The sequence below is a fragment of the Bradyrhizobium sp. F1.4.3 genome, assembly GCF_040548375.1.
Lineage (GTDB): Bacteria > Pseudomonadota > Alphaproteobacteria > Rhizobiales > Xanthobacteraceae > Bradyrhizobium.
In genome coordinates, this window is sequence record NZ_JBEPRN010000002.1 from 731,801 (window position 1) to 787,266 (window position 55,466).

Consider the following 55,466-nt stretch of genomic DNA (forward strand, 5'->3'; position numbering starts at 1 on the left):
CCAAAACCGGTAAAATGCCGGATATCGTGGCATAACTGCCTCACACGGCTGAGCAAAAAGCATTCCGCGTTAACGAAGTTTACCTTTTGTTTACCAGGAAGTCCGAAGGTTAACGCTGGCGGCGCATATGACGTTTTGGCTGCCGGCGCGTGAGCTGTTGCGGGTGTCTCCGCCACCAGCGAACGCTTTGAGGGGAGCGGTTTCTTCTGCCGAAGACCATTACCCGGCCCGGCACGTCCGAGACGTCATGTTCGCCAGGACCCGCGCGATGTCGCGGGCAAACTGTTGACGAGCTCGTGCAATGGATGGTGCAGGAAGCCTCACCCGGTCGTTTTTCAGATCGCTGAGGCCCCAAGCTGACCTGAAGGCGGCCGCTATTGGAGCGGTCGTGCTTTTGCGCGAGTGGGTGCAGGACAAGCGTGACGAAAAGCGCGCTGCCGCCAAGGACAAGATCAGGACCAAGGCCAAAGCCGTTGTCGAGCGCGAGCCGCCGCCGCGCGTGATCGCGCTGGTCGAGCGCTATCTGCCGCGCCGGGTCGGGATCAGCCTGACCGTGCTGCTCCTGATCGGAAGCTGCGGCTTGGGCATCGTCAAAGGCGGCCATCTCCAGGATTTCATCACGGCCGTCAGCGATGCCCGCAATGCGATGGCCAATTCCGCCGGCTTCCGCATCACCTCCGTGGTCATCAACGGCCGCAAGCAGCTCAGCCAGGACGAGATTCTCGCGATCGGCGGCGTCAGCGGCCGCTCCTCGCTGCTGTTCCTCGATGCCGACGGCGTTCGCGACAAGCTCAAGGCCAATCCCTGGATCTCGGATGCGACCGTGCTGAAGCTCTATCCGGGCCGGCTCATGATCGAGATCACCGAGCGCCAGGCGTTCGCTCTGTGGCAGGAGGGCGGCCGGCTCTCCGTCATCGCCGACGACGGCGCCCTGCTCGAACCCTATGTCTCGCGCGGGTTCCTGTCGCTGCCGCTCGTGGTCGGCAAGGGCGCCAACACGCAGGCCCGCGACTTCCTCGCCTTGCTCGCACGCTATCCGCAGGTGAATTCGGTGACGAAGGCCGCGATCCTCGTCGGCGAGCGGCGCTGGAACCTGAGGCTGAAGGACGGCCTCGACATCCGCCTGCCCGAGCAGGACGTCGGCAACGCACTTGCCGCGCTCTCCAAGCTCGACAAGGACGACAAGCTGTTCTCCCGCGACATCGTCGCCGTCGACATGCGCTTGCCTGATCGCCTGGTGGTGCAGCTGTCCGACGACGCCGCCAAGGCGCGCGAAGACCAGTTCAAGGACAAGAAGAAAAAGAAGGCCGGGGACTCCGCATGACCGGTCTCGATCGCACCCAGACGCCGAAGACGCGCCAGATGCCGCACAAGCGCGGCGGCCTCGTCGCCTGCCTCGACATTGGCACCAGCAAGATCGCCTGCATGATCGCGCGGCTGAAGCCGTCTTCGCCAAGCGAAGCGCTGGGCGGCCGGACCCATGCCGTGGAGCTGGTCGGTTACAGCCAGATCCAGTCGCGCGGCATGAAGGCCGGTGCGGTGGTCGATCTCGCCGAATGCGAACAGGCGGTGCGCCAGGCCGTCGGGCTCGCGGAGAAAATGGCCAAGGTCCGGGTCGAGTCCGTGCTGCTGTCGGTCTCCGGCGGCCGGCTCTCCGGCCAACTGGTCGAAGCCGCAGCCGACATCCGCGGCGGTGCGGTGACGCAGGCCGACGTCAGCCGCGTCACTTCCACCGGCATGCGCCACGCCACCGGCGAGGGCCGCACGGTGCTGCACGCGCTTCCGGTCGGCTACACGCTCGACGGCGTCAAGGGCATCCGCGATCCCCGCGGGATGGTCGCGCGCCAGTTCGGCGTCGACATGAATGTCGTCACCTGCGACGCTACGGTGGCACGGAACCTGATGCTGGCGGTGGAACGCTGCCATATCAACGTCGAAGCCATGGCGGCGAGCCCCTATGTGGCCGGCCTGTCGGTGTTGACCGACGACGAGGCGGATCTTGGCGCAGCCGTGGTCGAAATGGGCGCAGGCACCACCACGATCGCGGTCTATGCCGGCGGCCGCTTCGTTCACGCGGCCGGATTTGCGGTCGGCGGGCAACATATCACGATGGATCTCGCCCGCGGACTCTCCGCAACCATTGCCGATGCCGAGCGAATCAAGACGTTATACGGGACGGTCCTCACCGGCGGATCGGACTCGCGTGAGCTGATGTCTGTACCGACGGCCGGTGACGAGCAGGATCTGCCGCAGATCGTTTCGCGCGCCACCATTGCCAACATCGTCAAGCACCGTGCCGAGGAAGTCTTCGAAATGGTCCGGGACAAGCTGAAGGATTCGCCCTTCGCAGGAGAGCCCAAGGGCCGTGTCGTGCTCTCGGGCGGCGCCTCGCAGCTCACCGGTCTCGTTGAACTCGGAACGCAGATTCTCGGCCGGCCGGTGCGGGTCGGACGTCCGCTAGGTTTTGGCCGGCTGCCCAACGAGGCGAAGAACGCCGCGTTCGCGGTGCCCGCAGGGCTCCTGGTCTACCCGCAATATGTTCACCAAGAACATGTCGAACCGCGGCATACGCGGCAGCAGGTCAAGACAGGGACCGGCGGTTATTTCGGAAAGGTCGGACGATGGCTACGCGAGGGCTTCTGATGATTCTTTTCCGCAATTCCCGACTTTCACCAACTCCCGCGGCCGCCGGCCGGGGCGAACCCACGCGCGCGTGATCGAGAGGCAAACATGACCATTAGTATCAATGCTCCTGATATTCACGAATTGAAGCCGCGGATCACCGTGTTCGGCGTCGGCGGAGCCGGCGGCAATGCCGTCAACAACATGATCACGGCCGGCCTCCAGGGCGTCGACTTCGTGGTCGCCAACACCGATGCGCAGGCGCTGACGATGTCGAAGGCGCAGCGGATCGTGCAGATGGGCACGGCGGTCACGCAAGGGTTGGGCGCGGGCTCGCAGCCGAACGTCGGCGCAGCCGCCGCTGAAGAGGTCATCGACGAGCTTCGCGACCATCTCTCCGGCGCCAACATGGTGTTCGTCACCGCCGGCATGGGCGGCGGTACCGGCACCGGCGCTGCGCCCGTGATCGCCAAGACCGCGCGCGACATGGGCATCCTCACCGTCGGCGTCGTCACCAAGCCCTTCCACTTCGAGGGCGGCCGCCGCATGCGCACCGCGGAAGCCGGCATCAACGAACTGCACAAGGTCGTCGATACGCTCCTGATCATCCCGAACCAGAACCTGTTCCGGGTCGCCAACGAGAAGACCACCTTCGCCGACGCCTTCGCGATGGCCGACCAGGTGCTCTATTCGGGCGTCGCCTGCATCACCGACCTGATGGTCAAGGAAGGCCTGATCAACCTCGACTTCGCCGACGTCCGCGCCGTCATGCGTGAGATGGGCAAGGCGATGATGGGCACGGGCGAAGCCTCCGGCGACAAGCGCGCGCTGACCGCCGCGGAGGCCGCGATCGCCAACCCGCTGATCGACGATAGCTCGATGAAGGGCGCCAAGGGCCTGCTGATCTCGATCACTGGCGGCAAGGACCTCACCCTGTTCGAGGTCGACGAAGCCGCGACGCGTATCCGCGAGGAAGTCGACCAGGACGCCAACATCATCGTCGGCGCGACCTTCGACGAAGCGCTCGACGGCCTGATCCGCGTCTCGGTCGTTGCCACCGGCATCGAGCAGGCCGCGATCGCCCGCAACAGCCAGGCCACCAGCGCTCCGGTTGCGAATGCGGCACCGCAGGCCCAGCAGGCTCCCGCTGCTCCGGCCGCCGCAGCCGAGAGCCGTCTCGCCGACCTGACCGCACGGCTCCGCGCCGACAACCAGCGCATGGCCGAACGTGCCCAGAAGCTGGAGGCGCATGTCCCGGCCGCCGCACCCGGCGCGCCGCGTCCCAATATCGAGCGCGCAGCGCTCGCGGCCATCGCCGCCGCGGTCTCGGAAGTCCCGCAGGCGCCCGCGCCGATGCAGACCTATGGCGACGTCACCGTGCGCCCGATCGCGCAGAAGCCCACGCTGTTCCCGGAGCCCGAGCAGGCGCCGATGGCCATGCATGAGCAGATGACGCCGGAGACCTTCATCCCGCCGCAGGCCGAGCGTGCGCCGGTACGTGCGCCGCGGATGCCGCGTCTCGAGGAACTGCCGATGCCGGCCCAGGCCGAGATTCGTCAGGCCCGTGGCGAGGTCGAGGACGAGACCCCGCAAAAGACCCGGCTGTCGCTGCTCCAGCGCCTCGCCAATGTCGGTCTCGGCCGTCGCGACGAGGAGACCGAGGCGCCGATCGCGGCTCGGACGGCCGGCCCGGCGATGCCGGCGCTGCCCGAGCGCAAGCCGCAGCGGACGGTGGCGCAGCAGATCGCAGCCAGCGAGCCGGTCTCGGAATATGCCCGCCGGCCCGCGCCGCAGGGTCTGGATGCCCATGGCCGCCCTGCACCTGTTGCGCCGGCGCCACAGGGAGACGACCATCTTGATATCCCGGCCTTCCTGCGGCGGCAGGCGACCTGAGGATTGTTACACTAAGGCAGACGCAAAAAGGTCCCGGCGGGAAGCTTGCCGGGACCTATTATTTTGTCCCGTGCATGCCCGGATTGCGCGCTCAAGCAGCTGATTTTAAATCATTAATTACTTATTCGGTGGTTCAGTAAAGTTGCCGATAACGGCCGAAAAACCCGGTGCAATTTGGTTAAGCCTTGGCGCGAATACGGCAGGTTTGGGGTAACAATCGGTAAAAAAGCGTGAGTTGGCGCTGTTTGGGGCAGTGACTATGGTTTGGCGTGACTTGGGGATACGGATTCGGACGGGCGGCCTTGGCCGGGTAGTCGGGTTTTGTATAAGTCGCGATGGGTCGTAGTGGGGCGGGTTCCTGATGAAATTTAGCCGGCAAACAACGCTTCGAGCGCAAGCCACCGTGGCAGGCGTTGGCGTTCATTCCGGTCTTCCCGTCACCCTCACGCTTGGACCTGCACCGGTCGATGCAGGTCTTATTTTTGTCCGCACCGGCCTTGAGGGAAGTGACCGCGAAATTCAGGCGACTGCCGAGCAAGTGGTCGCGACGGACCTGGCGACCGTGCTGGGCGACAGCGAGGGGCCGCTCGTCTCCACCGCCGAGCATGTGCTTGCTGCGCTGCGGGGCATGGGCGTGGACAACGCCACCATTGAGATCGACGGTCCGGAAGTGCCGATCATGGATGGCAGCGCGGCGGCTTTTGTCGCGGCAATCGACCAGGCCGGAATCGTCACCCAGTCGGCGCAGCGCCGCTTCATCCAGGTCCTGAAACCGATCTCAGCCGCAATCGGCGATTCGTTCGGTGAGTTGCGGCCCTATGCCAACGGCTTCCGCGCGCAGGTCGAGATCGACTTCACCAATCCTGTGATCGGCCGGCAGAACTTCGCATTTGAACTCGTCCCGGAGCGCTTTCGCCGTGAGATCGCTCGTGCCCGCACCTTCGGTCTGATGTGCGATCAGGCGCGGCTCTGGGGCGCGGGCTACGCGCGCGGCGCCTCCTTCGAGAATACCGTCGTGTTCGACGAGGAACGGCTGCTCAATCCCGAGGGCCTGCGCTACGCCGACGAATGCGCCCGCCACAAGGTGCTGGATGTGATCGGCGACCTCGCGCTGGCCGGCCTGCCGCTGCTCGGCGCCTACCGCTCGGTGCGTGGCGGCCACAAGCTCAACCACACTGTCCTGTCCGCGCTGCTCGCCGACCGTACCGCCTGGCGGGTGATCGAGGGCGAGGCGGCTCGCCGCACCACGCGTGCCGTCGTCGAAACCGGTCGCGGCCTCGTCGGCGGCCGGATTGCCGCGGCCTACGGACCGGACGTGTCCTGAAAAGACTTGTTGCCGTAGGCGACCGGTCGGCGTTTTCTCCGGGAAACTCCTGGTAACCATGATCCACTAGGATTGCGGCACGTCCGCCTTAATCCGGGCGGAATGCCTGCCTATCCGGTTGGTTAACGATCGTTTTTCGGATACACCGGCGTGGTCGCATGGCAGGCACCACGGTTACATTTCGCGCCCATGACGGGGTTCGTGGGCTGGCGGGCACCGCATCACAAGGCGTCAGGTCTTAAATTCATGTCGGCACAGCGTATGATGCGCGGATATCTTTCGGCTTCGCCAAGGGCTTCGATCAGCGCCCGTGGGCTGCTCCAGGCTGCCACCCTGTTCTTGTTCGCGCTGCCGCTTGGTGGCTGCGGCACCGGTGCGCTCTGGGACAAGTTCACTGCCAAGGACGACACCTTCGTCGAGGAGCCTGCCGACAAGATCTACAATGAGGGCTTGTACCTCATGAACGAGAAGAAGGACATGAAGGCGGCGAACAAGAAGTTCGAAGAAGTCGACCGCCAGCATCCTTATTCCGACTGGGCCCGCAAATCGCTGCTGATGTCGGCCTATGCGTCCTACCAGGGCGGTGACTATGACGGCTGCATCGGCGCCGCCACCCGTTACGTCACGCTGCATCCGGGCAGCCCGGACGCGGCCTATGCGCAATACCTGATCGCCGCCTCGCATTACGACCAGATCCCGGACATCAGCCGCGACCAGGGCCGCACCGAGAAGGCCATTGCCTCGCTGGAAGAGGTGGTGCGCAAATATCCGACGTCCGAATATGCCACCTCTGCCAAGGCCAAGATCGAGGGTGCGCGCGACCAGCTCGCCGGCAAGGAAATGAACGTCGGCCGCTATTACATGCAGAAGCGCGACTACACGGCGGCGATCAACCGCTACAAGGCCGTGGTCACGCAGTACCAGACCACCCGCCACGTCGAGGAAGCGCTGTTCCGGCTCACCGAGGCCTATATGGCGATCGGCATCGTCGGCGAGGCGCAGACGGCGGCGGCCGTGCTTGGGCATAATTTTCCTGACAGCCGCTGGTACAAGGACGCCTATAATCTTGTAAAATCCGGTGGTCTCGAACCGAGCGAGAATCAGGGGTCCTGGATCAGCCGGACCTTCAAGAAGATGGGTCTCGGTTAGGAAATTTGGTTCCATGCTGGCGCGTCTGTCGATCCGTGACATCGTCCTGATCGAACGGCTCGATATTGAATTCGCCACCGGGCTCGCGGTTTTGACCGGCGAGACCGGTGCGGGCAAATCCATCCTGCTCGATGCCTTTGCGTTGGCGCTCGGCGGCCGCGGCGATGCCGGCCTCGTGCGCCATGGCGCGGAGCAGGGGCAGGTCACCGCCGTGTTCGATGTCCCCAAAACTCACCCCGCAGCAAAAATCCTCGCCGAGAACGGGCTGGATGATACCGGTGAAATGATTCTCCGCCGGGTCCAGCTCGCCGACGGCCGCACCCGCGCCTTCATCAACGACCAGTCGATCAGCGTGCAGACGCTGAAGGCGGTCGGCGTCGCTTTGGTCGAGATCCACGGCCAGCACGATGAGCGCGCGCTGGTCGATGCCGCCACCCACCGCCGCCTGCTCGATGCGTTCTCCGGCCTCGAAAAGGACGTCGCGGCGGTCGAATCCCTCTGGGACGCGCGCCGCACCGCCAACACCGCGCTGGAGGAGCATCGCGCCGGCATGGAGCGTGCCGCGCGCGAGGCCGATTATTTGCGCCACGCCTCCGGCGAGCTGAAGCAGCTCGCGCCCAAGGACGGCGAGGAAACCTCGCTCGCCGCCCGCCGCACCACCATGATGCAGGGCGAGAGGATCGCCTCCGACCTGCGCGAGGCGCAGGAGGTCGTCGGCGGCCACAACTCGCCGGTTGCGGCCCTCTCGGCCGCCGTGCGGAGGCTCGAGCGCCGCGGCGTCAATTCGCCGACGCTGGTCGAGCCCGCGGTCAAAGCCATCGACATCGCGATCAACGCGTTGGAAGAGGCCGACCAGCATCTCCAGGCTGCGCTCGCTGCAACCGATTTCGATCCTGGCGAGCTCGAACGCATCGAGGAGCGGTTGTTCGCGCTCCGCGCCGCCTCGCGCAAATATTCGACCCCGGTCGACGGGCTCGCCGCACTCGCCGCCAAATACGCCGCCGATGTCGTGCTGATCGATGCCGGCGCCTCGCGCCTGAAGAAGCTGGAGCAGGCCGCGATCGAGGCCGATGCGCGCTACGCGGCCGCCGCCAAGAAACTGTCGATGGCGCGGCAGAAGTCGGCCGAGAAGCTCAACAAGGCCGTCAATGCCGAGCTCGCCCCGCTCAAGCTCGATCGCGCAAAATTCATGACCCAGGTCGAGACCGACGAGACCTCGCCGGGGCCGCAAGGCTTCGACCGCGTCGAATTCTGGGTGCAGACCAATCCGGGCACCAAGCCGGGTCCGCTGATGAAGGTCGCCTCCGGCGGCGAGCTCTCGCGCTTCCTCTTGGCGCTCAAGGTCGTGCTGTCCGACCGCGGCTCGGCGCCGACGCTGGTGTTCGACGAGATCGATACCGGCGTGGGCGGTGCGGTGGCCGATGCCATCGGTGCGCGGCTGGCGCGCCTTGCCGGCAAGGTGCAGGTGATGGCCGTCACCCACGCTCCGCAGGTCGCCGCCCGCGCCGACCAGCACCTCCTCATCTCCAAGGACGCCCTCGACAAGGGCAAGCGCGTTGCCACCCGCGTCAATGCGCTCGCCGCCGACCACCGCCGCGAGGAGATCGCGCGCATGCTGGCGGGCGCCGAGATCACGGCCGAGGCGAGGGCGGCTGCGGACCGGCTGCTCAAGGCGGCGACGGCTTAGCTTTCGTGTCCCGGACGCGCGTAGCGCGAGCCGGGACCCAGGGTGGCCCCCCCATGGGCCCCGGATCAGCAGTGCACCACGCCGCTGTGGCGGCGCGTTGCACAGCATCCGGGGCACAAGACCTCAACGTGCCTTTACCCCTCTGCCCGCTCTGTAATATTCAACCACTATGGCAAGAGCAGCAAAATCCAAAGCAAAGCCGCTTCGCGACGTCGCCGACCTCACCAAGGCGCAGGCCAAGGTCGAGCACATGCGGCTCACGCTCGAACTCGAAGGGCACGACAAGCGCTACTATCAGGACGACGCGCCTGTTGTCACCGACGCCGAATATGATGCGCTGCGCCAGCGCCTCAACGCGATCGAGAAGCGCTTTCCTGAATTCGTCAGCGCGGAGTCGCCGTCGCAGAAAGTCGGCGCGGCGCCGTCCGGCCGGTTCAAGAAGGTGCGGCACGCGGTTCCCATGCTGTCGCTCGACAACGCTTTCGCCGAGGAGGACGTGCGCGACTTCGTCGGCCGCATCGTGCGCTTCCTGAAGCTCGCCGACGACAAGGTCGATTTCTCCGCCGAGCCGAAGATCGACGGCCTGTCAATGTCGCTGCGTTACGAGGGCGGTGAGCTCGTCACCGCGGCGACGCGTGGTGACGGCGCGGAAGGCGAGGACGTCACCGCCAACATCCGCACGCTCGAAGACGTCCCCGAGAGGCTCAAGGGCCGCAACGTGCCCGATATCTGCGAAGTGCGCGGCGAGGTCTACATGACCAAGAAGGCCTTCCTGGCGCTCAACGAGCGGCAGAAGGCTGCCGGCGACACCATCTTCGCCAATCCGCGCAACTCGGCGGCGGGCTCGCTCCGCCAGAAGGATCCGACCATCACCGCCTCGCGCCCGCTCGGTTTCTTTGCGTATGCCTGGGGCGAGATGAGCGCGATGCCCGAGGGCACGCAGAGCAGCATGATCCACTGGTTCGAGCGCTGCGGCTTCAAGACCAATCCGCTGACCAAGCTGTGTCACTCGGTCGAGGAGCTGATCGCGTTCCATCAGAGAATCGAGGAAGAGCGCGCCGAGCTCGACTACGATATCGACGGCGTCGTCTACAAGGTCGATCGTCTCGACTGGCAGGAGCGGCTCGGCTTCGTCTCGCGGACGCCGCGCTGGGGCATCGCGCACAAGTTTCCAGCCGAGCGCGCCATGACCGTGCTGCGCGACATCGAGATCCAGGTCGGCCGCACCGGCTCGTTCACGCCGGTCGGCAAGCTCGAGCCCGTCGGGGTTGGCGGCGTGATCGTGCAGAACGTCACGCTGCACAACGAGGACTATATCAAGGGCGTCGGCAATAAGGGCGAGGTGCTGCGCGAGGGCCGCGATATCCGGATCGGCGACACCGTCGTGATCCAGCGCGCAGGCGATGTCATTCCTCAAGTGGTCGATGTCATCCTCGACAAGCGGCCGAAGAATGCCAGGGAGTTTCACTTCCCAAAGAAGTGCCCGTGCCCGCTGCACACCGACGTCACGCGCGAGGAGACGGCGGCGGGAGAGGAGGGTTCGCGCGCCCGCTGCACCGGCGAGTTCGCCTGCCCCTATCAGAAGATCGAACACTTAAAACTGTTCGTGTCGCGGCGCGCCTTCGACATCGACGGCCTTGGCGAGAAGCAGCTTCAGTATTTCTTCGACGAGGGCTTTGTGAAGGAGCCCGCCGACATCTTCACGCTGGAAAAACGCAACGCAAAGCTCAAGCTGGAAGAGATCGAAGGTTACGGTGAAACCTCGGTGCGCAATCTCTTCGGCGCAATCGAGAGCCGGCGGAAAATCGCGCTGGAGCGCTTCATCTATGCGCTCGGCATGCGCCATGTTGGCGAGACCACGGGCCTGGCGCTGGCGCGCGGTTATGGCTCCTGGGACGCTTTCCACGACGCCAGCCTCAAGGTCGCCAAGGGCGACGAGGAGGCGATCGCCGAGATGGACGCGCTCGACCAGATCGGCGACACCGTGATCAAGAGCATCGCGGATTATTTCGGCGAGAGCCACAACCGCGGCATCGTCGAGCGCCTGACCAAGGAAGTCGAGATCGTCGACGCCGAGAAGCCGAAGAGCAATTCGGCTGTCGCCGGCAAGACCGTGGTGTTCACGGGCTCGCTGGAGAAGATGACGCGCGATGAAGCGAAGGCGACGGCCGAGCGGCTTGGTGCAAAGGTCTCGGGCTCGGTGTCGAAGAAGACCGATCTCGTGGTGGCCGGCCCCGGCGCGGGCTCGAAGCTCGCCGAGGCCAACAAGCACGGCGTCAAGGTGCTGACCGAGGACGAGTGGTTGACGCTGATCGGGGAGTGAGAGGGGGCAGCTTCGTAACCTCCTACTCCGCCGTCATCGCCCGGTCACGCGGGGGATGACACCGAGAGTGTTGCAACGGCCGTCGCTTGCCGCGACAGCTACATCATCCCCGTCTCTTCCTCCTCCGCTTGCTCGATCAGCGTCTCGCTCACCACGACCTCACGACGCGGCACGACGAAGATCATCGTGCAGGCGCAGAGCAGTGAGATCGCGAGGACCGCGGAGGTCAGCGGCAGCGTCGTAGCGGAATGGCCGCCGAGATAGGCGCCGAATTGCGACATCAGCGCGCCGATGCCCTGTTGCAGGAAACCCATCGCGCCGGAGGCGGTGCCGGCGGCCTCGGGGCGGATGCTGATCGCGCCAGCGGCGGAATTCGCCATCACGAAGGCGTTGCCGGCCATTACGATCATCTGGGTGCCGAACAGCCAGCCCGGCGCCTCGTTCCAGCCTGCAAAGCTCCACAGCAGGTTCAGGAGGCTGCCGCAGAGTTGCAGGCCGAGGCCGAACCAGATCAGCTTTTCCAGCGAGTGCCGCGGCGCAAAGCGCACGCAGAGGAGATTGCCGACCAGATAGGCGAAGCCCGTCGTTGCGAACCACGCGCCATATTCGGCGCTGCTGCGGCCCATCTGCGTCACCACGATGTAGGGGCCGCCGCCGGCGAAGGTGAAGATGATCTGGGACGCCAGCACCTGGCACATCACATAGCCGATGAAGGCGCGGTTCCTGATCAGCATGCCGACGTCGCCGCGGAAGCCGCTGCCGGCTGCGCGGCTGCGGCGCGTCTCGGGGAGTGCCAGTGCGATGCCGATCGCGACCGCGATCGCGCCGATCGTGACGGCATAGAAGATCGCGCGCCAGCCGAACGCGGTCTCGATCAGGCCGCCGGTCAGCGGGGAAAGCATTTGCCCGATCATGAGCGCTGCGACCACGAGGCTGATCATGGAAGCGACACGCTCGCGCTCATAGATGTCGCGGATGATGGCGCGGCTCACCACCATGCCGGTGGCGCCGCCCAGCGCCTGGAAGAAGCGCGCGGCGATCAGTTGCGGCAGGGTTTCGGCGAAGATGCAGGCGATGCTGGCCGCCACCATCAGCGCGAGGCCGGAGAGCAGCACCGGCCGTCGGCCGAACTTGTCCGACAGCGGCCCCATGATGAGCTGCGAGCAGGCGATGCCGACCATGTAGAGCGACACCGTCATCTGCGCGATCGAGATGTCGCGCCCGAACGTCGTCGCCAGCACCGGCAGCGCCGGAACCAGGATGTAGAGCGAGATCGGCGCGATCCCGGTCATGACGACCAGCAGCAGCAACACCACGCGCGAGGTCGCGAGGTTCTTTGTCGCCGTTCCCGGCGGCTTGCTGATCATGCCGTGCATGCGCGTCCGACTTTCGAATTCGAATCGGACTGTAGCGTGCTTGCACAAGACGGATATCGGCGTTTCGGAATGCGGCTATACCGATTCCGGGACTGTTATCATAACAGCGCGTGGGGAGCCGTTGTTTTACGGAGAAGCGGCACGAGGAACGCGCCACGCTGGCCGTGATGGCGGGCGAAGGCGGCTAAGCCTTGCGCAAATCGCGTAGCGCCATGCGCGGCGCTACGTCAGCTCCGCCGTGGCCTGATCGAGCCAGGCCTTCGTCGCCTCGTCCAACGCCGGCCGCACCTCGGCGCGGACGCGGGCGTGGTAGGCGTTGAGCCAGTCGAGCTCGTCCTTGCCCAGCATCGCCACGTCGATCAGCCGGCGGTCGATCGGCGCCAAGGTCAGCGTCTCGAACGCGTTCATCGGTTTCTCGGCGCCCTCGATGTCGGCGGCGACCACCAGCTCGAGATTCTCGATGCGGATGCCAAAACCGTCGGTCTTGTAGTAGCCGGGCTCGTTGGAGAGGATCATGCCGCGCTTCAGCGGCGTGGTGCCGAGTTTTGAAATTCGCGCCGGCCCTTCATGCACCGAGAGATAGCTGCCGACGCCGTGGCCGGTGCCGTGTTCAAAATCGATGCCGGCGGCCCAGAGATATTGCCGCGCCAGCGTGTCGAGCTGCGCACCGGTGGCGCCATCGGGGAACACCGCGCGCGCGATCGCGATGTGGCCGCGCAAAACGCGGGTGAAGCGGTCGCGCATTTCGTCGGTCGGCTCGCCCACTGCCATGGTGCGGGTGACGTCGGTGGTGCCGTCTTCATATTGCGCGCCGGAATCGATCAGCAGAAGGTCGCCGGGTGCGATCCGCCGGTTGCTCTTGCGGGTGACGCGATAGTGCACGATGGCGCCGTTCGGGCCCGTGCCTGAGATTGTCGGGAACGACACGTCCCTCAAGGCGCCGGTGTCGCGGCGGAACGTCTCCAGCGCCTCGACCGCGTCAATCTCGGTGAGCTTGCCGCTTGATGCCTCGCGGTCAATGAAGGCGAGGAAGCGTGCCAGCGCCACGGCATCGCGCCGATGCGCGGTCCTCGTGCCGGCGATCTCGGTCGTGTTCTTCACCGCCTTCAACAGCGCGATCGGATCGCTGCCGCGCACCGGCTTGCCGCCGCCGCTCGCAATCAGCCGGCTGAGCGCGTCGGCTGCGGTGGCATTGTCGAGCGCAACCGCGGCACCGCTCTTGGCGAGCGCCATCAGCGTCGGCGCCATCGCATCGGGCTCACGTACGTCGGCGGACTGTTCGAGATGATCGCGCGAGAGGTTGGAGAGTTTGCGATGGTCGATGAAGATCGTCGGCCGGCCGTCCTTCGGCACCAGCGCGTAGGATAGCGGCAGCGGCGTATGCGCGACGTCGGCGCCGCGGATGTTGAAGGTCCAGGCCACGGCGTGGCTGTCGGAGAGCACCAGCGCGTCGGCGCCGAGCTTGTCGATCTCGCTCCTGATCTGCGTCAGCTTGTCGGCCTCGGCGACGCCGGCATATTGCAGGCCGTGGACCGTGACCGGCGCCAGCGGCGGCTGCGGCCGGTCCTGCCAGATGGCGTCGACCGGATTGCTGTCGACCGCGACGAGCTCGGCGCCGGCCTTGGCGCAGGCGGCGGCGAGGCGCTCGGCTGCCGCAAAAGTGTGCAGCCACGGATCAAATCCGAGGCGGTCGCCGGCATTCAGATGCGCCGACACCCAGCTCTCCGGCGGCGGATCGATCAGCGACTCGACCGCCCAGGCCTTGGCGTCGACCTGCTTGGCCGCCTGGATCGTATAGCGGCCGTCGACGAACACCGCCGCCTCGTGGGCCAGCACCACCGCGAGTCCCGCCGATCCGGTAAAGCCGGTCAGCCAGGCCAGCCGCTCTTCCGACGGCGCCACATATTCGTTCTGCTGCTGGTCGGCGCGTGGAATGACGAAGCCGGTCAGCTTGCGGCGGGCAAGCTCTTCACGGAGCGCGGCAAGCCGCGCCGTCAATGCGACGCCGGCCTCGGGCTCCTCGAACGTCTGGAAGTGTGCTTCGAACATGGCTCAGTTTAGGATCATGGGGATGAGTCCGCAATGTAGACGCATTTGGGGTCGCATCTGGCATGGACTGTGCTTGAAAAGTTCCGCTTGAGTCGAGTGGAGTAAAAGGATGCGGCTTTTGAGCTTCGTCCGGATAACAGGGAAGTTCGAGCAAGTGTTTCAACTCAACGGCGAGGGGATGCACGATGCCTGCGTTCACGTTTGAGAAGATCTCGCCGCCGCCGCGCCGCGCCCCGGCCGCAACCACACCGAAGAAGCCGCGCGGCCTCATCAGCCAGATGATCGACCGTTTCGCCGAGCGCCGCGCCCGGCGCGCGTTGCGCGCATCGGCGCGGGGTGACGAGAAGCCGGTGAAGTAGCGCTGCTCTCGTTCACCTCTCCCCGTAAGAACGGGGCGAGGGAGCGCACCGCACTCACCCCATCCTCCTTAGCAACAAACTGCTCCACCCCTCGATCCGCAGATGCCGCAGCGGCACGAGGCCGCGCGCGCGGTAGGCGGCGATGACGGCGGGGGCCTGGTGCGTCAACAGGCCGGAGAGGATGATGCGGGCGCCAGGTGCCAGGTGCCGGGTCATCGGACCTGCCAATTGCCGTAACGGGTTGGCAAGGATGTTGGCCAGCACCAGGTCGAACGGGCCGCGTTTGGCAAAATCCGGCGCGGCGAAGCCTGTGGCGCGGATCACCCGCACATGGTTGCCAACTTCATTCAGCGCCGCGTTCTCGGCTGCCACGCGCACGGAGGGCGGGTCGATGTCGGAGGCGAGCACCGCGCGATGCAGCGCCTTCGCCGCCGCAATTCCCAACACGCCGGTACCGGTGCCGAGATCGAGCACGCGCTTCGGCCGCGAGCTTTTCAGGACATGGTCAAGCAGCAGTAAACAGCCACGCGTCGTGCCGTGATGACCGGTGCCGAAGGCGAGCGCCGCCTCGATCTCGATGGCGAGCTTGTTTGGCGCCACGCGGTCGCGGTCGTGGCTGCCGTGGACGACGAAGCGCCCGGCCGGCACCGGGACGAGATCTTCCAGGCTCGCCTTGACCCAGTCCTTGGCCTCGATCGTGTCGAACGCGAGGGTGTTGGCGATGTCATTTCCTGCTGAGGTTGCAACGAGTTCGTGTAAGCCCGCCTGATCCGGCGCCTCGGCGAAATGCAGCGTGACATCCCATTGCCCGTCCGGCCGTTCGAACGCTGCGACCGCCGCATCGCCCTCGAAAAAGACCTCGGTGAGCAGGTCGACGACGCGTCTGGCGGCGGCCTCGTTGCCGATCGAGAAGCTGGCGCGATGGGTGGGGGCAGGCTGCATCCTGGGGTTCCACTGAGTTCAATTTTTGGAGCTTTTGTTCCAGATTTTTCGCATAACTTGCGATGTATAGGTTAATCCGATCGTAGGTTGCATTCCGTAGATTTCCGGATGTTGGATCCAGCCAACACAGCTTGAAATGGAAACGGAGGCGATCTTGAAGCACATGATTTCGAAGTTCTGGTCCGATGAGTCCGGCGCAACCGCGATCGAATACGGCCTGATCGCGGCCGGTATCGCGCTGGCGATCATCACCGTGGTGAACAGCCTGGGCACCACCCTGAACGACAAGTTCGGTTCGATTAGCAGCTCCTTGAAGTAATTTCCGCCTCCCATTTCCCAGCGGGGGCTACTTTCTTCATAGACAGGTTTTTCGACGAGCGCCCGCCGGGGGAATTGCCCCTGGCGGGCGGAGTCGTTTTGGGGCGCAAGCGAGGCCTGCTGATGTCCACAGGCTTTCCACCGATTCTTCGGATGCCATCCACCGACTTATGCCCGGCTTATCCCGCGCCTTTTCCACAGCCTGATCCAGGGTTGTCCCGTGAGGTCGCGCCAGGCTTTCACCGCTTCACCACAGCTTTCCCGACAACCTCGCCACAGTCCATCCACAGACCTATCCACGACTTGCGAACAAGCCGCGGTGATCCCTTAAAATCGCCTGCGCGGCGTTGTGGCCGGGGGCACCGGTGACGCCGCCGCCGGGGTGGGCGCCGGAGCCGCAGTGATAGAGGCCCTTCAGCGGCCCACGATAATCCGCATGGCCCAGCATCGGCCGCGCTGAGAATAGCTGGTTCAGCGTCAGCGCACCGTGGAAGATGTCGCCGCCGAGCAGCCCGAACTGCCGTTCGAGATCGAGCGGTGACAGGATCTGACGGCCGAGTACGCTGGCCGCAAAACCCGGCGCGTAGCTGTCCACCGTCGCGACCATGAGATCGGCGACCTCTTCGCGGTGGTCGTCCCAGGACTTTCCGTCGGGCAGTTCGGGCGCGACGTGCTGGCAGAACAGGCTGGCGACGTGTTTTTCTGCGGGCGCCAGCGTGTCGTCGAGCGTCGACGGAATCAGCATCTCGACAATCGGCTGCTTGCTCCAGCCGTGCGCGCGCGCATCGAGATACGCGCGATCCATATAGCCGAGGCTCGGTGCCAGGATGATGCCCGAGCTGAGGTGATCGCCGTCGCCGGGCAGCGCGGTGAAGGAGGGCAGGCGGTCCAGCGCCACGTTCATGCGGAAGGTGCCGGAGCCGTTCTTCCAGTGGCGGATGCGGGCGAGGAAGTCGGCGGGCATGGCGTCGGCCGCGACCAGCCGCGTATAAAGCAGCTTTGGATTGACGTTGGCCGCGACATATTTTGCGCGAATGGTCGAGCCGTTCTCCAGCACCACGCCGACGGCGCGGTCGCGCTCGACGATTACCTCGCGCACGCCGGCATCGGTGTCGATCACAACGCCCCGGTCGCGCGCGGCGCGCGCCATCGCCTGCGTGATCGCGCCCATGCCGCCGATGGCGTGGCCCCAGACGCCTTTCTTGCCGTTCACCTCGCCGAAGGCATGATGCAGCATCACATAGGCCGAGCCCGCCGCGTAAGGGCTGGCATAATTGCCGACGATGGCGTCGAAGCCGAACAGCGCCTTGACCAGATCGTGCTCGAACCGCTCATCCAGCATCTCGCCGGCCGAGCGGGTGAAGAGATCGAGCAGGCTGCGGCTTTGCTCCAGCGTCAATCCGCGGAGGATGTTGGCGCTCTGGACCGCGTTCACGGCCTCGCGGAGCGCGCCGATGCCAAAACTGTCGAGCAGGTTCGGCGGCGCGCGCAGTACGAACTGCCGCAGCACATCCGCGATGTCTTCCAACTCGCGCGAAAACCCGTCGAGCGCGGCCGCGTCATGGGCGTTGAGTCGCGCGACCGATTCCTTTGTTCGTCCCTCTCCAGTGAGGAGATAGCTGCCGTCGGGCGCGGGCAAAAAATTTTGCGCGCGCCGCTCGACCACGCGCAGGCCCTGCTCGGCGAGTCCCAAGTCGCGGATCACCTGTGGATTGAGCAGGCTCACGGTGTAGGCCGCGACCGAATTGCGAAAGCCCGGATGAAACTCCTCCGTGACCGCGGCCCCGCCGACCACCTTGCGGCGCTCGACGACGTGCACGCGCAGGCCCGCCATCGCGAGATAGGCCGCGCAGGTGAGGCCGTTATGGCCAGCGCCGATGATGACGACGTCGGTTTCGGTCATGATGTTCCTGGCGTCATTCCGGATGGTTCGAAGGACCAGACCCGGAGTCCTTGGATCCCTGGTTCGATGCTGACGCGTCGCCCGGGAATGACGTTCTATATCAGGCATTTCTCGCGGCAACATCACGAGACCATTTATTGCCCGTTCAGGCGGCTTGTGCTCCATTGCGCGCGCCCGGCGCCCGCCGGGGATTGCCTGCCGGAGCTCCCATGGATTCGATTGTGCAACCTGCCGCTACGGAGCAACCGTCCTCGTCGCGCAACCGGCTGCTGCTGACGGTCTACACTGCCGCGATCTTCGTCAGCGCACTGCTGCTGTTCTCGGTGCAACCGCTGTTCACGAAAATGGTGCTGCCGCGGCTGGGCGGCTCGCCGGCGGTGTGGTCGGTGGCGATGGTGTTCTTCCAGTCACTGCTGCTCGCGGGCTATGCCTATGCGCATCTGCTGATGCAGATCAAGAACCGCGTCGTTCCCGTCGTGATCCATCTCGCGTTGCTGGTCGTCGCCTTCGTCACGCTGCCGCTCGGCATCGCCGGCGCCTATGGTGAGCCGCCGGCGTCCGGCTATGCGTTCTGGCTGCTCGGCCTGTTCGTGATGTCAATCGGCCTGCCGTTCTTCGCGCTCGCCGCCAACAATCCGCTGTTGCAAGCCTGGTTCGTCCGCACCGGCCATCCTGATGGGCGCGATCCCTACTTCCTGTATGCCTCCTCTAACATCGGCAGCTTCCTCGCGCTGTTGTCCTATCCGTTCCTGCTGGAGCCGATGTTCACGCTGCACACGCAGAACCGGCTCTGGACCGGCGGCTATGGCCTCCTGATCGTTTTGATCGCAGCCTGCGGCGTGCTGCTGCTGCGCTCGCCGAAGCTGGCGGTGGTTGATGCGCAAACCGAGGACGCGAATGCGCCGGCACCTGGCATCGTGATACGGCTGCGCTGGATCTTCCTCGCTGCCGTCCCGTCAGGCCTGCTCATCGCCGTGACCGCGCACATCTCGACCGACGTCGCGGCGGCGCCACTGCTGTGGGTGTTGCCACTGTCGCTGTACCTGCTCACCTGGGTGGTGGTGTTCCAGTCGCGGCCGCTGTTGCCGCACAAATGGATGCTGATGCTCCAGCCGGTCGCGATCGCGGGCATCATCTTCCTGCTCGCCTTCGGCGGCGAGCAGAACTTGCTGCTCACGCTCGGCGGCCATCAATTGTGCTTCTTCGTCATCGCCATGGCCTGCCATGGCGAATTGGCGCGGACGCGGCCGGCGGCGAAATATCTCACCGGCTTCTATGTGGCGCTGTCGTTCGGCGGCATGATTGGCGGCCTGTTCGCTGGCCTTGTTGCGCCGTTCAGCTTCTCATGGATCGCCGAATATCCGATCCTGGTCGCGCTTGCTGCGCTCTGCCGGCCCTCGGCAAACGAGCGTTTCGCCGGCATCGTCAAATGGTACTGGCTGGCCCTCGCCGCGCTCGCGGTGGCTCTGGTCGTGCCGTCCTACACCACGGGCGATCTCACGATCTGGCTCGAGGATCACCGCGTCTGGGTTGCCGGCGCCGTCGGCGTGCTGGCAGCGCTTCTTGCGCTCGCGGTCAACGCCGGTCGCTGGAAGATCTTTGCCACTGTCGCGCTCGCGCTGGCATTGATCCGGTTCTATCCGGCGGACGAAGGTCGCGTCACCACCGTGCGCAGCTTCTTCGGCGTGCACAAGATCGTGGTGACGCCCGGCGGCTATTTCCATGTGCTGATGCACGGCACCACCATTCACGGTGCCGAGCGCTTCCGCAACAATGACGGCACACCCGTTACCGGCCGTCCCGAGCCGATCACCTACTATCACAAGGACGGCGGCATCGGTCAGGCCATCACCGCGATCCGCGAGCGCAAGGGCGTGCCACTGAAAGTCGCCGCGATCGGCGTCGGATCGGGTACGCTCGCTTGCGCCGCCGAGCCCGGCGAGAGCTGGAAATTCTTCGAGATCGACCAGTCCATGGTCGACGCTGCGCGGGATCCGAAGAATTTCCGTTACATATCGAGCTGCCTGCCGGACCTGAAGCCGGTGATCGGTGACGCACGCCTTACCTTCGCCAGGGAGCCGGACGGCGCTTACGACCTCATCATCGTCGACGCCTATTCGTCTGATGCGATCCCGATTCATCTTGCGACCGAAGAGGCCATGAAGATCTACAAGGACAAGCTCGCCCCGCATGGCGCCGTAGTGATGCACGTCTCCAACCGGCATCTCGATCTCGAGCCGGTCGTGGTCGGCATCGCCGACGCCAATGACCTAAAGAGCTGGGTCTACAACGAAGATTCGGGGCGCGACGCCGACTACATCTTCTCCACCGATGTCGTCATCTCCGCGCGCGATGCAGCCGACGTCGGCAAGCTCGCGTCCTCCAAGGTCTGGGAGGAGACCGACCCCGACGAGAAGGTGCGGGTCTGGACCGACGATTATTCCAACATCCTGGGTGCGCTGTACCGGCGCCTGAGGGACGGGGAGTAGGGCTATTGCGGGCGCCCCGGACGCAGCGCAGCGCGGTGCGATGCAGGGCCGGGGCCCATAGTTCTTTGGGTCCCGGCTGGTCGGCGAGGGCGGTTGACGGCGGCCGCGGAGCGTCGAAACTGGCCGTCAAAAAGATCAGTCCCGGGAGCGACTCGCATGAGGCTTATCTTCCTCGCAACGATGGCGGCTTTCATGGTCGGACAGGCGGCAGCCAAGGATGTGTTGTCGGGCGCGAGCCTCTATGCCGATGTCGGTCGCTATGCCTCCTTTGGCCTGCACCGCTTCGGCTCGCCCGGCGATCGCGCGACCGCTGACTGGATCGCGGGCGAGCTATCGGCGGCCGGCTTCGCGATCAAATTCCAGCCCGTCGTGCTCGGCCGGCAATATGTCGTCGAGCGGGCCACAGCGGAAGCCGCCGGCACGGCTGTCGAGGCGACGCCGTTCTGGTGGCCGCCGGAGGACAAGGCCAGCTTCCATCTCTCCGCGCCGCTCGCGCGCGATGGCGACGTCGCCGGCAAGATTCTCTGGGTCGACCTGCCATTTGATCGCGGGGCCTATCTCGGCCCCGCCCATCGCGCGGCGATCGCAGAAGCCGCAGCGAAGAAGCCTGCCGCCATCCTGCTGATGATCGGCAATCCCGCCGACGATCGCTTCGCCTATAACGTCACACAGGAGGACGCGCCCTGGCCAGTGCCGGTGATGGTTGTCGGTGCCAAGTCGCGGGCCACGTTCGAACGTGCGCTGGCGTCAGGCGCGCCGGTGACGTTCGACGTTGCCGGCCATTACGAGCGTGACGTTTCCGGCCGCAACGTCATCGCCGAGATCGGGCACGGGCCGACCATCGTCGTCTCCACGCCGATGACCGGCTGGTACTCCTGCGTCTGCGAGCGCGGCCCCGGCATTGCCAACTTCCTCGCGCTGGCGCGCACGGTCGCCGCGGAAAAATGGCCGGCCCATTTTGTCTTCATCGCCACCGCCGGCCACGAGATCGGCCACGGCGGCATGGAGTTATTTTTGAAGGACGGCGCGCCCGCGCCGAGGGAGACGCTGGCCTGGATCCATTTCGGCTCGTCGAACGCCTGCTACGCCTTTGCGGAGGGAGCCCGCACCGACCGGCCCGAGGAGGAGCGCTATCTCGTGCTGAGCCAATCGGCCGTCGCACTGACCGACGAGGCTTTTACCGCCGTCGCAGCAAAACGTCTGGTAACGGAAAAGCAGGCGGTCGGCGAATTGCGCGATGTGCATGCGGCGGGCTACGCCAATTTCCTCGGCATGGCCGGCCGCCATCGCACCTTCCACACGCCGGAGGACGATCTTGGCGCGACCGGGCCCGAACTGCTCGAGCCGGTCGCCCGCGCTTTCGTCGATGCTGTGCGAAAGATCGTCGAACGCGGCGACGCCGCGTTCAGGTAGCGTCAGCTACTGGTAGTAGCCGCGCGGCTGATAATACTGCCGGGGCTGCTGCTGCTGATAGTAATAGCCCTGCTGGCCATAGCCCTGCTGGCCATAGCCCTGGTCATAAGACGGCGGCTGCTGCTGATAGACCTGCGCGCCGTAGACGCGGCTGGCCGTCCGCGGTGCCGGATAGCGGGCGCCGGTGTCGCTGCCGTCGGCCGGATAGATGTAATTGTCATCCTGCGGCATGTAGCGGCGGGCGGGCTGCGCCGGTGGCGTCAGATTCACGGGATCGTCGGCAGCGCTGTATTGCTCTTCGGCCGGCTGCTGGGCGCGGGCCACCGCGTTGGTGGTGCGGCCGCGCGGATTGCGCGCCAGCGCCACCTGCGCCGAGCCGGTCAACGTCACCGTGGTATTGAGCACGCCCTGCTCCTGCACCAGCGCATAGAGCGTCGTGGCATTCTGGCGCGACAGCCGCACGCAGCCATGCGAGGCGGGCGTGCCCAACCGTCCGACCGAGTCGGTGCCGTGGATGGCGTGCCCGACCTTGGTGAAGAAGATCGAGTGCGGCATCGGCGCGTCGTCGAATTCCTTGGAGAAGTGATCCTCTTCCATGCGGAAGGCGCGGAACGCGCCGTTCGGCGTCTCGCGCGAGGGGATGCCGGTTGACACCGGCCAGTGGTAACGCGCGACGCCGTCGACCACGACGGTCATCTGCTGATTGTCCTTGTCGATGGTAATGTCAACCTTGGCCTGCGCGGCGCCTGCGCTCAAAAGCATCAAGGAGGTGAACGCAATGAAAAAGGAACGCATCTGACTTCTGGCCTCCGGCCTGTTCACGCAAACGCCGCGGCTCTCCGTCCCCCGGCGTGCACTATGCCTGCAATCCGGCTTTCGTTCGAGCGGCCTGCCCCCCATCGTTAACGTGATGCCGGGCGTAAGCAAGGCCGCTTTGTGCCGCGGTATCAGCGGCGGCGGTGACATTTTCGCGAGCGGGTCCGTTCAAGATGGCGCCAATTTGTCATGAAGACGCAACCAATTGGCCGCATCGGCGTTGGGAGTGAGCTCACCTTTGCCAACGGTTTTCGCCGCGGGCTCACCCTTAGGAAACGCGATGAACAAAGTTCGTGTCACGGCCGCTTCGTTGCCGGCCAGTTTGCCCGGCCGCCTGCTCCTTGCAGGCGCCGCTATCGCTCTGCTCCTGCCGTGCCTGCCGCATCCTGGCCACGCCCAAGGCATCGTGCGCGGCGCCCAGGAAGGTTCTTATGAAGGCAACCGCATCGCCGGCCCGGTAGGCGGCGCGGTCGGAGGTGTCGTCGGTGCCGGTGTCGGAGGAGCCGTAGGCGCGGTCGAGGGCGTGTTCGGCATTCCCTACCACGGCCACCGCCGTTGCCGCGGGTATTACGACGGGTATCACCACTTCCGCTGCTATCGCTGAGGCGCCGTCATTCCGGGGCGCGACGAAGTCGCGAGCTATGATGCGCAATTGCGCATCATAGAATCCATTCATCCACCAACTCTGCCGCACGATGGATTCTCAGATGCGCGATTGCGCATCATAGTTCACGTTTCGCGTGCCCCCGGAATGACGGTTAATTCTTCAGCCGGTAACCCGTCCGGAAAATCCACCAGATCATGGCCAGGCAGATCACCAGGAACGCCAGCGTCATGCCGATGCTGACGGAGACGCTGACGTCAGCGATCTCGTAAAAGCTCCAGCGGAAGCCGGAGATCAGATAGACGACCGGGTTGAGCAGCGCCACGGTGTGCCAGGCCGGCGGCAGCATGTCGATGGAATAAAAGCTGCCGCCGAGGAAGGTCAGCGGCGTCACCACCAGCATCGGGATCATCTGGAGTTTTTCGAACCCGTCGGCCCAGATGCCGATGATGAAGCCGAACAGGCTGAAGGTGACGGCTGTCAGCACCAGGAAGACCAGCATCCAGACCGGATGATGGATGTGCAGCGGCACGAACAGGCCGGCCGTCGCCAGGATGATCAGGCCCAAAATGATCGACTTGGTTGCGGCCGCGCCGACATAGCCGAGCACGATCTCGAAATAGGAGATCGGCGCCGACAGGATTTCGTAGATCGTGCCGACGAATTTCGGAAAGTAGATGCCGAACGAGGCGTTGGCGATGCTTTGCGTCAGCACCGAAAGCATGATCAGGCCCGGCACGATGAAGGTGCCGTAGCTCACGCCCTCGACCTCGCTGATGCGCGAGCCGATCGCAGCACCAAACACAACGAAATAGAGCGAGGTCGAGACCACAGGCGAGACGATGCTTTGCAGCAGCGTGCGCCAGGTGCGCGCCATTTCGAACAGGTAGATGGCGCGGACAGCGCGGAAATTCATGACGTCCTCACGAGATCGACGAAGATGTCCTCGAGCGACGATTGCGTCGTGTCGAGATCGTTGAAGCGGATGCCGGCGGTGCGGAGGTCGCTGAGCAGGCTGGTGATGCCGGTGCGCTCGCCCTTGGTGTCGTAGTCGTAGATCAGCGTCGCACCACTGTCGCAGAGGTCGAGCGCGTAGTGGGCGAGGCTCTCCGGCAGCGCGCTGAGTTTGCCCTGCAAATGCAGCGTCAGCCGTTTCTTGCCGAGCTTCTGCATCAGGGTCGCCTTGTCCTCGATCAGTACGATCTCGCCCTTGTTGATGACGCCAATGCGGTCGGCCATCTCCTCGGCTTCCTCGATGTAGTGGGTGGTGAGGATGATGGTGACGCCGGATTGCTGAAGCGTGCGCACCACTTCCCACATGCCTTTGCGCAGCTCGACGTCGACGCCAGCGGTCGGCTCGTCCAGGAACAGGATCTGCGGCTCGTGCGACAGCGCTTTGGCGATCATCACGCGGCGCTTCATGCCGCCGGAGAGCGTGATGATCTTGTTGTCTTTCTTGTCCCAGAGCGAGAGGTCCTTCAGGACCTTCTCGATATGGGCCGGGTTCTTCGGCTTGCCGAACAGGCCGCGGGAGAAGCTCACCGTCGCCCACACGCTCTCGAAGGCGTCGGTGTGCAATTCCTGCGGCACCAGCCCGATCAGCGAGCGCGCCTTGCGGTAGGAGCTCTGGATGTCCTCGCCGCCGACGAGGACTTTGCCTTCGCTGGGATTGGCGATGCCGCAGATGATCGAGATCAGCGTTGTCTTGCCGGCGCCGTTGGGACCGAGCAGCGCGAAGATTTCGCCGCGCTTGATGTCGAGATTGATGTTCTTGAGCGCCTTGAAGCCGGACTTATAGGTCTTCGACAAATTGGCGACGGAGATGATGGGTGACATGATGGCCGGCGGGCTGGGGAAGGGGGCGCTGGGACCGACTTGGGAGGGGGCGGGTCAGCGGAGCCCTGAAATAGGAATGCCGTTGCCCGGTCGCAATTGGTGAGAGAAAAATGGTCTCAAAACAGGCCCTTCAGTGGCAGGTTTCGGGCAAGTGTTGCGCGATGGTCACGGGTTGCGGCTAAGATTGTCGCTCACGCGGCTCTTTGTTGCGTCTGCGAGCAGGCCGTGGCTACGATTCCGGCGAATCGCGAAGTGTCCCCAGGGAAAAGATCGATGAGACCGAACGGCCGTCACACAGCCGGCACCAGCCAGTTGTCCACTCTGCGCACGTGGGCGATTTGCCTGCTCCTGCTGTCAACTGTTGCCATGAGCCCGACCACCGCGAAGGCGGCGCCGAGCCAGGCAGCCGCGACGACGCATGTCTACCTGCTCCGTGGCGTGCTCAACATCTTCTCGCTCGGGCTGGACACGATCGGCGCAAGGCTCGAGGCGCAGGGCATCCCGGTGACGGTTGCGAACTTCGTCTCCTGGTCCTCGCTCGCCGATGAGGCCGCAGCGAATTACAGGGCCGGCCGGCTCAAGACCATCGTGCTGGTCGGGCACTCCTCGGGCGCGACCGCGCTGCCCGACATGATCGCCAAGCTCAACCAGCTCGGCGTTCCCGTGAAGCTCGCGATCGGGCTCGACTCCGTGTTCAAGACCAGGCTGTCGACCGGCGCCGAGCGCTATATCAACATCTATATCGGCGACGGTCCGGGTGAGCCGGTGCGGGCCGCGGCCGGTCTTCACGGCAAGCTCGACAATGTCGACGTGCGCGGCAGCGGCGTCGGCCACATCACGATCGACAAGAACGAGGCGATCCAGCGCCGCGTCATCGCCGAGATCGACGCTGCGATCGCGCGGTCGCGGGCGCCGGCAGCGCCGATGGCTGAACCCGGCACGCCGCGCCGGGCACGCTCTGCGGCGGCAACGGCTCCGGGGCGCAACTGAAGCCTTTTGCCGGGAACGGCTGAACTGATGATGCCGCCGTCACCTCGACGGCGGCATTGTCGTATCTGCAAGCCAAAAGCTTGATCGCCTGATAGCACGTCGTCGCGCGTCACACATGAACGAGCCGGACTTGTCGACCAGCACGTCATCGATGTCGCCGATCTTGCTTTCCTTGAGATCGTAGACGGCCTGATCTCGAGAGCGACTTCGAGGCGCTGCTGGCATTGTGGACGCCGCTGTTCCGCGGCATCAACGAACTCAACCGGTCGCTGGGGATGAACGATGCCTATCCGTTCGACAACATATCGCCAGCGGTGAAAGGCAAGCTGCATCTCGTGCACAGGGCGATCAGCGCGTTTCGCGATCAGCAGAGGCTGGCGGCGTAGACGTGGCGGCGGAGGCCCGGGCTCCAGCGAAGCAGGGCGGCTATCGCGTTGCGTCTTGCCAATTCAGGGCGTGCCGTCTTCGGCACCCGGCGCCTCGGGCTTCAGGTAGACGATCAGGCAGCAGCAACACATTGCGAGCCCGGCCACCGGAAATTTCAAGGCGACGGCAGAAGCAACCGCGAAGATGACGAGAGTGACGACGGAGCGGAAGCGCATGATTTTGCGCTCCTTCGGCGGGACCTCGCTGACGGATGCACGCCCGATGAGATCCCAGATCAACGCGATATAGGTCGCGTTCACCAGGAAAAACACCGCCGCATAGAATGCGACCGGCTGTGGCGCGAGTTCGCTCACCGCCATCCAGGCGGTGGAGAGCGGCAGCAGCGACACCGAGAACAAATGCGCGAAGTTGAACCACATCAGCCGCGGCGTCGCTTCGTTCGCATAGCGCATCAGATGGTGGTGATTGGCCCAGACGATCGCGATGAAGACGTAGCTCACGGCATAGCTGAGCCAGGTCGGCCAGAGCGCCAGCAATGCCGCGAAGGTTGGGATCTCGGGCGGACGAAGCTCCAGCACGAGCACCGTGATCAGGACGGCGAACACGCCGTCCGAAAATGCGCTCAGCCGTTCGGGAGTCCGTCTCGCATGGGCCATGGTGCCCCATCTCCATCGACACCTGGTGCTCTGCCTGACGCGAAGAGCACGGCTCCTGTTCTTTCTACACCGATTTCACCTCGCCGCCGTCCATGCGAAGCACCGTGCCGGTCATCCAGCGCGCGGCCGGCGAGATCGCGAACGCGATGAGATCGGCGATTTCTCGGGCTTCGCCGAAGCGGCCGATGCCGGCCTGGCTGAGCTGGCCTCTTGCAGCTTCTCGCCGCTCCGCGCCGCGATGACGACTGCGCCGAAGTCACGCGCGAGCCGAACCGCGGTGGCCCTGCCGATCCCCGAGCTTGCGCCGGTGACGATGGCGACGGATCTCGTCATGGTGATCTCCCCACCCTACCGGAGCTTGCCCAGGAAATCGCGAATGCTGGCCGCGATCTCCGTTGCATGCGTTTCCAGCGCGAAATGACCGGTGTCGAAGAACTGCACCACCGCGTTGGGATTGTCGCGCTTGAACGCTTCGGCACCGGGCGGAATGAAGAACGGATCGTTCCTGCCCCAGGCCGCGAGAAACGGCGGCTTGTGCTTGCGGAAATACTCCTGGAATGACGGATACAGCGCGACATTGCTCTTGTAGTCGCCGAACAGGTCGAGCTGCACGTCGTCCGAACCCGGACGCGCCAGATAGAAATTGTCGAGATTCTGGCCGTCCGGCGACACCAGGGTCGCATCGGGAACGCCATGCGTATACTGCCAGCGCGTGGCCTCCGGCGCGAGGAAGGCACGTAGCGCGTCGCGGTTGGCCGGCGATGGATCCTGCCAATAGGCTTTGATCGGAGTCCAGCCGTCGCTCAGCCCCTCCTCATAGGCGTTGCCGTTCTGCGAGATGATGGCCGTGATGCGCTCGGGGTGACGCAGCGCGAGCCGAAAGCCGGTCGGCGCGCCATAGTCGAAGACGTAGACGGCAAAGCGGTCGAAGCCGATCACCTCGGTGAAGCGCTCGGTCACGCGCGCGACGTTGTCGAACGTGTAGCGGAAATTGTCGCGCGAGGGCATGTCGGACTGGCCGAAGCCGGGAAGATCGGGTGCCACGATGTGAAACTTGTCGGCGAGCAGCGGGATCAGGTCGCGGAACATGTGGCCTGCGCTCGGGAAGCCGTGCAGCAGCAGGAGCTTCGGCGCGCCCGAAGGCCCGGCCTCGCGATAGAACACTTTGAAGCCATCGATGTCGGCCGTGCGATATCTGGTGGAGGTCATGGCAGTCTCCGTCATTGGTAGCTGATGTAATTGCCTCAAGAAGGTTGAATCAGGCAGTGGCGCGACGGCGCAGGGAGCTTTAGCCGCTCGCGCTGCGGACCGCTTCGCGAATGATGTCTGTGACGGCCGCGGGCGCGGAGACGCTCGGTGTGTGATCAACGGCGTGCGTTTGTATCCGCGCCTTCATGCGCTCGGCCATGTAGCGCTGCGTGTCCGGCACGATCATGCGGTCCTGCTCGGCGATCAGGAACCAGCTCGGGACGTCCTTCCAGAGCGGGCGGCCGGCCGGCACCGTGATGCAGTTCAGCGAGATCGGCCGCTGTACGGCTGCGAGCACGGCGTGCTCTTCCGCCGAGGCGTTCTGCGCAAATGCCGCCGCGAAGGCATCCTCGGGCAGCCAGATCAGGCCATTGTCGTCGGGTGCGAGCTCCGGCGCCTGCGGATGCGGCGGAAGGCGATAGAACACGTCCGCAACCTTCTCGCCCTCGTCCGGGGCAAGGGCAGTGACATAGACCAGCGCCTTCACGCGCGTCGGCCGCGCAAGCGCAATGACCGCGCCAGCGTAAGCGTGCCCCGCAAGCACGATCGGGCCTTCGGTGCGATCCAGGCTGCGGTTGAGGGCGGCGACATCATCGGCGAGAGAGGTCAGCGGCAGCGGCGCTGCCTGCGCCTTGATCCCCTCCGCCTCGAGCGCGGTGATGACACGCGCCCAGCTCGACCCATCCGCCCACGCGCCGTGGGCCAACACCACCGTCGCACCGCCTTTGGCCATCTTCATCTCCCAGATGTAACCTGTTTGAAGTCTGGTATTAGGTTACAGACACTGATAGTAACTTGTCAATAGGCATTTTACTGGTTATGTAGAGGGCGTTCAATCTGGCTGGGGAGCCGCACGTGCCAAACAGACCGCCTGCCATGTTCATTGCTGACTCGCTCGGTCTCGATTTCCTCAACTCGATCGCGACGCCGGTCGATACGCCCGTCGATTGGCTCGACGATGGCGAAGGCCTGATCGACTGGCTCGCCCAGGCCAGGCTCGTTCCATCTGACGAGCTCGAGGCGATGAAAGCGCGCACCTTGCCGGGCGAGCTCGACAAGGTCGCGGATCAGGCCCGCGCCTTACGCGAGTGGTTTCGGGGTTTCGTGCGCAAGCATGCGGGCCGGCCGCTTACCGCGAAGGCGCTTCACGAACTCGGTCCGTTGAACAGCCTTTTGGAGCGCGATGAGGCGTTCCGGCAGATCACGCCGCGTCATGGCGAGGCCGGTGATGGCCTCGCGCTGCAAAGGATGCGGCGCTGGCGGTCGCCCGAATCCCTGCTGCTGCCGGTCGGCGAGGCGCTGGCGAAGTTCGTCTGTGACGAGGATTTTTCGGACGTGAAGGCGTGCGAGGGCCATAGCTGCACGCTGCTGTTCGCGGACCACACCCGCAGGCGCGCGCGACGGTGGTGCATCATGGCGGTCTGCGGCAACCGCGCCAAGCAGGCCGCGCATCGCAGCAGGCTCAAGAGCAGGCACTGACGGCGCCGGGGGCGAGAGACAAGAAGGAGTCCAACACCATGGCTGAGCTTCCCCTGATCGTCTTCGACGTCAACGAGACACTGCTTGACCTCCAGACGATGGAGCCGACCTTCGCGCGCATCTTTGGCGACAAGGACGCGATGCGGCTGTGGTTCGCGAATTTCATCCTGTATTCCTCGGCCCTTACGGTCGCCGGCTGTTATGTCCCGTTCACCGACATCGGCGCTGCCGTGATGAAGATGCTCGCGGACACGAGAGGCATCAGGATCGATGAGCGGGACAAGAAGGAGCTGACCGAGCGGTTTTCGACGATGCCGCCGCATCCGGAGGTTCCCGCGGCGCTGCGCAAGCTGCGTGACGCCGGCTTCCGCCTGTTCACGCTGACCGACAATCTGCTCGAGGTGCAAACGCGCCAGCTGACGCATGGCGGCATCGTCGATCTGTTCGAACGCCGTTTCAGCGCCGACGGTGTCAAGCACCACAAGCCGTCGCGGCAGGCCTATGGCTATGTCGAGCGCGAGCTCGGCGCAAACCCCTCGCAGTTCTGTCTCATCGCGTGTCACACCTGGGACACGCTCGGTGCGGTGGCGGCGGGCTGGGAGGCGGCGCTGATCAGACGCGCCGGCAACGACGTCCTCGGTGTCGGTCCGCAGCCGCACATCGTCGGTGACGACCTCAACGACGTCGCCGATCAATTGATCGCGCGCCACGGCGCCGCTGCCGGCGCCGGGTGATGCGACTGCGCGCGCTGGACTCGAGCAGCGCGGGCAATCCTATCGCTTCTTGACCAGCTTCAGGGGGCGATCGGTCGTCTGAGTGTGATGCTTGCTCGAAGCGCTCTGCGCATCGGGTGGGCTCAGGAAGCGGACGAGCATTTTCTTCAGATGCGTCGCGTTCTGCTTGATATCCAGCTTGGGATTTCGGATCGGCATGGCGCGGGATCCGTCGATGACGGCGATCAGGATATTCGCCGTCGCATCCGGATCCAGTCCCGGATCGACCCGTCCCTGGCTTTGCGCCTGGCGGAGGAAATCGCCCCACATGCGGCGTACCGCGTCAGTGTGCCGCGCGATCATTCTGGCGAATTCCGGATTGCGTGCGGCCTCCGCGAGGCCATCCAGGTTGAGGACCTGGGCGGGACGAAACCGCAGGCTGGTTTCCTCGATGTCGGCGAGCAGCGCCTCGATCACGTCGGGGGAGGCGAGAATCTTTTCGAAGCGGTCAGCCGCATGGGCGAGACCCATGTCGATCATCGTTTCGATGATCGCCTCCTTGCTCGGGAAGTAGTGATAGAGGTGGCCCGGGCTGATCCCGGCTTGGGCGCAGATATCGGTCGTACTGGCGCCGCGGAAGCCATCCCGGGTGAAGCAGCGCAGCGCCGCAGCGATGATCTCGCCGCGCTTGCGCTCGTGCTTGACCGGGTCGACTTTCCTCAAGGCGCGCGTCTCCCTTCCCCTGAACGCCCCATCTAGCACGACGGTCCGCCACGAGAAAATCAAAATTAGAGAGTTCCATCTATTTATATTGACGGGTGGCAAGGGGCGTGGGAATGATTACTAGAGTAAACTCTCTAATAATAATGAGTCGAAGCGTGAGCGGGACCATGCGCTTTCAACGGGCGACCCTGATGTGTGTCACGCTTGCGCTAGGTGGGTGCGCGACCGCGCCGCTTGAGCGCGGCGGCTCGCTCAGGAGCTACGACCGGATGTCTGATGCGAACGGACTGGTGACGCGATCGCAGATCCGCGTGAGCAAGAAAGATGTGTTGGCAGCGAAAACGATCCGGATTGCATCGACGGTCTTTCCCGCGCGCACCGACGTTGCGCTGAACGAGAAGGAGCGGCGTCTGGTCGCCAACGCCATCAGTCGCGAGCTGTGTCTCAGCCTCAGCGAGCGCTTCCGCATCGTGGCCGCCGATGAAGATGCCGACCTCACGGTGCAGGCGACGGTGACCCATGCTGCACCGACCAGCCCGACCGCCTCCGGCGCCTCGAAAGCCCTGTCGATTGCCAAGACGGTTGCGCTCCCCGCCGTGCCCGTGCCGGTGCCGAGGCTTCCGGTCGGGCTCGGCAGCCTGTCGGTCGAAGCGGAAGCGCATGACTTCGCCGGATTTCAGAAAGCGGCCATGGTCTGGGCGCGCGGCGCCAATTCCATCACGAACTCTCCGCGGGTTGCCAACGAGGGCGATGCATACGATCTCGCCGCCGATTTCGGCGCCGACTTCGCCAAGCTGGTGTCCACCGGCGAGTCGCCGTTCGGCGGAGTCCCTGCGCTGCCCCCGATTGACAGCATTTCCGTGCGACTTGGCGGTGCGCCCAAATACGTCGCGTGCGAGGCGTTCGGACGGTTTCCGGGCCTGACCGGCCTTGCGGGGCAGGGGCTCGGCCTGCCGCCGGGCTGGACGGATTCAGGTGCCAAGGACAGTCCGGCCCCGCCACCGGCGCACGAGGTGCCTTCAGAGCAGACGCTCACGCAATGAGCTGGATGTGCTCTTGGCGGCGTTCCTTGCCACGCCCGAGCTCAACATATTGGTAGCCGACCAGAGTCAATGACATGCTGACATCCGCAACAACTCGCCCTTCCCAACGCGTTCTGCGCCAGAGCGCAACGCGCACTGATACCCGCGTGAGCGCGGGGAGCGTTCCCCTGTTCACGGCCGACGAGGCGTGGGGCCGGACCAACGCGGATCGGGGTGCAGCCGGTGAGAAAGATGACGATGACTCGCTCCTCGAGCCCGGCTTCTGGATGACGGCCCTGGTCGCGTTTCTGCCCACGGTCGCTGGCTGTCTCTATCTCTTCCTGACCCAGGGGTGAGGCGCCGGCATCGCGCGCGGCGCCGAGGGCAGGCAATGAATTCACGATATGAATTGATGCGGAGCGATCACCGAGCGCCCGCGTTCGGCCGCCGCAGATCCCTGGCTGCCTTGGTGGCTGTCATGACGCTGTTGCTGGCGGGGTGCGCGTCGAGCGCCAATCTCCCGCCTGTCTATCATCCTCCGCATCCGCCCAGTGCCAAGGCGGTCCAGGAGGGCGTCAAGAAAGCCGCCGCCGAAGCCAAGCTGACCGGAGGACTCGAGACATCCGCCGTCCGCCACGCCGACCACGGGCCGGGATCGTATTTCGTCTGCGTGAGGCAGAGCGGCCCGTCGGCGGGCGGACGGCCCGCCTATTCGGTCTTTTTCGACAACGACGATTACAAGGGAATCCAGAGTTCGGTGCTGTCTGAAGCCTGTGAGGCCGAATCATTGGTTCCGATCAAGTGAGGCCACGATGCCGGGATGGTCGGAATGAGCGCCCCCGCTGACGGGCGGCGCGGTCTCGGTTCCGTGCCCCAAATTCCACCCAATCAATGGTCACTAAGCCTCGGAGGAGGCCTCTGCCTCCTGTGGTGGGACTGCGGGACTTGATGATTGATCCAAGGCGACTTGTGGTGCTGGCAGCGGTTGCGCTGCTCGCCTTGAACCCCGGCATGGCCGCAGCCTCGCCCGCCAAGCCGAAGCCTGCTGCGGCCCCGACCGTCGCGCCGCCGCCTCCTGCGGCTGAGCCGCTGCCGCCGCCAAAAATCTACCTGTTCCGTGGCGCGATGGGGCCGATCTTTTCGACCGGCATGGACCGGCTCAGCGAGAAGCTGACCCAGGCCGGCTTCTCCGCCGACGTCTATGAATTCACCATCTGCCGATGGATCGGCGATCGCGCCATCGCAAGCTACAAGGAATCGCCGGCGCCGATCGTGCTGATCGGCCATTCCATGGGTGGGCTGTGCTCGGTCCTCATCTCCGAGATGGCGGCCAAGGAGAACATCCCGATCAGCCTGGTCATCATTATCGACCCCGCGCATGCGACCGATGACGTGCCGCTCAATGTCCAGCGCTTCATCAACATCTTCCTCTCCGACAGCGTGCTCGGCGGGGGCGATGTGGTGGCGGTGCCCGGCTATCGTGGCCACTATGCGAGCTACGACCTCAAGGAGAGCTCGCGGGTCAGTCATATCAATATCGAGAAATCGGACGACATTCATCGCCAGATCATCGAGATGGTGACGCAGCTGCCGCGCATTCCGCCTCAGACCCAGGCCGATGCGGTGCCGCTGCGCTACCTCGTGCCCGGGGATACGCCGGTCGAATTGTGGGATAGCGGCGTGCGGCTGCCGGTACGCCGCGGCGACACCATGGAGAGCATCGCCGCAGCCAATCGCGTGCCGCTGTGGTCGCTCGCGCAGAGCAACTCGCTGCCGGAGAACGCACCGCTCACCCCCGGCCAGACCATCATCGTCCCACGGCATCTGACGCCGCCCGAGCCGACGGCAGCGATGGCGACGCCGGCAACGCCGGGGCGGCGGTAAACTCCGTCATGCCCGGGCTTGTCCCGGGCACCCACGTCTTCCATTGCGTGCGAAAAGAACGTGGATGGCCGGGACACGCCCGGCCATGACGAAGAGCGCGAGAGACGAAGCGATCTAGACGTTCGATCCGTGGATCGCATCGATCACGGCGTCCGTGACCTCCTTCGTCGTCGCGCTTCCGCCGACATCCGGCGTCAGCACGCCGGCTGCGCAGACGCGCTCGACGGCCACCATCAGCCGCACCGCGGCGTCCTTCTCGCCAAGATGCTCGAGCATCTGCGCGCCGGTCCAGAAGGTTGCGACCGGGTTGGCGATGCCCTTGCCGGTGATGTCGAAGGCCGAGCCGTGGATCGGCTCGAACATCGACGGGAAGCGGCGCTCCGGATCGATGTTGCCAGTCGGCGCCACGCCGAGGCTTCCGGCCAGCGCGCCGGCGAGGTCGGAGAGGATATCGGCGTGCAAATTTGTCGCCACGATGGTGTCGAGGCTCTTCGGATGCAGCGTCATGCGCACCGTCATGGCATCGACCAGCATCTTGTCCCAGGTGACGTCGGGAAATTCGGTCGCGACCTCGGCCGCGATCTCGTCCCACATCACCATGCCGTGGCGCTGCGCGTTCGACTTGGTCACCACGGTCAGGAATTTGCGCGAACGCGACTGCGCGAGCTTGAACGCATAGCGCATGATCCGCGTCACGCCGACGCGGGTGAACACCGCCACTTCGGTGCCGACCTCTTCCGGCAGGCCACGATGCGCACGGCCGCCCATGCCGGCATATTCGCCTTCCGAATTCTCGCGCACGATCACCCAGTCGAGATCGCCGACACCGACATTGCGCAGCGGCGAGGCGACGCCGGGCAGAATCTTGGTCGGCCGCACATTGGCGTATTGGTCAAAGCCCTGGCAGATCGGCAGTCGCAGGCCCCACAGCGTGATGTGATCAGGCACGTCGGGCGCGCCGACCGCGCCGAAATAGATCGCATCGAATTTCTTCAGTTCAGCAAGACCGTCGGCCGGCATCATCACGCCGTGCTTCTTGTAATAATCCGAGCCCCAGTCGAAGGTCTTGATGGTGAAGGCAAGGTCGCCGCTGCGCTTGGCCAGCGCCTCCAGCACGCGGACACCGGCCGAGATGACCTCGGGGCCGATGCCGTCGGCAGGGATTGCTGCAATCGAATGGGTGCGCATGAGAAAGCTCCGTTTGAGATCAGTGGGATTGCGGGACGGGTTCGACGGTCGCGGTTTGGGCGCGCGACAATAGCAAGGTCAGGACCGCGGAGAGAACGAGCAGGCCGGCGACGAAGTAAAGCCCGCCGACGAAACTGCCGGTCCGGTCCTTGATCCAGCCGATCATGGCGGGACCAACGAAGCCGCCGAGATTGCCGATCGAGTTGATGGTGGCGATGCCTGCCGCGGCCGCAGAGCCGGAGAGGAACAGCGTCGGCATGCTCCACAGCGGCGGCTTGGCCGAGGAGATGCCGATATTGACGAGGGCGAGCGCGACTAGCACGGCGACCACGCCGGTCGCAAGGCCGGCATAGGCGAGCCCTGCGGCCGCGAGCAGGCAGGCCAGCACGACATGCCAGGTGCGCTCGCCGGTGCGGTCCGAATGCCGCGCCCACAGCACCATGGCGACGACGGCGGCCGTCGCCGGCAGCGCATTGAGGAAGCCGACCTGAAGCGTGGACAGGCCGAACTGCTTGATGATCTGCGGCGCCCAGACGCCGAGCGTGTAGAGGCCGGCCGAAGTGCCGAAGTAGATCAGCGCCAGCGCCAGCACGCGCGGATCGGCAAGCCCGCGCCAAATGCTGTGGCTTGCGGTCGCGGCCTTGCTGGTGGTCTCCGCGTTCATGGCCTCGACCAGCCATTGGCGCTCGTCGTCCGCGAGCCATTTCGCCTTCTCGGGACGGTCGGTCAGGAATGCCAGCACGACGAAGCCGAGCAGCACGGCCGGCAGCGCCTCGAGCACGAACAGCCATTGCCAGCCCTTGAGGCCGAGCAGGCCGTCCATCTCCAGCAGCGCGCCGGAGACCGGCGAACCCAGCACGGTCGAGAGTGGTGCCGCCGCCATGAACAGCGCGGTCACCGCAGCGCGCTGGCGCGCCGGGAACCAGTAGGAGAGATAGAGGATGATGCCGGGGAAGAAGCCGGCTTCCGCGACGCCGAGCAGGAAGCGCAGCACGTAGAAGCTGGTCGGCCCCTGCACGAACGCCATCGCGGCCGACACGAGGCCCCAGGTGATCATCACCCGCGCAATCCAGATCCGCGCGCCGACCTTGTGCAGGATGATGTTGGAGGGCACCTCGAACAGGAAATAGCCCCAGAAGAAGACGCCGGCGCCGAAGCCGTAGACGGTCGGCGACAAGCCGATGTCCTTGTTCATCGTCAGCGACGCGAAGCCGATGTTGACCCGGTCGATGAAGGCCACGAAGTAGAGCAGCATGATGAAGGGAACGATGCGCCAGGTGATCTTGCGCAGCACGCGCGTCTGAATCTCGCTCGCCACCTTGGCCTCCCTCAAATCCCGGTTCTTCGTTCTGTGGGCGGATCCGCAGGTCCACGCCGGCAGCGAGCCTAGGCGGAGGCAGGAGGTGGACTCAATTGGCGCTGGTTTATACAAAAAAATGATATAATCCTTGGCGAAGGTAAGAGGACCGGCGGATGGAATTGCATCAGCTCCGATGCTTCGTGGCGGCGGCCGAGCAGCTGCATTTCGGCCGGGCAGCGCAGCATCTCCAGATGCTGCCTTCCGCGCTGGGCCGCCAGATCAGGCTGCTGGAAGAGGATCTGGGAACGCGGCTATTCGCGCGGACGACGCGCGCCGTCTCGCTCACCGAGGACGGCACGACGCTGCTGCGTGATGCCCGCGCCATCCTCGCCCGGGTCGAGGCGGTCGAGAGCAATCTGCGCAACCGTTCGCGTGCGGGCGCCGCACGGCGGCTGCGGGTCGGCGCCATCGACAGTGCCGCGGCGGGGCTGCTGCCGCCACTGTTGCGCGACTTCCGTGCCAAGCATCCGGAGGTCTCAGTTCAGCTTCTCGAAGACAAGACCATCCGGCTGTTGCCAAAGATTCTGACCGGCGCACTCGATCTCGCCTTCGTCCGTCCGCCCGACCGGCCGGACAAGCGGCTCGAATTCCGCCATCTGCTCCAGGAGACCGCCATCGTCGCGTTTCCTCAGCGCCACGCGCTCGCCGGGCGGAAGTCGATCACGCTCGCGGAAATCGCCGACGAGGCGATGCTGGTGCCGGACCGCCGCTCGCGGCCGCACAGCCACGACCTCACGATAAAACTGTTCGAGCAGGCCGGGTCAACGCCGCGCATCGTGCAGGTCGCCGACGAGAAGCAGACCATCATCCATCTGGTCGCAACGCGGCTGGGCGTTGCGATCGTGCCGCGCTGGACCACGCGGATGGCGGTGTCAGGTGTGCGGTTCGTGCCGCTCCGGCCAAAGCAGAGCGGCCCCGTCGGCCGGCTGCCGCTCGCGGCGTCCTGGCTGCGCGGCTCGCGCGATCCAGTCCGCGATGCGATGCTGTCCGTGCTCGAGGCGCGCCTGCGCAGCTATGCGCGGGAGGCGTGAGGCGCTATCAATTTGGCTTGGACAGAAGGTGTGATGCAATGACCGATCAGAAAGCTCCGAACGAATTGCGGGTTGCCATTGCAGGATTGGGCTCGATCGGCACCAAGATCGCAACCGCGATCGATCAGGGCATCGAGGGACTGACGCTCTCCGCCGTGGCGGTGCGCGACCCCGCAAAGCATCAAGCTTTCCTGAAGAGCCTGCGGAGCTCGCCGTCGGTCCTGCCGATCGATCAACTTGGCGCCGCCGCCGACATCGTGGTGGAATGCGCGCCGAGCAGCCAGCTACGCGCGATCGTCGAGCCCGCGGTGAAGCGCGGCAAGGCCGCGGTCGTCGTCAGCGTCGGCGGACTGCTCGACAACTTTGATCTCGTCGATCTTGCCCGCGCCAATGGTGGCCGCATCATCGTGCCAACCGGGGCGCTGATCGGCCTCGATGCCGTCAACGCCGCCGCAATCGGCACCATCCATTCGGTGAAGATGGTGACGCGCAAGCCGATCGACGGCTTGAAGGGCGCGCCGTTCATCGTCGAGAACAAGATCGATATCGACAATCTGCGCGAGCCGCTCAAGCTGTTCGAGGGTACCGCGCGCGAGGCCGCAAAGGGTTTTCCGGCCAATCTCAATGTCGCAGTCGCGCTGTCGCTCGCGGGCGTCGGGCCGGATCGCACCCAAGTGCAGATCTGGGCCGACCCGACCGTGACGCGCAACGTTCACCGCATCGAGGTGGAGGCGGATTCCGCGCGCTTCTCGATGAGCATCGAGAACATCCCGTCCGAGAATCCCAAGACCGGGATGATCACGGCGCTGTCCGTGATCGCGCTGCTGCGCAAGCAGCGCGCCACGCTCTGCGTTGGGACGTGATCCTCACGCGCCGGTGACGCGCCAGATCACGTTGCCGACGTCGTCGGCCATCAGTAGCGATTTGTCGGGGCCGATCGCGACGCCGACCGGGCGTCCGTAGGACTCCTTCTCGTCCGGCGCCAGGAAGCCCGACAGGATATCGCGCGCGGGGCCGGAGGGCTTCCCGTTCTCGAATGGGATGAACACGACCTTGTAGCCGGAGAGCTTGCTCCGATTCCACGAGCCGTGCTGGCCGATCACCATGCCGTCCGGAAAACCGGGCAGCGTTCCTGCCGGCATCCAGCACAGGCCGAGCGACGCGGTGTGGCCGCCGAGCGCATAGTCCGGTGTGAGCGCCTTTGCGACCAGCGCCGGATCTTGCGGCACGCGGTCGTCCACCGTCTTGCCCCAGTAGCAATAGGGCCAGCCGTAGAAGCCGCCGTCACGCACCGAGGTGAGATAATCCGGCGGCGTCTCGTCGCCGAGGCCGTCGCGCTCGTTGACGACGGTCCAGAGCACGTTCGTGTTCGGCTCCCAGGCAAGGCCAACGGGATTGCGCAGGCCGGCACCGAAGATGCGATGCGTGCCGTTGACGAGGTCGAGTTCATAGATCGCGGCGCGGCCTTCCTCGACCTCCATGCCCATCTCGGCGATATTGCTGAGCGAGCCGACGCCGGCATAGAGCTTCTTGCCGTCGGCGCTTGCGAGCAGGCTGCGCGTCCAGTGGCCGCTCGGCTTGAACGTGGTGAGCCGCTTGCCTGGTGCGGTGATGCGATCGGCATTCGCGACATAGGGAAACGCCATCACGCCGTCGGTGTTGCCGACATAGAAGGTGTCGCCGATCAGCGCCATGCCAAACGGCTGGCTCAAATTCTCCATGAAGGCGGTGCGCACTTCGGCGACGCCGTCACCGTCCTTGTCACGCAACAGCGTGATTCGATTGGCGCTGACGCCGAGCGCCGCGGCGCGCCGCATCGTCGCCTGCATCGCGTAGTGAAACACAGACCTCGGTGCGCCCGCGATCTGCGTCGCTTCCGCGATCAGCACGTCGCCGTTGGGCAGCACCTCGATCCAGCGCGGATGATCGAGGCCCGTCGCAAATGCATTGACCTTGAGACCGGGTGCGGCGGTCGGCTTCTGGCCTTCGCTCCAGCCCCGCGCCGTCGGCATCTTCAATGTCGGCAGCGCGCCTTGCGGCTTCGCCTCGGGAATGGCCGGCGCCTGGCCCCAGGCCGGCGCGGGCTCGGTGCCCGACAGCTTTCGCCATTGCAGCGCGATGCCGCCGACGAAGGCGACGAACTGCGCAAAGATGCTGGAAAAGGTCATGAAAATCCCCTGTCGAATCTGCGGCACTGTGCAACGACCGATCGTCCAAGACTCGTCCAAGACCCCGCGCGGGCCCAGACCTGATCGTCGACCTCTCCAGATCCACGATGGAATGTCGTCGTGCCGTTTTGCGCGCGCATCCAACTGGGTAGCGGCCAAAAGGTCAACCGTCGCGGAACTCAGCCGAGGTCTATCGGCGTGGAATGGCTGCTGATCGAATTTGCATAGGGGAGAGGCCGAGATCAGCGGCCGATGTGCCGCTCCAACCGCCGTGCCGCGCGAAAATCCTCGAGGGGATGGACGTTCGGCACGAGCGCAGCCTCCTTGGACAGGAGGTGATAGACCCGCGCGACCGTGCGCTGCTTCTGCTTCGGCCGCCCGGGCGGCAGCGCCCGCGCCTTGCGGACGGCGGTGATCGCGTGCTCGCGAAAATAATCGTAGGCGTCCGACATGGCTCGATGCTCTGCGGTCACTGCAGGTGTCGAGGCGCTAACGGGCTTGGGAAAAGGTGGTTCCTGGCTGAGTGTTCCGGGCGCACCAACCCATCACCGTCATCCCCGCGCAATGGCGAAGCCATTGTCGCTGGAGGTGCGAGCCATGGGGCGCAACGCGCGCCATGGGGAGCCTCGAAGGATGCACGGCTCGGCTGCATCTTGGCGGTGCATCCTTCGAGGTTCGGCTCACGATGCATTCGCATCGTAAACCTCGCACCTCAGGGATGACGGGGCAGTCAGGAGTGTCATTGCAGGAAGTACCCGCCCTTACCGCGGCGACAGGAACGGAATGATCATCGGCACGCGGCGGCAATAGGCGCCGTAGGCGTCTTCGCCAAGCTCCTTCGACAAGAACACCTCTTCCATCCGCCCCTTCTGCCACATGCCGAGCGAGATCAGGATCGCGCCGAGCATCGCCGTCACCGTGCCGACCGCGATGCCGGTCGCGAGCATGCCGGCGATCAGGCCGGTGTAGATCGGATGACGCACGATGCCGTACGGGCCGGTGTCGACGACGCGGTGGTCTTCCTTCTGGGTGATGGTGTTTGACCAGAATTTTCCGAGATGCAGCCGTCCCCACCAGGTAAAGGAGATGCCGGCAAGCACGATCAGGGCAACGACATAGACGCCGGCATTGCCGAACACCCAAAGCGGCTTCTCGCCCAGCACTTCGGCCGTCCACGGCGTGAACAGGATGCCGCCCACCAGGATCGGAATGCGATAGCGGCCGGATTCCAGCGTCATCACCTGCTTCTGGGTGCGGCCCTGCCAGAACGAGGCGCCGACCCAGCTTGCGAGCCAGGCGAGCCAGATCAGGGCGAGCAGCTGCGTCGGCCAGGTTGTGGTCCAGCCACCCCAGGCGACAGAGAGAAGCTTGCTGAAATCGAAGGACATGCGGAAAGGTTCTTTGGGTTGGGCGGCGGCTCAGCTCGCGCGCGAAGAGAGCGCGTGATGCTCGATGGCGCCGGAGGCTGGCTCGCCGCCGCGGGCGAGCAGATGGGTGATGGTTTCGCGCAGCACCGGCTCGATCGGGCGCGGTGCATAGCCGAGCTCGGTGCGCGCCTTGCCGATCGAGAGATCGCTCGCGGCAAGCGCGATGCGCACGCCCTCGGCGGTGCCGTTGGGCGGCCGGCGGGTGACGTGATCGGAGAAATATTCGAGCATGATGCCGGAGAACTCGGCGATCCTGCCGGGGACCACGACCGGAAACTGCCGACGGCCGCTCATCGCGGACATCATCCGCAGGATCTGGCCGAGCCTGACGCAATCGCCGCCGAGAATATAGCGCTGGCCGATACGGCCGCGCTCCATGGTCAGCACCAGGCCCATCGCGACGTCGCGGACGTCGACGAGGTTGACCAGGAAGTCGAGATGCGGCTGCACCTTCTTCTGGAGGAAGTACCATAGCATCGCCGTCGGCGGCGTCAGATTGTGGTCGGCAGGTCCGATCGGCATCGTCGGCGTGCCGATGACGAGCGGGAAGCCGGCGGCGGCGGCCTTCGCGGCGTGATGCTCGGCGAGCGATTTTGATCGCGTATAGGCGCCGGGCATTGCATCGGCGGGCTGGAGCGCCTCTTCAGCCGCAACGCCGTTGAGGTTCGAATAGGGAAACAGGATGGATTCCGTCGAGCAGTGCAGGAAGCGCGACACGCCGCGCTTCATCGCGGCTGCGAGCACGACCTCGGTGCCGCGGTAATTGACGTCGTGAAAGTCACGCTTGTTGGCGACCCACATCCCGGGCAGGCCGGCGAGGTGATAGACCTGATCGACGCAGGCAAGCGCGGCATCGACCGCGGCACCATCCAGCACCGAGCCGTGCACATATTCAACGTCCGCGTGGGCGGCGGCCGGCGGCCGGACATCGAGAACACGTACCCGCTGCCCACGGGCGCGGAGCGCTTCGACGAGATGCTGTCCGATGAAACCACTGCCACCGGTAACCAGTACGAGAGTCATGAAGAAGGTTTTGCTGTTCCGCTCTGGAAGCTATCGGGTTGAAAGGGAGTTGGTCGGAAGAGGCGCGAGAATCGCGGCGAGGTCGCGACGAAAACCCAGTGCAATGAATAATTTTGCCATGACGAACATCGGTCCAAGCAGGAAATGAGTGGGGTGGTCGACCATTGACGGCTGCCGCTCCTCAAACACCTTGTGGCCGACGATCTGCGATGCGACGCCTACCCCGATCAGCACCGCAAAAATCGACCACATCATGGCAATCGAGACCTGATTGCCGATCGCGGTTGCGACCGAAAGCAGCACAATCATCGCCGCGAGGATGCCGAGGCCAATCCCGGCGTCCAGCATCAGCCAGTATACCAGCACCGGCAGGGCCAAAATCACCGCCAGGCTCACCTCGATCCCGAACACGGGAAAATGCACCAGCGTCAGCGGCAGCGTAGCGCCGGTGAAGAGCAGGAGAATGCCGACCACATGCATCGCGCAATTCCAGGGATCGCGATGGTATTCGACATAATCGGCCAGTTGGCGTTGAAAATAGCCAGCCATCTTGGTCTCGTGCAGCACGGGGTCGGGGAAGGACGAAGAGAGGCTATAGCACCGGACAGGGCAGTGCACAAACCGGGCTATTGTCGCGCAAAACCGTGCTGTCGCGCTGTGAGACAGGTCACAAAACGGTCAAGACTTCAACGGGTTCCGTCAGACGCCGAGCCGCGTGCGCTCAGTGTTTCCTGGCAGGCTTTTTCGTCGCAGGCGCGGGCGCCGCAGTGGGGCGCGCAGGCTCGTCCTCGGGCAGTTTGGCAAAGGTCAGGATTTGCAACTGGCCGTTGACGGCCGAGGTCGGCCGGGCGCGGTCGAGGAACTGCTCCTCGCCGAGGCCGATGGGCTGGAGCCGCTTGGTCGAGATCTTGAACGTGTTCACCAGCACGTCGCGAATCGCGTCCGCCCGGCGCTGGCTCAGGATCGCGTTGGCCTCCCGCGTTTTCTGATTGGACTCGACATGGCCGACGATCAGGAACGTGTAGGGCAGCAGCGAGGCGTGAACCAGCGCGTCCGCGATTCGGCCGACGGTCTGGTAGGAGTCCGGCTGGATGATCGGCGTGTCGGCGTCGAACTGGATCTGCGCGTTGAAGGCGGGCAGCTTGGCGAGATCGGGCGCGATCAGCGGCCGGTTCACCGGCCCCGGATCATTCTTGATCCTGGCCTTGGCCCGCTCCATCACCTGCTGCTTCAGCGCGGGGAGGTCGACCTCGGCGGCCTCCTCGAAATGATTGAGCTTGCCGACAATGTCGTCGCGGGTCGGCGCCGTCTGCGCGCCTGCGGTGCCGGCGAGCAGGGCGAGGCCAAGAGCGCTACCAAGAGCGATGCCAATTCCGGCGGCGGAATGCCTGGTTGCGCGCATCATCGATATCCCGCGTCGTCGACGGCCTTCAGGCAGTTGTTGCTGATGCCCTTGGGCGTCGAGATCAGGCAGGGGACCGACTTGCTGGTCACCTTGGTCGAGCCGCCGCAGACCTTGACGATCTCGCGCTGGCAGGCATTCGCGACGGTGACGCGGGCGGCCACCCGCTTCAGGATGGCGTCGAAGGCCGTGAGGTAATCGGTCTGGCACTGCGGCGACAGCACATCCCGGTTGCGGGACAGGCACTCCTTCAGCCGGGTCGAGTCCGGATTGACGCCGCGGCAATTGGCGACGATTTCCGCACCGCAACTCTTGGCCAATAGCCCGATCGAATCGCCGAAGCTCATGGTCTCCGCCGCCGCAAGCGACGGCATCCCCAATGCAAGCACGATCAGTGTGATGGAGCCCCGGACCATGGCTGCATCTGATACGGGGAAGTTCGCGATGGTCAAGGGGCGTCGAGGGAAGAAAGATGGCGGCGTAACGCCGCCGCAACACGGCAGGCCCTCACGCCCGCTGCACAAAGCTGTCCACGACCTTCTTCTCGCCGGCCTTGTCGAAGGCGATGGTGAGCTTGTTGCCGTCGATCCTGGTGACGCGGCCGTAGCCGAATTTCTGGTGGAAGACGCGGTCGGCGAGCGAGAATTCCGAGGTCGTGCCGGTGGATTTGGCCACCAGCTCGCCCTCGATCGTCATCGGCCCGCGGCGGCGCGAGGAGAAGCTGCCGAAATCAGGCGAGGACGACGAGGATGAAGAGGACGAAAACGACGAGGCCTCTTCCTCCAAACCGCCGCGACCGCCGCCATTGCGACCGCCACCGCGGTTGCGGTTGGCCTGGGCGCGCTGCCAGCCGGGGGTCGAATAGGTCGACCCGAACGCCTCCATGTCGTCGAAGCGCGAGGCGCCGTAGCCGCCGGTGCCGCCCCAGGCCGAGCCGCCCTTGGATTCCGTGATCTCGACATTGGCCGCCGGCAGTTCGTCGAGGAAGCGTGAGGGGATCGTGGTCGACCAGGTGCCATGGATTCGGCGATTGGTGGCAAAGTAGATTTTGGCCCGGCGCCGTGCGCGGGTCAGGCCGACATGGCCGAGCCGGCGCTCTTCCTCGAGCCCCGCGCGGCCCTGTTCGTCCAGCGTGCGCTGGCTCGGAAACAGGCCTTCCTCCCAGCCGGGCAGGAACACGTTGTCGAATTCGAGCCCCTTGGCGGAATGCAGCGTCATCAGCGACACTGCGTCTTCCTCGGCGCCGCCGTCGCGGTCCATCACCAGCGAGATGTGCTCGAGGAATCCTTGCAGGTTCTCGAACTCCTCCATCGAGCGCACGAGTTCTTTCAGGTTCTCGAGCCGGCCCGCGGCATCCGCCGAACGGTCCTTCTGCCACATCTCGGTATAGCCGCTCTCGTCGAGCACGATCTGGGCCAGATCAGTGTGCGCGGTCACTTCGCGCTGGGCGCGCCAGCGGTCGAACTGGGCGACGAGATCGCGAAGGGAGCCGCGCGCCTTCGGCTTCAGTTCGTCGGTGTCGACCACGGCCCGTGCCGCTTCGAACAGCGGAATGCGTCGCTTGCGGGCGTGATCGTGCAGCATCTGCACGGTGGCATCGCCAAGCCCGCGCTTGGGCGTGTTGACGATGCGCTCGAAGGCGAGATCGTCGGCCGGCGAATTGATGACGCGCAGATACGCCAGCGCATCGCGGATTTCGGCGCGCTCATAGAAGCGCGGGCCGCCGATCACGCGGTAGGGCAGGCCGAGCGTGACGAACCGGTCTTCGAACTCGCGCATCTGGTAGGAGGCGCGCACCAGGATCGCGATCTCGTTGAGCTTGTCGCCCTGGCGCTGGATCTGCTCGATCTCCTCGCCGATGCCGCGGGCTTCCTCTTCCGAATCCCAGGAGCCGGTGACCGTGACCTTTTCGCCGTCCTGGTCCTCGGTGCGCAGCGTCTTGCCGAGCCGGCCCTCATTATGCGCGATCAGATGCGAAGCGGCGGCGAGGATGTGGCCGGTCGAGCGGTAGTTGCGTTCGAGGCGAATGACCTTGGCGCCGGGAAAATCGTGGTCGAAGCGCAGGATGTTGTCGACCTCGGCGCCGCGCCAGCCATAGATCGACTGGTCGTCGTCGCCGACGCAGCAGATGTTTTTGACGTGGGTCTTCTGCTCCCTCGCCCCGCTCGCGGGGAGAGGGTCGGGGTGAGGGGGAGTCTCCACCAGCGCGGTGCTCGGAGAGTCCCCCTCACCCGCCGCGCTCTGGCGCGCGATTGCGCTGCCGAGCGCGTCGGCCTCTCCCCGCAAGCGGGGAGAGGCGAAGGAAGAAGCCACCGGCGCCTGCGACAGCAGCCGCAGCCACAGATACTGCGCGACGTTGGTGTCCTGATATTCGTCGACCAGGATGAATTTGAAGCGCTGCTGGTACTGCCGAAGAATATCCGGGTGCTCGCGGAAGATGCGGATGTCTTCGAGCAGCAGGTCGCCGAAATCGGCCGCGTTCAAAATCTTCAGCCGCTCCTGGTAGCTCGCATAGAGCTTGCCGCCCTTGCCGTTGGCGAAGACAGCGGCTTCACCGGCGGGCACCTGCGACGGGGTCAGGCCGCGGTTCTTCCAGCCGTCGATCAGGCCGGCCAGCATGCGTGCCGGCCAGCGCTTGTCGTCGATGTTGTCGGCCTGCAGGAGCTGCTTCAGCAGCCGCACCTGGTCGTCGACGTCGAGCACGGTGAAGTTGGACTTGAGCTGCGCCAGCTCCGCATGGGTCCGCAGGATGCGGCCGCCGATGGAGTGGAAGGTGCCGAGCCACGGCATGCCCTCGACGGCGTGGCCGAGCATCTGGCCGAGCCGGTGCTTCATCTCGCGCGCGGCCTTGTTGGTGAAGGTCACCGACAGGATCTCGGCGGGGCGGGCGCGGCCCTGGCTCAGGATATGGGCGATGCGCGTGGTCAGCACGCGCGTCTTGCCGGTGCCGGCGCCGGCCAGCACCAGGACCGGGCCGTCCAGCGTTTCCACGGCGTCGCGCTGCTCGGGATTGAGGCCTGACAGATATTTCGGTCCCACCGAGGCGCGCGCGCGCGCGGCAATGCCGCCGGCCGCGGGCTGGTGGTCGGGGACGCTCTCGGAGGTGATCTTGCTTGGCTCGGTCATACGAATCATTGGCCCACGATGGCACCGCGCCGTCGCGGGAGGGAGCCTTCATAACAGGGATTGGTGGCTATATGGGGCGGCGAGGCGGGGTTTTCCACGTGCGCCGAGGGGCGATTTGTTCCTGCAGACCAGGCGAATTTCCGGCTCCAGCGGGCCGGAACCATCGTTCCGAGTCGGAGATTGTTTGTGCAAGTGAGGCGCGTCAGCCGCGCCGATCGCAGACAGACATCAAAACAGAGGTTTTGACCATGCTAAGCTGGGTTGTGACGTTTCTGGTTATCGCACTGATCGCCGGTATCCTGGGCTTTGGCGGCCTCGCCGGCGCGTCGATCGAAATCGCCAAGATCATCTTCTTCGTCGCGGTCGTCCTGTTCCTGGTCTCGGCCGTTGTCGGCCTCGCCCGCGGCCGCACCAGGATCTAGTGGGCCTATCGCTTCGCGGGCATCGCTACGTTCCGGCCGATGCCCTCGGGCCGCGTCAGCGAGCTGTGAGCCTTGGCGACCCCCGCGATACGTTGCTGGATGTCGGGCGGGAACGGCGCTACGCGCCGCGCATTCATGTCCATGTGTAGCGACATGTTCTCCGAGGTGGCCGACAGCCAGCCTTCGGTCGCGTGCCGAAGCTCCTCGAACGTATGCAGCCGCTTGTCGTCGGCTTCGAGCAGCCACACCAAAATCTGCACGGGATCGCCGAGGTGGATCTCGCGCAAATAGCGCACATGGCATTCGGCGGTGAAGGTCGAGCCGTGGCGCTCCTTCTTGTAGACCGGACCGATCCCGAGCTCGAGCCAGAACTCGTCGATCGCCCGGTCGAACATCACGTTGTAATAGGCCATGTTGAGATGGCCGTTATAGTCGATCCATTGCGGCTCGATCTGCATGATCGAGCCGCGGAACGGCTCGGCTTTGGGCGCTGCGACGGCGGTCTCCGGCATGTTTCATTCCCTGGCTATGCGTCCGGTCGCTTGACTTGACCGGTTAGATGTCCTTTGCCACGGTTCTTCTGTCGGGAGGAATGTCCGTGGGCACCACCATCACCAATAATCCGCCGAAGCCGGCGCCGAAAGCCCTCGCAAGCGCGCTGGAGCAGCTTGCCGCACGCTTCGGCAACCGCCTCATCACCTCGCAGGCCGTCCGCGAGCAGCACGGCCATACCACGACGTGGATCGTCAACCAGCCGCCGGATGGCGTGGTGATGGCGCAGGAGACCGCCGACATCCAGGACGTGGTGCGGATCTGCGCCAGGAATGGCGTGCCCGTCATTGCCTTCGGCACCGGCACCTCGCTGGAAGGCCAGGTCAATGCTCCTGCCGGCGGCATCTCGATCGACCTGCGCGACATGAACAAGGTGCTGGCGGTGCATGCCGAGGATCTCGACTGCGTGATCCAGCCCGGCGTCACCCGCAAGGCGCTGAACGAGCATCTGCGCGACCAGGGCCTGTTCTTCCCGATCGATCCCGGCGCGGATGCTTCGCTCGGCGGCATGGCCTCGACGCGCGCCTCCGGCACCAACGCGGTGCGCTACGGCACCATGCGCGACAGCGTGCTGGCGTTGAAGGTCGTGCGCGGCGACGGCGAGATCATCACGACCGGCACGCGTGCGAAGAAATCCTCCGCCGGCTACGACCTGACGCATCTGTTCGTCGGCGCCGAAGGCACGCTCGGCATCATCTCGGAACTGACCATCCGCCTGCGCGGCATCCCCGAGACGATCGCGGCCGGCGCGGTGTCGTTCGAGACGGTGCACGGGGCGTGTCAGGCGGTGATCCTGGCGATACAGACCGGCATTCCGGTGGCGCGCATCGAGCTGCTCAACGCAGCCCAGGTGAAGGCCTGCAATGCCTATTCGAAGCTGACGCTGCCTGAGACGCCGCTGCTGCTGATGGAATTCCACGGCAGCGAGATCGAGGTCGCCGAGCAGTCGAAGGCGTTCGGCGAGATCGCGAAGGACTGCGGCGGCGGCGATTTCTCCTGGACCACCAAGCCCGAGGATCGCACGAAACTGTGGCAGGCACGGCACGACGCCTATTGGTCGGTGAAGGCGCTGCGGCCCGGCGACAGCATTGGCGTGGTCGCGACCGACGTCTGTGTGCCGATCTCGCGGCTTGCCGAGTGCGTCGGCGAGACCGAGGAAGATCTCAAGCGGCTCAATTTGTTGTCACCGATCGTCGGCCATGTCGGCGACGGCAATTTCCACTGCTCGCTGGTCTGTGACACCAACGATGCCGACGAGATGGCGCGCGGCGAGGAGTTCATGCATCGCCTGGTCGAGCGCGCGCAGGCCATGGACGGCACCTGCACCGGCGAGCACGGCATCGGCCAGGGCAAGCAAGAATATCTCAAGGCCGAACTTGGGCCGGAGGCGCTGGACGCGATGCGCGCGCTGAAGAAGGCGCTCGATCCGCAAAACATCTTCAATCCCGGCAAGATCGTGCCGGAGGCGTAGCGGTGCTTGCTGCGTCGCGGTCGAGGAACTTTCCGCAGCCAGGCCGGTTCCAATTCCCGTAAGCTTCCGATGCCTCAATGGCGCGGCGCTGCGGGAGGATGCGATGTTGCGACCGGTCATTGGAATTGCCGTGATGGCGCTTGCCTGCATGCTGGCGGGCACGGCTCTGGGGAAGGGCGGCGGCGGCCATGGCGGTGGGCACGGAGGCGGTCATGGTGGCGGGCACGGAGGTGGTCATGGTGGCGGGCATGGTGGTGGCCATCATGGCGGCGGCCATTTCGGTGGTCACGGTTTCGGGCACGCGCATGGCGGCGGCGGGCATCATGCCGGGATGCGGTTCGCAACAGGAGCCCGACATGGTGGCCCGAACTTCGGTCAGATGCGGAATGCGGCAGTCCGTCCCGCGAATTTCCGCAATGCCCTCAATGTGCACCCCAGCGCCTTCCGCAACGGCCGGCTGATCAGCAATCCGGCGGCGCGAGCCCAGATCGCAGCCGCGGCCGCACTCGCCGGCTGGCACGGCGCCGGCAGCGGATGGTGGCAACATGCGGGGGGCGGTTATGGCTGGGTCGGACCGCTGTTCTGGCCGTTCGCCTATAACGACCTCTACGACTACACGATCTGGGGCGATGGTCTCGGCTTCTGGGGCTACGGCTATCCGGACATCTATGCCGGCATCTTCGCCCCCTATGGTTATGACGGTCTCTCGGCCTATCTGCCGCAGCGACCGCAAGGACGGCGGCAAGCGCGAGGCGTTGCGCTCGATCAGCTTTGCGGCAGCGACCGCCGCGAAATCGTCGGCCTGCCGATCGACCAGATCGCAGCCGCAGTGCTGCCGACGGACGCGCAAGGCGCAAGCCTCGACGAACTCGGCAACGCCTCGATCCAGGCGGCGGAGATGATCCGCGCGTCCTGTCCAGCGCAGGTCGCGGCGACAGCGCCCGGTCGGCTGATGGCAATGCAGCAGCGCGTCGAGGCGATGGAGAAGGCGGTCGATCTGGTTCAGCCCGCCTTGGACAAATTCTATGGTTCGCTCACGGACGAGCAGAAGGCGCGCTTCAATGCGCTGGCCGAGGATCAGCGTCGCGCGACGGCTTCCGGCAATACCAATGGATCGCTGGTCCAGAATTGCGGGGCGTCTGCCGCACTCGATTGGCCCGGCGCCGACATCGAGGCGAGGCTTCATCCCAACGACACCCAGCGCGCTGCGCTCCAGGTGCTCCAGGATACCAGCGCCAAGGTCAGCGCATCGCTCAAGGCTGCCTGCCAGCCCAGTGACGTGATGACGCCGTCGGCGCGAATGGCCGCGATCCGCAAGCGGCTCGATGTGATGCTGGACGGCGTAAAATCGGTTCGCGCTGCGCTGGAGGATTTTTACGCCACGCTGAACGACGAGCAGAAGGCGCAGTTCGAGGCGATCGGGCCACGTCGGACGTCCTGAGCGCGTCGCGAGCCGAGGAGAGCGGCGAAAAAAGCCGCCTCGCCGATCTCGACATGGTTCTCTATGCTGGCGCTGCTGAAGCGCGACAATGCGGGTCTGGAAGACCACGGGTGGCGGGGCGATGAAGTGGTTCGCGAAGCAGAAGCCGGGAGACATCTGGGACGAAGCGATCGAATGGCCGCTCGGCGACATCGAAGCCGCCGAGCGCATCCGCACGATCTGTGAGGCTGCGGCCGCGAGTGCAGCGGGCTCCGCGCGCAACGATAAGAGCGACACCGCGCGCTATGAGCGCGCGGTGAAGGTCGCGATGGAAATCGCAATGAAGATCTCGGATGGCCTGATGCGCGACGACGCGGTCCATCGCATCGTCGATGTCTGCATGAAGGCCAACGACATCAAGACCGCGCAGGTTTTGTTCCGCGCGATCCACGCAAGCTGGATCCGCGAAACGGTGCAGCTGGACTATCCGACGCTGCTGCAGTGAACGCCGTCATTTGACGAGCTTGCGCACGGCCTCGTCCACGCTGTGGAAGACGTGCTCCTTCGGCAGCACATCGAACAATCCAAAGCGCACGAACGCATCCTGCGCGCGCACCGATTCCAGCCGCGCCAGCGCGACCGTGACGCCCTGTTCGTTGCACGCCTTGAAGACGTCGAGCAGGATCTGCGCGGCGGTGAAGTCGATCTCGACCATGCCGCTCGCCTCCAGCACCAACAGTTGCGGCGTGGATGTGGTGAGAACCTTCGTCACGTCGCTCCGGAAGCCGGGCGCGTTGAGGAACGACAACGGCGCCTGAAGGCCGATCACGGCGACACCGGCGATGCGCTCGCCGGTGATGTGCGGGTGCGCCGGCCACCAGATCGTGGTGCCCGGCACGCGCTCGAACTCGATGAGCCGCGCGCGCGTCGTGCTCCAGATGCCGTGCAGCAGCGACAGCACGATGCCGAGGAATGCGCCCTGCTGGATCGGCAGCACGATGATCAGCGCGGCGGTGGCGACGATCAACAGGAACTCGCTGAAGGATTGGCGATAGATCGTCACGATCTGCTTGATGCGGATGATGCGCAGCGCCACGAACAGCAGGATGCCGCCAAGCGCGGCGTCGGGAACGTGCCGCAACAGTCCCGTTCCGAACGCGAGCAGCGCCAGCACGATCATTGCCGCGGCAAGCCCGGCGAGTTGCGATTGTCCGCCGGTCTCCGCGACGATGCCCGTTCGGGGAGGGCTGGCATTGACCGGAAACGCGCCGAACAGGCCGGCCAGCACGCTGCCGGCGCCAGCACCGAGGAAATCGCGATCGACGTCGGCGGGCTTGTCGGGATCGGACGGGAAGGATCGCGTTGTGGCGGCGGTCTGCACCATCACCACGATCGTGATCACGAAGGCGAGAGGCACCAGATGCACCCATTGCTCCGGCGCAAGCTCAGGCAAGGTCGGTCGCGGCAGCGTGCCCGGGACCGCGCCGACCACGCTGACGCCCTTGCTTTCGAGCCCAAGCCCGATCACGGCCAGGGTCGCGGCGACGAGCCCGATCAGCGCGCCCGGAAGTTTTGCGCTGATCTTCTCGGAGGCGAATACAACTCCGAGCACGCCGAAGCCGATGCACAGCGTGAACGGGTTGGTGCGGCCGAGCTCGGTTGCGAGCTCGCCGATGCGATCGAGCGTCGGCCCGCTCGGCGATTCCAGTCCCAGCACGCCCGGCAATTGCGACACGATGATGTGGACGGAGATGCCGGCGAGGAAGCCGACCATGACCGGCACCGACAAGAGGTTCGCGATGCCGCCGAGGCGGAAGGCGCCGCCGGCGAGCATCATCGCGCCGACCATCAGCGCCAGCGCGATGGCGAGACCCTGGTATTCGGGCGAGCCGGCGGCGGCCAGCGCGGCAAGCCCACCGGCAAAGATCGGCGTGATCGTGGAATCCGCGCCGCAGGACAGGAAGCGGTTGCCGCCGAGCAGCGCGAAGCCGAGCGAGCCCGCCATGAAAGCGAAGAAGCCGATCTGCGGTGCGAAGCCGCCGAGCCGCGCGGTGGCCATCTGCTCGGGGATCGCGATTGCCGCCAGCGTCAGCCCCGCCATCAGATCGCCAGGCAGCGAATAGGATTCGAGCGACCGGAACACCGGCCATGCTTTATTGGCGTGAGCATCGTGCGGCATTGGTGTGGAGTCTCCGGAAAGGCTGGCGTCGGCCGATCAGACTACAGCAATTCCGGATTGGAGGGCGGCGGATCGCGAATATCCGCTACTTGTGTGTCCCGGACGCGGTGCAGCGCCACTTGGCGGTGCACCGCAGAGCCGGGACCCGGCCGATACTTTCGTGATGGGCCCCGGCTCTGCAGCGCATCGCCGAAGAGCGCTGCGCTGCGTCCGGGGCACGAGCGTCGTATCGACAATGTCAGTACCTGCCGCGGTTGTAATCGCCGCGTCCCATTCCGCCGCCGCGCCCGCCCATGCCCATGCCAAGACCAATCCCTAGACCGATTCCGACGCCCACGGCTTCGGGCGGCGGACCAGGCGGCGGCGCGCGCTCGACGATCACTTCGTCGGGCGGCGGCCGGCGCTTGGGCGGCGTCTCGACGACCTTGCGCTTCGGCGGCGTGTCGTCGACGCGCTTCTTGATGACCGGGGCGACGGTCGGCCTGATCGGCGTGGCCGGTGTCGTCGGCGCCGTGCACGGGCAGGTCGGCGCCAGCGCGACGGCGATCGGAGCGGGGATCGCAGCGGCCGCAACGGGCAAGGCATAATTGCGGTTCTGCACGCGGAGCAGCAGCCTGCGCGCGGTCGCCGCGAGGTCGCTGTTGTCCCAGTTCGCGAGATAGGCTTCGAAGGATGCGCGGGTGTTGATCGCGACCGCGCGATCCCACGCCAGCATCTGGCGCCGGCGCTCCAGCACCGTGCGCAGGCGCGGCGTATAGGAGGCTTGCGCGTAGAGTTCGACATAGGCCTGGTACGCAGGCACGGTGTCGTCGGCGATCACGAGCTCATAGGCGACCTTGGGGTCCTTGCCCTGCAAATCCTTGCGCCAGTCCTCGACGCTGCGCGTGGCGCTGGCGAGCGCCATCGACGCTGCGCCCTGCGTTGCAGGCGGCTGCTGGCCGCTGCTGTCGCCGAAGAATTTGAAGTCGGTCGTCAGCGACGAGCTTTCCCAGGGGATCTGCCGCCCGTCGGTCGACTGTGCCACGGCGATGCGAATGCGCTTGAACACCTCCTCGATCGGGATGTTCGGTTGCTTCGCAACCGTTAGTGCCGCGGTGGTGTAGGGGCTGTCGGCGCCGGAGCCGTCCTCGGCTTCCGCGCCGGGCGAGGTCGAATAGGAAATGAAGGAGCCGGGCGCGCCAGCCTTGGTGTCGACGATTGCAAGCCCGTGGCCCGCGCCGCTGAGCGCCGGGAACGGATTGTTGCGGCAGGCATCGAGCATGAAGATGCGCGCCCGTGTCGGCAGCGCGCCGAGCGTGTTGAGGAGGTCGTTCAGCCGCACGCCCTCGAGCGGGATGTCGGCCTCGCGTTTCGGGTCGAGATCGACCGGCACCAGATAGTTTTCGCCGTCGATCTGCAAGCCATGGCCGGCATAGAACACCAGCGCGATGGTGTCGGCGCCGCTGGCGCTGACCTTGCCGGCGAAATCAGAGATCGTCTGACGCATCTCGTTCTGCGACAGATTGGGTGCCGCGGTGACGTTGAAGCCGGCATTGCCGAGCAACTCCGTCATGCCTTTGGCGTCATTGGCGGCGTTGGGCAGTTCAGGCACCGTGCGATAGGCGGATTGGCCGATCACCAGCGCAAGCCGCGCTTCGGCCGCGGCATCTGTCGGCGTCATCAGTTGCGTGAGTGCTAGGAGGCCTGAGGCAAGGACTAAATTACAAAGGACTGGACGGCGCATGGTGTCACCTCCATCGGCAATGGCGCGAGGATGTCACCATTTCTAGTCGTAAGCCATGACTCTGTCTGTGCGCTATCTCACGCTCCCGCGTGCAGCAAAATGGGGCAGCAGGTCTGCCGGAGCCGACGCGCCACGCAGTGACCCGTCAGAACAGTCCGCGGTCCCACGGCGGGTCCGGCGAAAAGCGTGCGGCAAAAAAGTCGATGAAGGCGCGCACTTTCGCCGGCGGACGGCGGTCGGGCAGGTACACCGCATGCACCGCGGAGGACTGGATCTCCGGCTGGTCGAGGGGAAGCGCGACAAGCATGCCGGCGCGCAGATCATCGGCGATGATGAAGGTCGGCTGTCGCGCCAGTCCCTGGCCGGCCAGCGTTGCCGCGCGCAGCGCATCGCCATTGTTGGCGCGCAAATTGCCGGAGACCTGAACGCGGATCTCGCCGTCCGCGCCGAACAGCCATTCCGCCGCACTCGCCTGCTGCGAAAGCGTGTAGCCGAGGCAATTATGCGCGGCGAGGTCGGCCACGCTGCGCGGCGTGCCGTGCTTGGCAAGATAGGAGGGCGCGGCGCACACGACCATGCGGTTCGGTGCGAGCCGCCGCGCCACCATGCTGGAGTCGCGCAGCTTGCCGATGCGGATGGCGAGGTCCCAGCCTTCCTCGGCGAGGTCGACCAGGCGATCGTTGAGGCCGAGCTCGATCGTGACCTCGGGATGGCGTTCCGAGAACTCCGCGATGAGCGGCGCGATCTGCCGGGTCCCGAACACGACGGG

Annotated in this window: 53 protein-coding genes and 1 pseudogene (1 of these 54 cut by a window edge); 26 read left to right on the plus strand and 28 right to left on the minus strand. The window is 65.3% G+C overall.

What is annotated here, in order from left to right; translation table 11 throughout:
- Window positions 1-301: 301 nt before the first annotated feature.
- The 7 genes from ABIB73_RS10925 (at window position 302) to ligA (ending at window position 10,998) form a co-directional block, all read left to right on the plus strand.
- Entirely contained in the window at window positions 302-1,324 is a 1,023-nt protein-coding gene (locus ABIB73_RS10925) for a cell division protein FtsQ/DivIB (RefSeq protein WP_354223827.1), read from the plus strand.
- The gene (ftsA, locus tag ABIB73_RS10930; protein WP_354223828.1) at window positions 1,321-2,643 is read left to right on the plus strand and encodes a cell division protein FtsA; all 1,323 of its coding nucleotides are present in this window, start codon (window positions 1,321-1,323) and stop codon (window positions 2,641-2,643) included. Before ABIB73_RS10925 ends, ftsA begins: the two co-directional genes overlap by 4 nt.
- Window positions 2,644-2,730: 87 nt before the next feature.
- Entirely contained in the window at window positions 2,731-4,515 is a 1,785-nt protein-coding gene (gene ftsZ, locus ABIB73_RS10935) for a cell division protein FtsZ (RefSeq protein ID WP_354223830.1), read from the plus strand.
- 361 nt (window positions 4,516-4,876) lie between these two features.
- Entirely contained in the window at window positions 4,877-5,839 is a 963-nt protein-coding gene (gene lpxC / locus ABIB73_RS10940) for a UDP-3-O-acyl-N-acetylglucosamine deacetylase (RefSeq protein ID WP_354223832.1), read from the plus strand.
- A gap of 246 nt (window positions 5,840-6,085) precedes the next feature.
- Window positions 6,086-6,988 carry an outer membrane protein assembly factor BamD gene (locus ABIB73_RS10945; protein ID WP_354223833.1) on the plus strand — a complete coding sequence of 301 codons (903 nt, stop codon included), beginning with the start codon at window positions 6,086-6,088 and terminating at the stop codon, window positions 6,986-6,988.
- 13 nt (window positions 6,989-7,001) lie between these two features.
- A complete protein-coding gene (gene recN, locus ABIB73_RS10950) occupies window positions 7,002-8,675 on the plus strand; it encodes a DNA repair protein RecN (protein ID WP_354223835.1) in 1,674 nt (557 codons plus the stop codon).
- A 169-nt stretch (window positions 8,676-8,844) separates the two neighbouring features.
- Window positions 8,845-10,998 (plus strand): NAD-dependent DNA ligase LigA, encoded by a 2,154-nt coding sequence (gene ligA, locus ABIB73_RS10955; RefSeq protein ID WP_354223836.1) that lies wholly within the window; start codon window positions 8,845-8,847, stop codon window positions 10,996-10,998.
- Window positions 10,999-11,096: 98 nt separating this feature from the next.
- Here ligA and ABIB73_RS10960 read toward each other — a convergent pair whose 3' ends face one another.
- Both ABIB73_RS10960 and ABIB73_RS10965 read right to left on the minus strand, forming a co-directional pair.
- A complete protein-coding gene (locus tag ABIB73_RS10960; protein WP_354223837.1) occupies window positions 11,097-12,374 on the minus strand; it encodes a multidrug effflux MFS transporter in 1,278 nt (425 codons plus the stop codon).
- Window positions 12,375-12,596: 222 nt separating this feature from the next.
- Window positions 12,597-14,423, minus strand: coding sequence for an aminopeptidase P family protein (locus ABIB73_RS10965; RefSeq protein ID WP_354223839.1), 1,827 nt, complete (start codon window positions 14,421-14,423; stop codon window positions 12,597-12,599).
- Between the two features lie 185 nt (window positions 14,424-14,608).
- Between ABIB73_RS10965 and ABIB73_RS10970 the strand changes: the two genes are divergently transcribed.
- Window positions 14,609-14,782 carry a hypothetical protein gene (locus ABIB73_RS10970; RefSeq protein WP_354223841.1) on the plus strand — a complete coding sequence of 58 codons (174 nt, stop codon included), beginning with the start codon at window positions 14,609-14,611 and terminating at the stop codon, window positions 14,780-14,782.
- A 54-nt stretch (window positions 14,783-14,836) separates the two neighbouring features.
- Here ABIB73_RS10970 and ABIB73_RS10975 read toward each other — a convergent pair whose 3' ends face one another.
- Window positions 14,837-15,724 carry a 50S ribosomal protein L11 methyltransferase gene (locus ABIB73_RS10975; protein WP_354223843.1) on the minus strand — a complete coding sequence of 296 codons (888 nt, stop codon included), beginning with the start codon at window positions 15,722-15,724 and terminating at the stop codon, window positions 14,837-14,839.
- A 163-nt stretch (window positions 15,725-15,887) separates the two neighbouring features.
- Between ABIB73_RS10975 and ABIB73_RS10980 the strand changes: the two genes are divergently transcribed.
- Window positions 15,888-16,043, plus strand: coding sequence for a Flp family type IVb pilin (locus ABIB73_RS10980; RefSeq protein ID WP_502918421.1), 156 nt, complete (start codon window positions 15,888-15,890; stop codon window positions 16,041-16,043).
- Between the two features lie 291 nt (window positions 16,044-16,334).
- On the opposite strand, the gene ABIB73_RS10985 is transcribed toward ABIB73_RS10980, so the two are convergent.
- Window positions 16,335-17,945 carry a phytoene desaturase family protein gene (locus tag ABIB73_RS10985; RefSeq protein ID WP_354223847.1) on the minus strand — a complete coding sequence of 537 codons (1,611 nt, stop codon included), beginning with the start codon at window positions 17,943-17,945 and terminating at the stop codon, window positions 16,335-16,337.
- Window positions 17,946-18,154: 209 nt separating this feature from the next.
- Between ABIB73_RS10985 and ABIB73_RS10990 the strand changes: the two genes are divergently transcribed.
- Window positions 18,155-20,434, plus strand: coding sequence for a fused MFS/spermidine synthase (locus ABIB73_RS10990; RefSeq protein ID WP_354223849.1), 2,280 nt, complete (start codon window positions 18,155-18,157; stop codon window positions 20,432-20,434).
- Window positions 20,435-20,590: 156 nt separating this feature from the next.
- Window positions 20,591-21,847, plus strand: a complete 1,257-nt coding sequence (locus ABIB73_RS10995; RefSeq protein ID WP_354223851.1) for a hypothetical protein — start codon at window positions 20,591-20,593, stop codon at window positions 21,845-21,847.
- Window positions 21,848-21,853: 6 nt separating this feature from the next.
- On the opposite strand, the gene ABIB73_RS11000 is transcribed toward ABIB73_RS10995, so the two are convergent.
- Window positions 21,854-22,642, minus strand: coding sequence for a L,D-transpeptidase (locus ABIB73_RS11000; RefSeq protein WP_354223853.1), 789 nt, complete (start codon window positions 22,640-22,642; stop codon window positions 21,854-21,856).
- Window positions 22,643-22,943: 301 nt separating this feature from the next.
- Between ABIB73_RS11000 and ABIB73_RS11005 the strand changes: the two genes are divergently transcribed.
- The gene (locus ABIB73_RS11005) at window positions 22,944-23,267 is read left to right on the plus strand and encodes a hypothetical protein (protein ID WP_354223855.1); all 324 of its coding nucleotides are present in this window, start codon (window positions 22,944-22,946) and stop codon (window positions 23,265-23,267) included.
- 154 nt (window positions 23,268-23,421) lie between these two features.
- Here the strand turns inward: ABIB73_RS11005 and ABIB73_RS11010 are convergent, their stop codons facing one another.
- On the minus strand, window positions 23,422-24,183 hold the full coding sequence (locus tag ABIB73_RS11010; RefSeq protein ID WP_354223857.1) for an ABC transporter permease: 762 nt from the start codon (window positions 24,181-24,183) through the stop codon (window positions 23,422-23,424).
- Window positions 24,180-25,103, minus strand: a complete 924-nt coding sequence (locus ABIB73_RS11015) for an ABC transporter ATP-binding protein (RefSeq protein ID WP_354223859.1) — start codon at window positions 25,101-25,103, stop codon at window positions 24,180-24,182. Before ABIB73_RS11015 ends, ABIB73_RS11010 begins: the two co-directional genes overlap by 4 nt.
- Before the next feature lie 273 nt (window positions 25,104-25,376).
- Between ABIB73_RS11015 and ABIB73_RS11020 the strand changes: the two genes are divergently transcribed.
- Window positions 25,377-26,093, plus strand: coding sequence for a hypothetical protein (locus ABIB73_RS11020; protein ID WP_354223861.1), 717 nt, complete (start codon window positions 25,377-25,379; stop codon window positions 26,091-26,093).
- A 224-nt stretch (window positions 26,094-26,317) separates the two neighbouring features.
- Window positions 26,318-26,479 (plus strand): putative zinc-binding metallopeptidase, encoded by a 162-nt coding sequence (locus ABIB73_RS11025; RefSeq protein WP_354223862.1) that lies wholly within the window; start codon window positions 26,318-26,320, stop codon window positions 26,477-26,479.
- Between the two features lie 63 nt (window positions 26,480-26,542).
- Here the strand turns inward: ABIB73_RS11025 and ABIB73_RS11030 are convergent, their stop codons facing one another.
- From ABIB73_RS11030 to ABIB73_RS11050, 5 genes and pseudogenes are all read right to left on the minus strand, one after another.
- Window positions 26,543-27,136 carry a TMEM175 family protein gene (locus tag ABIB73_RS11030; protein ID WP_354223864.1) on the minus strand — a complete coding sequence of 198 codons (594 nt, stop codon included), beginning with the start codon at window positions 27,134-27,136 and terminating at the stop codon, window positions 26,543-26,545.
- Window positions 27,137-27,200: 64 nt separating this feature from the next.
- Entirely contained in the window at window positions 27,201-27,323 is a 123-nt protein-coding gene (locus ABIB73_RS11035) for an SDR family oxidoreductase (RefSeq protein ID WP_502918422.1), read from the minus strand.
- A gap of 56 nt (window positions 27,324-27,379) precedes the next feature.
- Window positions 27,380-27,469 (minus strand): annotated as a pseudogene (locus tag ABIB73_RS11040) (SDR family oxidoreductase); the annotation flags it as partial.
- 15 nt (window positions 27,470-27,484) lie between these two features.
- Complete coding sequence (locus ABIB73_RS11045; protein ID WP_354223866.1) at window positions 27,485-28,345, minus strand: alpha/beta fold hydrolase; 861 nt, start codon at window positions 28,343-28,345, stop codon at window positions 27,485-27,487.
- Window positions 28,346-28,424: 79 nt separating this feature from the next.
- The gene (locus ABIB73_RS11050; RefSeq protein WP_354223868.1) at window positions 28,425-29,117 is read right to left on the minus strand and encodes an alpha/beta fold hydrolase; all 693 of its coding nucleotides are present in this window, start codon (window positions 29,115-29,117) and stop codon (window positions 28,425-28,427) included.
- Between the two features lie 143 nt (window positions 29,118-29,260).
- Here ABIB73_RS11050 and ABIB73_RS11055 point away from each other — a divergent pair, with 143 nt between their 5' ends.
- Window positions 29,261-29,863 (plus strand): CGNR zinc finger domain-containing protein, encoded by a 603-nt coding sequence (locus ABIB73_RS11055; RefSeq protein WP_354223870.1) that lies wholly within the window; start codon window positions 29,261-29,263, stop codon window positions 29,861-29,863.
- Between the two features lie 38 nt (window positions 29,864-29,901).
- On the plus strand, window positions 29,902-30,597 hold the full coding sequence (locus tag ABIB73_RS11060; protein WP_354223872.1) for a haloacid dehalogenase type II: 696 nt from the start codon (window positions 29,902-29,904) through the stop codon (window positions 30,595-30,597).
- A 39-nt stretch (window positions 30,598-30,636) separates the two neighbouring features.
- Here the strand turns inward: ABIB73_RS11060 and ABIB73_RS11065 are convergent, their stop codons facing one another.
- Window positions 30,637-31,299: a TetR/AcrR family transcriptional regulator gene (locus ABIB73_RS11065; protein WP_354224277.1), complete on the minus strand. Its 663-nt coding sequence runs from the start codon at window positions 31,297-31,299 to the stop codon at window positions 30,637-30,639.
- Between the two features lie 191 nt (window positions 31,300-31,490).
- Here ABIB73_RS11065 and ABIB73_RS11070 point away from each other — a divergent pair, with 191 nt between their 5' ends.
- From ABIB73_RS11070 to ABIB73_RS11085, 4 genes are all read left to right on the plus strand, one after another.
- Window positions 31,491-32,342, plus strand: coding sequence for a DUF3313 domain-containing protein (locus ABIB73_RS11070; protein ID WP_354224279.1), 852 nt, complete (start codon window positions 31,491-31,493; stop codon window positions 32,340-32,342).
- A gap of 74 nt (window positions 32,343-32,416) precedes the next feature.
- Window positions 32,417-32,677: a hypothetical protein gene (locus tag ABIB73_RS11075; protein WP_354223874.1), complete on the plus strand. Its 261-nt coding sequence runs from the start codon at window positions 32,417-32,419 to the stop codon at window positions 32,675-32,677.
- 122 nt (window positions 32,678-32,799) lie between these two features.
- A complete protein-coding gene (locus tag ABIB73_RS11080) occupies window positions 32,800-33,126 on the plus strand; it encodes a hypothetical protein (protein WP_354223876.1) in 327 nt (108 codons plus the stop codon).
- A gap of 143 nt (window positions 33,127-33,269) precedes the next feature.
- Window positions 33,270-34,205 (plus strand): LysM domain-containing protein, encoded by a 936-nt coding sequence (locus ABIB73_RS11085; RefSeq protein WP_354223878.1) that lies wholly within the window; start codon window positions 33,270-33,272, stop codon window positions 34,203-34,205.
- 114 nt (window positions 34,206-34,319) lie between these two features.
- Here ABIB73_RS11085 and ABIB73_RS11090 read toward each other — a convergent pair whose 3' ends face one another.
- Both ABIB73_RS11090 and ABIB73_RS11095 read right to left on the minus strand, forming a co-directional pair.
- Window positions 34,320-35,393 carry a tartrate dehydrogenase gene (locus tag ABIB73_RS11090; RefSeq protein ID WP_354223880.1) on the minus strand — a complete coding sequence of 358 codons (1,074 nt, stop codon included), beginning with the start codon at window positions 35,391-35,393 and terminating at the stop codon, window positions 34,320-34,322.
- Between the two features lie 19 nt (window positions 35,394-35,412).
- A complete protein-coding gene (locus ABIB73_RS11095) occupies window positions 35,413-36,711 on the minus strand; it encodes an MFS transporter (protein WP_354223882.1) in 1,299 nt (432 codons plus the stop codon).
- A gap of 155 nt (window positions 36,712-36,866) precedes the next feature.
- Here ABIB73_RS11095 and ABIB73_RS11100 point away from each other — a divergent pair, with 155 nt between their 5' ends.
- Both ABIB73_RS11100 and ABIB73_RS11105 read left to right on the plus strand, forming a co-directional pair.
- On the plus strand, window positions 36,867-37,784 hold the full coding sequence (locus ABIB73_RS11100) for a LysR family transcriptional regulator (RefSeq protein WP_354223883.1): 918 nt from the start codon (window positions 36,867-36,869) through the stop codon (window positions 37,782-37,784).
- A 38-nt stretch (window positions 37,785-37,822) separates the two neighbouring features.
- Entirely contained in the window at window positions 37,823-38,647 is an 825-nt protein-coding gene (locus ABIB73_RS11105; protein WP_354223884.1) for an aspartate dehydrogenase, read from the plus strand.
- A gap of 3 nt (window positions 38,648-38,650) precedes the next feature.
- On the opposite strand, the gene ABIB73_RS11110 is transcribed toward ABIB73_RS11105, so the two are convergent.
- The 8 genes from ABIB73_RS11110 to ABIB73_RS11145 all read right to left on the minus strand — a co-directional run bounded on the left by ABIB73_RS11110 (window position 38,651) and on the right by ABIB73_RS11145 (window position 46,939).
- Window positions 38,651-39,952 carry a PQQ-dependent sugar dehydrogenase gene (locus ABIB73_RS11110; protein WP_354223885.1) on the minus strand — a complete coding sequence of 434 codons (1,302 nt, stop codon included), beginning with the start codon at window positions 39,950-39,952 and terminating at the stop codon, window positions 38,651-38,653.
- Window positions 39,953-40,194: 242 nt separating this feature from the next.
- Window positions 40,195-40,404 (minus strand): hypothetical protein, encoded by a 210-nt coding sequence (locus ABIB73_RS11115; RefSeq protein ID WP_354223886.1) that lies wholly within the window; start codon window positions 40,402-40,404, stop codon window positions 40,195-40,197.
- 309 nt (window positions 40,405-40,713) lie between these two features.
- The gene (locus tag ABIB73_RS11120; RefSeq protein WP_354223887.1) at window positions 40,714-41,340 is read right to left on the minus strand and encodes a methyltransferase family protein; all 627 of its coding nucleotides are present in this window, start codon (window positions 41,338-41,340) and stop codon (window positions 40,714-40,716) included.
- A 30-nt stretch (window positions 41,341-41,370) separates the two neighbouring features.
- Window positions 41,371-42,402 (minus strand): NAD-dependent epimerase/dehydratase family protein, encoded by a 1,032-nt coding sequence (locus ABIB73_RS11125; RefSeq protein ID WP_354223889.1) that lies wholly within the window; start codon window positions 42,400-42,402, stop codon window positions 41,371-41,373.
- A gap of 30 nt (window positions 42,403-42,432) precedes the next feature.
- Window positions 42,433-42,951, minus strand: a complete 519-nt coding sequence (locus ABIB73_RS11130) for an Mpo1 family 2-hydroxy fatty acid dioxygenase (protein ID WP_354223891.1) — start codon at window positions 42,949-42,951, stop codon at window positions 42,433-42,435.
- Between the two features lie 172 nt (window positions 42,952-43,123).
- Window positions 43,124-43,804: an OmpA family protein gene (locus tag ABIB73_RS11135; protein ID WP_354223893.1), complete on the minus strand. Its 681-nt coding sequence runs from the start codon at window positions 43,802-43,804 to the stop codon at window positions 43,124-43,126.
- Complete coding sequence (locus ABIB73_RS11140) at window positions 43,804-44,220, minus strand: hypothetical protein (RefSeq protein WP_354223895.1); 417 nt, start codon at window positions 44,218-44,220, stop codon at window positions 43,804-43,806. The genes ABIB73_RS11135 and ABIB73_RS11140 overlap by 1 nt, the downstream gene beginning before the upstream one ends.
- Before the next feature lie 91 nt (window positions 44,221-44,311).
- Complete coding sequence (locus ABIB73_RS11145; protein WP_354223897.1) at window positions 44,312-46,939, minus strand: ATP-dependent helicase; 2,628 nt, start codon at window positions 46,937-46,939, stop codon at window positions 44,312-44,314.
- A gap of 239 nt (window positions 46,940-47,178) precedes the next feature.
- Here ABIB73_RS11145 and ABIB73_RS11150 point away from each other — a divergent pair, with 239 nt between their 5' ends.
- Complete coding sequence (locus tag ABIB73_RS11150) at window positions 47,179-47,352, plus strand: DUF1328 domain-containing protein (RefSeq protein WP_354223899.1); 174 nt, start codon at window positions 47,179-47,181, stop codon at window positions 47,350-47,352.
- Between the two features lie 5 nt (window positions 47,353-47,357).
- Here ABIB73_RS11150 and ABIB73_RS11155 read toward each other — a convergent pair whose 3' ends face one another.
- A complete protein-coding gene (locus ABIB73_RS11155) occupies window positions 47,358-47,864 on the minus strand; it encodes a thioesterase family protein (protein WP_354223901.1) in 507 nt (168 codons plus the stop codon).
- Between the two features lie 86 nt (window positions 47,865-47,950).
- Between ABIB73_RS11155 and ABIB73_RS11160 the strand changes: the two genes are divergently transcribed.
- A complete protein-coding gene (locus ABIB73_RS11160) occupies window positions 47,951-49,375 on the plus strand; it encodes an FAD-binding oxidoreductase (protein WP_354223903.1) in 1,425 nt (474 codons plus the stop codon).
- Here the strand turns inward: ABIB73_RS11160 and ABIB73_RS11165 are convergent.
- The gene (locus ABIB73_RS11165; RefSeq protein WP_354223905.1) at window positions 49,344-49,808 is read right to left on the minus strand and encodes a hypothetical protein; all 465 of its coding nucleotides are present in this window, start codon (window positions 49,806-49,808) and stop codon (window positions 49,344-49,346) included. The two genes, ABIB73_RS11160 and ABIB73_RS11165, sit on opposite strands and share 32 nt — an antisense overlap.
- On the opposite strand from ABIB73_RS11165, the gene ABIB73_RS11170 reads away from it, so the two are divergent.
- Complete coding sequence (locus tag ABIB73_RS11170) at window positions 49,803-50,816, plus strand: Spy/CpxP family protein refolding chaperone (protein ID WP_354223907.1); 1,014 nt, start codon at window positions 49,803-49,805, stop codon at window positions 50,814-50,816. The two genes, ABIB73_RS11165 and ABIB73_RS11170, sit on opposite strands and share 6 nt — an antisense overlap.
- Window positions 50,817-50,937: 121 nt before the next feature.
- On the plus strand, window positions 50,938-51,300 hold the full coding sequence (locus ABIB73_RS11175; protein WP_354224280.1) for a hypothetical protein: 363 nt from the start codon (window positions 50,938-50,940) through the stop codon (window positions 51,298-51,300).
- A gap of 6 nt (window positions 51,301-51,306) precedes the next feature.
- Here the strand turns inward: ABIB73_RS11175 and ABIB73_RS11180 are convergent, their stop codons facing one another.
- From ABIB73_RS11180 to ABIB73_RS11190, 3 genes are all read right to left on the minus strand, one after another.
- Entirely contained in the window at window positions 51,307-52,974 is a 1,668-nt protein-coding gene (locus ABIB73_RS11180; protein WP_354223909.1) for a SulP family inorganic anion transporter, read from the minus strand.
- A 238-nt stretch (window positions 52,975-53,212) separates the two neighbouring features.
- Window positions 53,213-54,697: a caspase family protein gene (locus ABIB73_RS11185; protein ID WP_354223911.1), complete on the minus strand. Its 1,485-nt coding sequence runs from the start codon at window positions 54,695-54,697 to the stop codon at window positions 53,213-53,215.
- A 145-nt stretch (window positions 54,698-54,842) separates the two neighbouring features.
- Window positions 54,843-55,466: the 3' portion of a LysR family transcriptional regulator gene (locus ABIB73_RS11190; protein WP_354223913.1), read on the minus strand. The gene runs 297 nt beyond the window's last position; 624 of the gene's 921 nt are visible here — the last part of the coding sequence; its start codon lies beyond the right edge, outside the window — the gene reads right to left on this strand; it ends in the stop codon at window positions 54,843-54,845.

What these genes read in the sequence shown, in the direction of transcription:
- ABIB73_RS10965 (WP_354223839.1), bottom strand. Translation starts at nt 14,423, where the DNA reads ATGTTCGAAGCACACTTCCAGACGTTCGAGGAGCCCGAGGCCGGCGTC.
- ABIB73_RS11100 (WP_354223883.1), top strand. Translation starts at nt 36,867, where the DNA reads ATGGAATTGCATCAGCTCCGATGCTTCGTGGCGGCGGCCGAGCAGCTG.
- ABIB73_RS10985 (WP_354223847.1), bottom strand. Translation starts at nt 17,945, where the DNA reads ATGACCGAAACCGACGTCGTCATCATCGGCGCTGGCCATAACGGCCTC.
- ABIB73_RS10960 (WP_354223837.1), bottom strand. Translation starts at nt 12,374, where the DNA reads ATGCACGGCATGATCAGCAAGCCGCCGGGAACGGCGACAAAGAACCTC.
- ABIB73_RS11060 (WP_354223872.1), top strand. Translation starts at nt 29,902, where the DNA reads ATGGCTGAGCTTCCCCTGATCGTCTTCGACGTCAACGAGACACTGCTT.
- ABIB73_RS11115 (WP_354223886.1), bottom strand. Translation starts at nt 40,404, where the DNA reads ATGTCGGACGCCTACGATTATTTTCGCGAGCACGCGATCACCGCCGTC.
- ABIB73_RS11140 (WP_354223895.1), bottom strand. Translation starts at nt 44,220, where the DNA reads ATGGTCCGGGGCTCCATCACACTGATCGTGCTTGCATTGGGGATGCCG.
- ABIB73_RS11010 (WP_354223857.1), bottom strand. Translation starts at nt 24,183, where the DNA reads ATGAATTTCCGCGCTGTCCGCGCCATCTACCTGTTCGAAATGGCGCGC.
- ABIB73_RS11180 (WP_354223909.1), bottom strand. Translation starts at nt 52,974, where the DNA reads ATGCCGCACGATGCTCACGCCAATAAAGCATGGCCGGTGTTCCGGTCG.
- ABIB73_RS11155 (WP_354223901.1), bottom strand. Translation starts at nt 47,864, where the DNA reads ATGCCGGAGACCGCCGTCGCAGCGCCCAAAGCCGAGCCGTTCCGCGGC.
- ABIB73_RS10990 (WP_354223849.1), top strand. Translation starts at nt 18,155, where the DNA reads ATGGATTCGATTGTGCAACCTGCCGCTACGGAGCAACCGTCCTCGTCG.
- ABIB73_RS11030 (WP_354223864.1), bottom strand. Translation starts at nt 27,136, where the DNA reads ATGGCCCATGCGAGACGGACTCCCGAACGGCTGAGCGCATTTTCGGAC.
- ABIB73_RS11005 (WP_354223855.1), top strand. Translation starts at nt 22,944, where the DNA reads ATGAACAAAGTTCGTGTCACGGCCGCTTCGTTGCCGGCCAGTTTGCCC.
- ABIB73_RS11075 (WP_354223874.1), top strand. Translation starts at nt 32,417, where the DNA reads ATGCTGACATCCGCAACAACTCGCCCTTCCCAACGCGTTCTGCGCCAG.
- ligA (WP_354223836.1), top strand. Translation starts at nt 8,845, where the DNA reads ATGGCAAGAGCAGCAAAATCCAAAGCAAAGCCGCTTCGCGACGTCGCC.
- ABIB73_RS10945 (WP_354223833.1), top strand. Translation starts at nt 6,086, where the DNA reads ATGTCGGCACAGCGTATGATGCGCGGATATCTTTCGGCTTCGCCAAGG.
- ABIB73_RS11150 (WP_354223899.1), top strand. Translation starts at nt 47,179, where the DNA reads ATGCTAAGCTGGGTTGTGACGTTTCTGGTTATCGCACTGATCGCCGGT.
- ABIB73_RS11135 (WP_354223893.1), bottom strand. Translation starts at nt 43,804, where the DNA reads ATGCGCGCAACCAGGCATTCCGCCGCCGGAATTGGCATCGCTCTTGGT.
- ABIB73_RS10970 (WP_354223841.1), top strand. Translation starts at nt 14,609, where the DNA reads ATGCCTGCGTTCACGTTTGAGAAGATCTCGCCGCCGCCGCGCCGCGCC.
- ABIB73_RS11080 (WP_354223876.1), top strand. Translation starts at nt 32,800, where the DNA reads ATGACGCTGTTGCTGGCGGGGTGCGCGTCGAGCGCCAATCTCCCGCCT.
- ABIB73_RS11110 (WP_354223885.1), bottom strand. Translation starts at nt 39,952, where the DNA reads ATGACCTTTTCCAGCATCTTTGCGCAGTTCGTCGCCTTCGTCGGCGGC.
- ABIB73_RS11175 (WP_354224280.1), top strand. Translation starts at nt 50,938, where the DNA reads ATGAAGTGGTTCGCGAAGCAGAAGCCGGGAGACATCTGGGACGAAGCG.
- ABIB73_RS11105 (WP_354223884.1), top strand. Translation starts at nt 37,823, where the DNA reads ATGACCGATCAGAAAGCTCCGAACGAATTGCGGGTTGCCATTGCAGGA.
- ABIB73_RS11125 (WP_354223889.1), bottom strand. Translation starts at nt 42,402, where the DNA reads ATGACTCTCGTACTGGTTACCGGTGGCAGTGGTTTCATCGGACAGCAT.
- recN (WP_354223835.1), top strand. Translation starts at nt 7,002, where the DNA reads ATGCTGGCGCGTCTGTCGATCCGTGACATCGTCCTGATCGAACGGCTC.
- ABIB73_RS11090 (WP_354223880.1), bottom strand. Translation starts at nt 35,393, where the DNA reads ATGCGCACCCATTCGATTGCAGCAATCCCTGCCGACGGCATCGGCCCC.
- ABIB73_RS11055 (WP_354223870.1), top strand. Translation starts at nt 29,261, where the DNA reads ATGTTCATTGCTGACTCGCTCGGTCTCGATTTCCTCAACTCGATCGCG.
- lpxC (WP_354223832.1), top strand. Translation starts at nt 4,877, where the DNA reads ATGAAATTTAGCCGGCAAACAACGCTTCGAGCGCAAGCCACCGTGGCA.
- ABIB73_RS10980 (WP_502918421.1), top strand. Translation starts at nt 15,888, where the DNA reads ATGATTTCGAAGTTCTGGTCCGATGAGTCCGGCGCAACCGCGATCGAA.
- ABIB73_RS11045 (WP_354223866.1), bottom strand. Translation starts at nt 28,345, where the DNA reads ATGACCTCCACCAGATATCGCACGGCCGACATCGATGGCTTCAAAGTG.
- ABIB73_RS10975 (WP_354223843.1), bottom strand. Translation starts at nt 15,724, where the DNA reads ATGCAGCCTGCCCCCACCCATCGCGCCAGCTTCTCGATCGGCAACGAG.
- ABIB73_RS11185 (WP_354223911.1), bottom strand. Translation starts at nt 54,697, where the DNA reads ATGCGCCGTCCAGTCCTTTGTAATTTAGTCCTTGCCTCAGGCCTCCTA.
- ABIB73_RS11020 (WP_354223861.1), top strand. Translation starts at nt 25,377, where the DNA reads ATGAGACCGAACGGCCGTCACACAGCCGGCACCAGCCAGTTGTCCACT.
- ABIB73_RS11015 (WP_354223859.1), bottom strand. Translation starts at nt 25,103, where the DNA reads ATGTCACCCATCATCTCCGTCGCCAATTTGTCGAAGACCTATAAGTCC.
- ftsA (WP_354223828.1), top strand. Translation starts at nt 1,321, where the DNA reads ATGACCGGTCTCGATCGCACCCAGACGCCGAAGACGCGCCAGATGCCG.
- ABIB73_RS11130 (WP_354223891.1), bottom strand. Translation starts at nt 42,951, where the DNA reads ATGGCTGGCTATTTTCAACGCCAACTGGCCGATTATGTCGAATACCAT.
- ABIB73_RS11050 (WP_354223868.1), bottom strand. Translation starts at nt 29,117, where the DNA reads ATGGCCAAAGGCGGTGCGACGGTGGTGTTGGCCCACGGCGCGTGGGCG.
- ftsZ (WP_354223830.1), top strand. Translation starts at nt 2,731, where the DNA reads ATGACCATTAGTATCAATGCTCCTGATATTCACGAATTGAAGCCGCGG.
- ABIB73_RS11070 (WP_354224279.1), top strand. Translation starts at nt 31,491, where the DNA reads ATGTGTGTCACGCTTGCGCTAGGTGGGTGCGCGACCGCGCCGCTTGAG.
- ABIB73_RS11120 (WP_354223887.1), bottom strand. Translation starts at nt 41,340, where the DNA reads ATGTCCTTCGATTTCAGCAAGCTTCTCTCTGTCGCCTGGGGTGGCTGG.
- ABIB73_RS11085 (WP_354223878.1), top strand. Translation starts at nt 33,270, where the DNA reads ATGATTGATCCAAGGCGACTTGTGGTGCTGGCAGCGGTTGCGCTGCTC.
- ABIB73_RS10925 (WP_354223827.1), top strand. Translation starts at nt 302, where the DNA reads ATGGATGGTGCAGGAAGCCTCACCCGGTCGTTTTTCAGATCGCTGAGG.
- ABIB73_RS11145 (WP_354223897.1), bottom strand. Translation starts at nt 46,939, where the DNA reads ATGATTCGTATGACCGAGCCAAGCAAGATCACCTCCGAGAGCGTCCCC.
- ABIB73_RS11000 (WP_354223853.1), bottom strand. Translation starts at nt 22,642, where the DNA reads ATGCGTTCCTTTTTCATTGCGTTCACCTCCTTGATGCTTTTGAGCGCA.
- ABIB73_RS10995 (WP_354223851.1), top strand. Translation starts at nt 20,591, where the DNA reads ATGAGGCTTATCTTCCTCGCAACGATGGCGGCTTTCATGGTCGGACAG.